The following is a 57,671-nucleotide window of genomic DNA, read 5'->3' as shown; positions in this document are numbered from 1 at the left end:
GTACCGCGGCGACACGTTACTCAATGCACGTCGTGCCATCACTTCGAAGAGTCCGGACCTGTCGGCAACAGCGACACCTAGCATCACGATCAGCACTGTGCCCAGCGGACCGAAGGTGACGAACGATTCTTCCGCGCCAGTTAGCAGATCCCGTATGGCACCTACCGACAACGCACTATTGACCCCCACCGTGTCGCCCGTCGCTGGGTCAACAACTTCGACCCCTGTACGGGAAAGTATCCAGCTGGCTACAGCCAGAACCGCGAACAGGATCCAAAACAGCCAAAACGGATGCGGCAGGGCGTTGCCCGCGCGTTCGAGTCGCGCCAGGAATCTGATTCCCAGCGGCTCTTTTCGGGTTATGGACTCAGTGATAGTCATGGTTCCTCCAGTAGCGGGTCCGTGCCAAGCTCCCATTGCGCTCGGTAACGATGGGGCGGATCGCCCACTAGTGATTTCTATTACAGATGTTGAGCTATATGAGGATGATTAACCAATTTCAGACAATCGTTAGCCGCCCTTTGGCCATGGCATTTTGCCCGGCCGCCGGTCACCGAGTCAGTGTGGACAAGAGATCCGGTCCAAGGCTGAGGACCGTCTTGGTGTCAATCCGGTGATACACAAGTTTCCCCTTGCGCTCCGAAACAACGAGGTCAGCCTCCCGCAGAACCCGCAAGGACCGGGAGATCTGCGCCGCGGGTTGTCCCATGCGCGAGGCAAGTTCCGACGTCGTCATTGGTTCAGCCGAAATATGGCGGAACAATTCCATCCGGGAATCGGCGCTCAACGCTCGGAGCCGCTCGCGGACCTGCGTGATCTTGAGAATAGGATCCCTGTCCCGTTGCATAGGGAAGTGGACAACTACCGGGTAGCCGGGGTGATCCTTGACCGTAAGATGATTCCCAATCCATTTCGACGGGATCATCAGAAGTTCCCTGTGCGCCAGGGGCACGCTGCGTTGCTGGAGTTTATCGAAACGCACCTCAGCAACGCCAGGGAAAGCTTTCGCTGTGGCGCCTACTTCTGCAATCACAGAGGTCGGCTCAGAGCGCTTAAACTTCATTGTCAGTTGAGCGGCGGAACCACTTGCCTCCTGGTATAAGTTCTCCCACTCCGCCGCGAAGAAAGAGTTCCAGCATTCGATGCAGAACCGAATAATCCGGCTCCTGAATTTTTGCGGATCATTAACCAATTGTTCCGCCAGTTCAAAGCGGCTCGCAGAGCGTGACCGACAGGAATCCAGAAATTCCTGCTGGGCCTGGCTATCACTGAGCACATCGATGGCTATAGTTTGCACTTGGCTGAACCCCCTCAGCGCCTCAGCTGCCATTCCAGCGAAGGCACTCACCGGCATTGCTGCCAAAGCGGCTAGCTCGCGATCGAACAGGGAACCGGGCTGCAAACTCAGCGGGAAAAAGAATCGAGCCCTGAATCGTGCCCACAACGGTGAAAGCGCTTGGAATTCGCTGATCAGGGGTTCATCCGCGCCGCTGGCGAGGGCCTGGACAGCATCGGAGAATTCAAGGTGGTGATCGGGCTCGGCCCATACATGCAGCAGGGCCATCAACTCAGCCAGCGGTGAACTCGCCACTTTGAGGTCACTGGGGTTGAAGCCCGAAAACTGCAAGGCAATAGCCATTTTTCCCTCCCCAGACCCTGTACACAACAAACATTTGGCTAACTTGCGCCAATTGTCTCATGGACTACCTCGACGACGGATATCTTCGATTGTAGATAATTAGCCGCCGGTCAAGCCCGCAATTTTGATCGGCATTGAACGCGAAAAGAGTGAGCCTTGTCGATCCGAACTGGTGATATGACACCAATTCCAGAAGTTGCCGTGGAAATCCAGGAGTACATGGTGGCTCTAAGCGATGGCGTCCATCTGGCCACGGATGTTTACCGGAACAGCCAACATGAAGGGCCGCTCCCCGTGATTCTGGAACGCACACCCTACGGTAAGCGAGCCAGAAGGGATTCCGACCAGTCTGTTCGCCATAACCCCGTTCCCATGCCGGAAGAGATTGCCGAATTCTTCATTAGCCGGGGCTACGTTGTAGTCCGACAGGATTGCCGTGGCAGAGGTCGTTCAGGCGGCGAATTCGTAAAGTACTTCAATGAGGGACGCGATGGTTTCGATACCATCGCTTGGATACGCAACCAGCCATGGTGCGATGGGCGTGTGCTCATGAATGGCGTTTCCTATTCTGCCCACGCGCAGACGGCAGTAGCGGCGTTGTCTCCCGAATCGCTTGCAGGCATGTTCATGGACTCTGGCGGCTTCTCTTCAGCCTACGAAGTGGGCATGAGGATGGGCGGTGCCTTCGAACTGAAACAGGCTACCTGGGCGTTCCGCCACGCGGCCAGAAGTCCAGAGGCCGCCAGCAGCCCCGAGATCGCCGCGGGCCTGGCCAAGGTGGATTTGGCTGAATGGTTTGAACAGACCCCTTGGAGCCCTGGCAAGTCCCCCCTGAGCCTGGCTCCCAGTTACGAAAGCTACCTGCTTGACCAGTGGTCCCGCGAGTCATTCGGGGAGTACTGGAGCCACCCGGCAATCTATGCTCGCGGGTATTATGATCGCTTTCCCGACGTGCCGTCCTTCCATATCTCCAGCTGGTACGATCCATATATTTCCTCAGCCATTGAGAACTTCCAGCAGCTATCTTCCCTGAAAAGCAGTCCAGCGTATCTGCTCCTGGGCCCTTGGACGCATGGCAAGCGGTGCCAGAATTATGCCGGAGACGTGGATTTCGGAACCGGGGGCTACTTCGACGGTAACCTCGCACCGTCTTACCTGCACTTCCGGGCCGACTGGATGGATGAGGTGCTCGGCCGGGCTAGGAATGCAACTCCGCGCCACAAGGTCACGTACTTCATGATGGGAGGCGGTCCTGGGACGGCAACTGACGAAGGCCACCTGTTGCACGGTGGACAGTGGAAGCACGCAGCGACCTGGCCGCCAGAGACTTCGGCGAGGACAACCATGTACTTGCACCCGGGCGGTGACATGCGAGCGGACCCGTTCTCGGGCCAGGCCCATTCAACGCTGATTTTCGATCCCCGTGATCCTGCACCGACCGTGGGCGGCCAAGTAACCAGCGGCGAACCGCTCATGCGAGGCGGAGCATACGACCAGGTGGCACCGGCAGGAGCGCGCGACTCTGTCCGCGTCAGCCTGGCCGATCGTGCCGATGTCTTAGTATTCCGATCGGCTGTGCTCGACACTGCCGTGAGTATCGCGGGCGCCGTCACTGCCGAAATATACCTGTCGTCATCTGCACCTGATACCGACTTGACCATCAAGCTGATCGATGAGTACCCGCCTAGCGCAGATTTTCCGAACGGATTCGCCATGAATCTTACCGAGGGAATCATGCGGGTGCGTTACCGGGATTCGTACAAAGATCCGGAGTTGATGCAGCAAGGACAGGTCTACCGGGTAACGGTCGCTGCGCCGTCGACAGCAAACCTGTTCGCCGCTGGCCACCGTATTCGGTTGGACGTCTCGTCAAGCAATTTCCCCCGGTTCGACATCAATCCGAATACTGGAGGTTCCGCAGCCCGCGATAATCAAAAGCTCATCGCTGAAAATACTGTTCATTTCTCGACTGAGCACCCGACTTCGCTGTCGCTTCATATCCTGCCAAACGCCTGAAAACATACAACTCAGCTGCGTCGCAAGTGGGGTCTGGATCGTGCTGGCGGGTGAAGTTCAATGCATCGCGCCCAGATGCACCAGGAAAGTTCCATGGCCTGCCACATCCTGTGCACGTTGTCCGTGCCTGCGCTTGGAGAGCAATGGGCCGCAAGCCGTCGAGCGGGCGGGGTACCTGGCCCCGCCTCTCGCACCACCGGGCATGCGGGCCAGCATCCGGCGCTTCGCCACGTCACTGAATACGATCCCGAGCACGACTAAAGAACACCATGCCCAAACCCTCCCAATACCCAGTTGGCAATTCACGAGGAACAACGGAAAATCGAATTACGCCAGTACTCGAGCGAACGTTTCCGACTGTTTATTTTCGTCCTTCGCAACACCAAACGGCGAAGGTCCGCCATCTGGGTCCGGGGACGCTTTCACACCATCCAAGGAATCTGACGCGACTGTCGCCTCACCCAGTCGTCAAGACCAGGGAACTTCCGGCTAATGCACATCCCCGCCGGTTGATAATGGAACAAATCTGGAGGAACTGGCTCCACAACCGCTTGCTGGATTACCCCCGGTACGCATGCCGCTCATGAGATTCATATTCCTCAGCGCACAGTTCTGCCTCTGGCTTCCTCCCCACCCCCTAGCTGAGACGCAGTTGCCTTCAGATAGGAGTTGAACGCCCTCTTCCCTTGGGCATTTTCCCTGTAGCAAATGCCCACACTGGGCGTACACGAATAGAGGCGCCGCCACCCCGCATGAATTCTCGGGGAGGCGGCGCCTCTTGCACGTCATTTGGCGTAGCCGCTTGAATCAGAACTGAGTAGGTTTAGCCTCGAATGCGAGAGGGATGCCACGATTCTCGAATTGGTCTATTATCTTTTCGTAAAGGGCGCGGTACTCTACGGCAGGATAATGGCGGAGGGACACCTGAATATAGGGCTTTCCTTCCCTGAATTTTCCTGGTTGACCCTCCACGGGTTCGTGCAAATAAATCTCTAATGTCCGGTTCAGGTCCGCTCGATCCCATAGGACTTGGACCTTCGCATTGTTGACGTGCTCGACGCCCATGACCGAAGCAATCGAAGCCCAAGCGATCTTGTGCCCACCGCGAACTGTTAGGCCACTGGCCTTGACCTTCAGATCGATGGCATCGGCCGCTTTTCTACCGGCACCCTTCACTGCGCTGGCAAGTGCGACGGCGCCGAAGATCAGCAGTATGGAGCCCACTACGGTGGGGATACCCTGAAGGACAATTTGAGCAAGATAGCTTGAGGTTTCCGGCAAGTCGTTGGCAATCAGGTAGATGCCCATCAATAAGAGGATCATTCCAATAGCCAACAGGCTGAAGCCCTTGTCAATCCGCGGATAGAAATACAGCGAGGACGCCACGAATTCATTGTGCTCGGGCAATCTGGATCTAGAGGTCTTCATATGCTGCCTAATTCGCTTTCATGGTCAACGTTGTCGAAGAACACCGCATCGAAAAGATCGATCATCGGGTCCATCATGAAATTCAAAGTCGAGAGGTCGGAATCGAACGCCTCGAGCAGGAAGAACAGTCCATGTCCCCGCGCTACGGTCCTGACATGCCCGATGGCCGGCAGCACTGCTGATCCGTTTCCTTCACGCTGCCCATCCAGCGCGATCACGGAAGACAATTGGATGATCTGGCCAAGTGACTCCGAGTGGTATTCGCTCATCTGGACCGGTGCCGCCGATTCGTAGTCCGGCTGGGCCAGTTCCTCCAAACTCAAGGCAGGGTCGTCATCCAGAACTATCAAATGGGCAGTGCCCAGTGCGTGTCCATCTTCAGGCGAATACCAAAGTGTATGCTCGGCTTCGGCTATTTGGTTGTTCGCCACGTCCAAAGCAAGCTGCTCATAGACCTTCCGCAGCTCAAGATCTTCCGGGATGGCCAATTCCGCAAGGTCCTGTGCCCATTGCTCTGCCGTATCCCAACTATCTTCAGGAAATGAGCGAGGTACCGGAATCCAAAATTCCAGATCCGGTTCAATCTCGTATGTTGTCACTGAATTGGCACCCACTTGAAAGTTCCCAGTATCGACAAGCCCAACGACTTTAATCCTTCGGCGAATGCCTCACCATTCTCCGACTCAACGTGCGCGTAGGAATAAAGCAACCACAATCCGGCTCTTGGATCCGGATCGATGCTTCCATCCGGCAACGGACGAGGAACAACCATGTTCAGGCCATTGTTCTTGAGCTCGGGAGCTTCGGCAGCTTGCTCCACGGAAGACCAGAGGTACCAGTCTGCTCCGTCGGCGTCTTCGATTTCGATCTGGTTGCCGCCTGCGGCCTTTCGCGCAGCTTCCAGCAAAGTGCCGGAGGATCCCACCTTGAGTGGGGTCATGATCACGGAAACCGGCATTGCCCCCACGGCAAGTTTCTCTACCGGCATTGCGAAGCCAAGTGATCCGCGGCGCCTCAAGTACTCGAACGTCTGGTGCATTTGCCGTCGAAGCATCAATACCAGGTCTGCGCGTCCAAGTGCCTTGGGCTCTGCCGTCACCAGTTTCGTCAAAGCCTGCTCGTGCTCAACACTGGTGTTGAATTCGCGCCAACCTGCCGGATACAGCAAGCTGTATCCGATGCCTCGGGGACGCGCCTTCGACGCTGGTGGTGTTGCGCTCATCGTTTCTCCCGCAAATTCAATGTGTGGCTCGGATGTTCACTTTACGGATTGCTCCGCGCCGAAGCTACTTCTCGCGAGTCAGGTCCCAGAGGCTAGGAGGCGCGGTTACTATGACGTTGCCCCGGTCTTCCCAGTTCCCGTGCTTCGCAATCTTTTCCGCCCAGGCTCTGGCCTGAGGACCCATGTCGTCAGGGTTCTTCAGTATGTAGGCAGCCATTTCGCGATGCTTTGTTGCGCTTCCCTCCGAGATGTACTTAACGTATGTCTTCCAGTCGCCTTTGAATTCCTTGTTGAAGCCATCCAAATACTTGTTGGTCTTGCCGGAAACGGTCTGCTGGTACTTTTGCTCGATCTTGCGGTTATTTCGCCGGATCTTGGCTTTGGTCGAACGGTTTCCACGGATCGTAGTTTTCGGTGGGCGCTTGGTGCCCGACTTGATGGAAGACCTGACAATGCCGCGCCCCGTGCTGGAACGCGTTTTGCTAAAGGCCTTGATGATGTTCCGAGGTCCCGCTTTGGATCCTGCCTTGATCCCCGAGGGAAATGCCTTGCTTAAGCCGGAGAAGGCTTTTCCAGCAAAACGGCCGAAGGGGATAATTCCGACTACCGCTATCAGCAAACTGGTCCAGTCGCCATCGCCTTGGACCATCTTGATGACCTCGATTGCCACCACGGCAACGGCAGCGATCACCGCAATTGCTGATGCGATCGGTCCCCACACCGGCGAAGTGATGAACAAGGCCGCAATACCCACGCCCAAGGCAATCCAGCCTAGAACCGAACCCAGGGTGGAGAGGAACTTGTCATCGTTGTCCGCGGCTTTGAAGGCATCCTCGATTTCGCCGACTGCCTCATCGTAGGCATCTTCCCAATAGGAAACGCGACCGTCGAATTTGCCCCACAGCTCACGCAGTTCTTCTTCGGCTTCTTCGCGCGCAGCGGTTGCTTCTGTCAGGTCGCTTTTGGCTTCCGCTTTTTCCTCGTCGGTCCCTTCGCTGAAGCCGAGGAATCCGTCGGCATCATCTACCGCGCCTTCGGCGGTGTCTTCTTGGCTTCTCTTGGTTTGCACGCTCTGGTGCGCATCCTCGATGTCCGTGATCAGCGCGTTCAAGGTCGTGTACGAATCCACTCCGCCCTCAGCGGTGCACATTTGGAGCGCGCCTTGGACCCGGTCCAAAGCATAGGAATATTTCTTCAGGGCCTGGCCTGTGCCGTCGTATCGAATGGCCGCCTTGCGCAACTCGGGAAATACGTCTCCAGCGTTCTCACGCAGCTTGGCGATAGCTTCAGACTTCAGATCCGACGTCCCGTTACTGATGTCTTCCAGCCTGGCCGCAGAGCGTTCCATCTCCTCGCCCGAGGTGATCAAGTCCTTGGCGCTCCGGAGCAGGTCATCAGGATTTCCGTCGATGAGCTGCAGGGTTGTACCCTTTGGCGATTCCAAGGTCATGTCGTCAACTCTCTCAGTTTACTTAGCTTCTTTGGGGGCATCGGAAGCACGTGAATTCAAGAAGGCCTTCTTCGTTTCCAGATCCCACTCTTCGAATCCATCCTTGATGTCCTTCAACCCGGTATGCACTCCTTCAAGATTCTTGAGGAGGTCATCACGGGTATCGTTCCAGTTGTCTTCGAAGTCCTTGACTCGGTCTTTCAGATCGCCTTTGCCCATCGGGTCTCCCACTGAGCCGGCCATGCCCTTGGCAAAGTCAGACGCATTCTCGAAATCCTTAATACTATTGCCTAGCTCCGTGACAATTTCTTCCAGGCGCGCCAAATAGATTTCATCGGCCATAGTGCAAACGACTCCTCAGGTATCCAGCGACGACGCTGCAGGACAATTCGGTATTCAAGGATCAGGCGGTGCAAGAAAAATGTGGCCGCCCGTAATTTCCCAAGGCGGCCACATTACCCCGTAAAAAATGGTCCTACTTGCCAGCCATGGAACGGTCGGTGTCCTGGATCTGCTCCATCATGTCGCGCAGGGCGATGGCCATGTCATTAATGCCGTCGAAAGCCTTCTTCAAGCCATCGTTCAGGTCCTTGTAGCCTTCGCCGAACTGGCCCGAAGCGTGCTCGGTGGTGAAGTCTTCGCCCAGCAGCTTGTCCACGCCGGACTGCAGCTGCTCAAGAACGCCATCCAGGTCTTCGCGCCCGGTATCAAGCTTCGATGCCATGGCTTCCATTTCGCCGTAATTGGCCTTGAAATCAGTCACAACAATGCTCCTCAACTCGTCGACTGGCCCGCTTGCCGGGCCACTCTAGTTCGTTCACAGTCTAGAATAATGTGGCAGATGGCCTCCGTTCAATGGGGAGAACTCCCCGTGGCAGGCCGGCATTGAACTGAAGTAGAAAGGTCCCATGGACGTCGTTTCAGCAGCAGCCCTCGCCAAATCCTCCACCCTCGGAATGCGGCCGGCCGAAGCACGCCTGCGCATTTGGTCCTACCTTGTCGACTACGCTATTTCGCTGGCTGCATTGCTGCCCGCCGGCATCGGCTACGTGATTTTCCGGGTGACTGGACAGTACTCCACCGTTCCGCTGGTCCTGTCCGCGGTCAGTGCCCTGCTATTGCTGGTCTACCTGATTGTCTTGCTCACGATGAACAGCCGCAAGGGCTCTTCGCCCGGCAAGTCCGCGATGCGACTGCGCGCCACCGGACTGGGCCGCTTCGCCGCACCGGGTTTCCCCCGCGTCATGGCCGCGTCTTTCGCCTTCCTGCTCAGCCATCTCATCCCGCTCATCGGCCCCGTCCTGCTACTGGTCTCCTGCCTGTTCGACAAGGAGCACGGCCGCGGTTGGCTGGACAAGATTGCCCAGACCTATGTGGTCGATATCCGCAATGGACTGGACCCCACCAACCCGCGGGCGCTGGCCCGTGCCGAATACCTGCTCTCGCGCCCGGACCGGGACATTTCCGAGCATCTGCCGCCGCTGGGCACGATCGAAGATGACGCCGAGCGCGAAGAGGCCGCCGTGCCTTCGCGTGCCCGGTCCACCGCGGGCATTGTCGGGGCGCAAAACAGCGACTGGCATTCGCCTTCGGAGCAAGGTCTGGGAATCGTCCGCCGCGCGGCCTTCGCCTTCGACGACGGGTCCTACATCCCGGTTCCCGAATCCGGGCTGATCGGGCGTGCGCCCCAGGCCACCGCGGGCACCGGCAATGAACTGCTGGTCGCGCTGAAGGACCCGGAACGTCTGATGTCCAAAACGCACCTGGCCTTCGGCTGCGACGGGGCGAATGCCTGGATCATGGACCTGGGATCCAGCAATGGCACCCAGGTCATCGTCGCCTCCCGCGCCCCGCACAATGCACCGCCCCATGTCCGCCTGCATCTGAATGACGGTGACGTCGTCCAAGTCGGCAGCCGCACCTTCCGCATTACCTTCCAGGAGACCGCCAAGTGAAAATCAAGGCCACGCTCAGGCGACCGGACACCAGCACCGTGGACGTCATCCTGACCTGCGATGCGACCGCCACCGTGGGAGATGCCGCCCGCGCCCTGGCCGGGGAGCAGGTTCCCGAGCACCCCACGCTGCTGGCCACGGCCACCGGCACCGCCCCGGTGCAGCTCGATCCGCACACCCCGCTGGCCGAAGCGGAACTGGGTTCGGGCTTCACCATCGAAGTCGTGCCGACTACCGACGCCTTCGTCTCAGGCGGCTCGGCGGCCGCGGTGCTGCGCGTGGCCAACGGCCCGGATGCCGGCATGGCCTTCGCGCTGCCCGCCGGCACCTCCTATGTGGGGCGCTCGGAGAAGGCCACCGTGGTGCTCAACGACCGCATGGTCTCCACCCGGCATGCGCGCATCGAGGTGGGCAGCAAGATCGAGCTGGTGGACCTGAACTCCGCCAACGGCATCCTGGTGGATGGCGGCTTGGCCCAGCGCGTCTCGGTGATCCCCGGCCAGCTGATCACCCTGGGCGCCACGGATGTCTACTTCGAGCTGCTGCACGGGACCGCCACGGGGCAGTCCCCGGTCTACGAGATGGGCGGCTCGATCCTCTTCAACCGCTCCCCGCGGGTGGAGATCCGCTACCCCGGCGAGGAACTGCCTCGCCCGGCGATCCCGCAGGAAGCCAGCCCCAAGCTCTTCCCCTGGCCGATGATCTTCGCACCGCTGATCATGGGCTTGACCATTTTCTCGCTGACCCAGCGCGCGCTGTCGCTAATCGTGGTGCTGGTCTCGCCGCTGATGATGCTGGGCAACCTGATCGGCCAGCGCACCCAGAACAACAACAAGCTGCGCCTGGAAATCGAGACCTTCGAACGGCAATTCGAGGCATTGGAAGATGGCCTGCTGGCCGGGGAGGAAGCCGAACGCGCCCACCGGCGCAGCGAAGCCCCAGCCACCGCAACGGTCTTCGAGCAGGCCGAGTCCCTGGGCCAGCTGCTCTGGACCCGACGCCCGGAGCACTGGAACTTCCTCTCCCTGCGGCTGGGCTCGGGAACCGCCCGCAGCCGCACCACCGTGGCCCCGTTGGCGGACCGGGCAGGACTGCAGGAATACGTCGAACGGGTCGAAGAGCTCACCGAGCAATACCGGATGATCGACGATGTGCCGATCATCGAGCTGCTGCCCTCTGCCGGCGCCATCGGCATTGCCGGGCCCCGGCTGCAGTCCGCCGATGTCCTGCGCTCGCTGGCCGTGCAGCTTTTCGGCCTGCACGCCCCCAACGACCTGTGCACCGCCGCGATCATCGACCCGGCCTGGACCGGGGACCTGGAATGGTTCAAGTGGCTGCCGCACACCACCGGGCCGCGCTCCCCGCTGGCCCAGCTGGCGCTGGCCGATACGCAGACCTCGGGCACCGTGCTGCTCAACGCCCTGGAAGAGCTCATCGCCCGGCGCAACGACCCGGCTTCCTACCGGCTGGGCCCGCTGTCCACCCGCAATTCCTCCATGGAGCTGGGCAAGGAAGCCGGCGAGCAGAACACCAGCGTGCCGTTAGCCAAGGACCTCTCGCTGGTGCTGTTCGTCAGCAATGACGCCCCGGTGGACCGCGCTCGGCTCTCGCAGATCATCGAGCGCGGACCGGCCGTGGGCATCTACACGATCTTCGTGGCCCCCACCGTCCAGTCCCTGCCCGCGGCCTGCCGCACCTTCGTGGATGTCACCCGGGGCCTGGAGGATGCCCGCGTGGGCTGGGTGCGCGCCGGCGAAGAAGCCCGCCAGGTGACCGTGGAAGGAGTCTCGCGCGAGCATGCAGAGCACTTCGCCCGTCGGCTGGCTCCGATCGTTGACTCCAGCTCGCTGGTCCCGGACTCTTCGGATATCCCGGACTCGGTGTCGCTGCTGCGCATCCTGGGCACTGATCTGGCCGAAGCACCGGACGCGGTGCTCGAGCGCTGGAAGCAGAACAACTCGGTGATCGACCGCGCCGCCACCGGGCCCCGGCCGCGGCTCAAGCGCGCCGGAACCCTGCGCGCCTACATCGGCCAGAGCACCCCGGATGCGATGAGCCTGGATCTGCGCACCCAGGGCCCGCACGCCCTGGTAGGCGGCACCACCGGCTCGGGCAAGTCCGAATTCCTGCAGGCCTGGGTGCTGGCGATGGCCGCCGAGTACAGCCCCGACCGGGTCACCTTCCTCTTCGTGGACTACAAGGGCGGCTCGGCCTTCGCCGACTGCGTGGAGCTGCCGCACTGCGTCGGGCTGGTCACCGACCTCTCCCCGCACCTGGTCCGCCGCGCGCTGACCAGCCTGCGTGCCGAGCTGCACCACCGCGAGAAGCTCTTCCACCGCAAGAAGGCCAAGGACCTGCTGGAGCTGGAAAAGCGCCAGGACCCGGAGACCCCTCCGGCCCTGGTCCTGGTGGTCGACGAGTTCGCCGCCCTGGCCGGGGAGGTCCCGGAATTCGTGGACGGCGTAGTGGACATCGCCCAGCGCGGCCGTTCATTGGGAATCCACCTGATCCTGGCCACCCAGCGCCCGGCCGGGGTGATCAAGGACAACCTGCGCGCCAATACCAACCTGCGCGTGGCCCTGCGCATGGCCGACGCCGCCGACTCCAATGACGTGGTGGAGGACCCCATCGCCGCCGGCTTCGATCCGTCGCTGCCCGGCCGCGGCATCGCCAAGACCGGCCCGGGCCGGCTGGTGCCCTTCCAGTCCGGCTACGCCGGAGGCTGGACCACCGATGAGCCCGAAGCGGCCGAAGTGCGGGTTGAGGACCTGCGCTTCGGCGGCGCGCGCGTCTGGGAGCAGCCTGATGCGGGGTCCGAGGAGATCGAGGAGAACAGCGGCCCGAACGACCAGAAGCGCCTGGTCTCCAGCTTCATCGCCGCATCCAACGGGGCCGGGATCCCGGCACCCCGCCGGCCCTGGCTCGATGACCTCTCGGCCACTGTGGACTTGCGCGAGCTCGCCCCGGATTCGGACTGCCGGATCCCGCTGGCCCTGGCCGACATCCCCGAGCACCAGGCCCAGGAAACTGCTTGGTTCGAACCCGATACCGACGGCCACCTGCTGGTCTACGGCACCTCCGGCGCGGGCAAATCGGCGGCCCTGCGCAGCATCGCGATCGCCGCGGGAGCCAACCCTTCGGCCGGCACCGCAGCGGTGTACGCACTGGAATTCGGCACCAGCTCGCTGCGGTCGCTCGATCCGCTGCCGCATGTCGGCGCGGTGATCGGCGGCGATGACGTGGAGCGCATCCAGCGCGTCTTCCGCATCCTGGCCGAGCACCTCGATGAGCGCTCGGCCCGGTACGCGGCCGCAAACGCCGCCTCTCTGAGCGAATACCGCCAGGTCACCGGGGACTTGTCCGAGCCGCGCATCTTCTTGCTGATCGACGGCTTCGGCCAGTTCCGCAGCGACTGGGAGCTGGGCCACGGCCGCGGCGAGTACTACCAGGTGTTCATGCGCATCGTGGGCGAAGGCCGCCCGCTGGGCGTGCACGTGGTCACCACCGCCGACCGCTTCGGCGCGGTGCCCACCGCGATCAGCGCGAACATCACCCAGCGCGTGGTGCTGCGCATGGCCGACGAGCAGGCCTACAACGTGCTGGGCGTGGCCAAGGATGTGCTGGGCGAACGCAGTGCCCCGGGTCGCGCCATCATCAAGGGCCACGAGGCGCAGATCGCCGTGCTGGGCGGCACCGCGAACGTGGCCGAGCAGACCGCGCTGACTACCAGCTGGGCCCAAGAGCTGGCAGCTTCCGGTGCCCCGCAGGCGGCCGGAGTCGAGTCGCTGCCGCAGGAATTCTCCGCGGCGGCGCTGCCCGACACGGTCAACGGGCAGCCGGCCATCGGCCTGTCGGATGCCACCCTCGCACCCTGCGGCTTCGAGCCCATCGGCACCTTCGTCATCGCCGGGCCGCCGCAAAGCGGGAAGACCAACACCATGCGCGCCATGGTCACCGCGCTGGAACGCGCCAACCCGGCCACCCAGTTCTTCCACATTGGCGGCCGGCGCGCCGAGCTGCGCGGCTGGCGGACTTGGAACGGCGCGGCCTCGGGCCCGGCTCAGACCCGGCAGTTCGCCAAGGACATGCTGGATCTGGTCGCCGACGATTCCATGCCGGGCAAGATCGTGTTCGTTGTGGAGAACTTCACCGAGTTCGCCGATTCGGATGCCGAGCGCCCGCTCAAGGAACTGCTCAAGGCCATCAACCGCTCCGACCACTTCCTGATCGCCGACGGAGACATCAACGCGTTCTCCTCCAGCTTCGGACTGCTCGGCGAACTGAAGTCCAACCGCCACGGCATCGCGCTCAAGCCCGACGCCTACGACGGGGACTCGCTGTTCAAGGTGCCCTTCCCGCGCGTCAAGCGCCACGAATTCCCGCCGGGCCGCGGATTCATGGTGCAAAACGGGCAACGCACCCTGGTCCACCTTCCACTCGTGGAACAGTAGGGCCGCAGGACTCTGCGCCGGTTCAGTTTCCCGCGAACGATCCCGCACTTTCGGCTTCACGCTGCGGGCTGAACACCCCAGCGCCATGGCGCCAGCGGTAATAGGCCAAGCAGGCAAGGGTGAACGGAACACCGAAGTACAGTGCTGGACGCTGCACTGGATCAAAAGCCACGCCCACCAGCGAAGCGCCAAGCAGCACCAAGGCGATGATCGGCAGAATCGGGAACAATGGTGCCCGATAGGGCAGGGAATCGGTGGATCCATGCAGGGCTACGTAGTGCCGGCGGAACGACAGATGCGATGCACAGATCACGATCCACACCGCTACTACCGCAAACCCGGCAATGGATACCAAAGCCATGAAGAGCGACTGCGCCGCGATGAAGCTGGAGAACAGCGATACCAGTCCGCCGAGGATCGACAGGCTCAGGGCCAGCATCGGAATGCCCCTGCTGTTGGTCTTGGACAGGGCTTTGGGCGCCTGGCCTGCGGCTCCCATGGAATGCAGCATGCGAGCGCATGAGTACAGTCCGGAGTTGCCTGCCGAGAGCAGGGCGGTGATGATCACGAAGTTCATGATGTCCGCACCGGCTGGCAGGCCGGCGACATCCAGGACCGTGACGAACGGACTCTCATTCGCGCCCGCCTCGGCAAACGGGATAATTGCGGCTACGACCACGATGGCACCGATGAAGAACACCGCCAAGCGAACCACGGCGGTGCGGATGGCCCGCGGAATGCTCAGCTGCGGGTTCTTCGCCTCGCCGGCCGCTACGCCGATCAGCTCGGTACCGCTGAATGCGTAGAACACCGAGAGGACGGTGACCAGTACTCCGGTAATCCCCGCAGGGAACAGTCCCCCTTCGGTGCTGAAGTTGGACAGGCCAATCACGCCGGCGTCACTGGCCGGGTTGATGCCGATGATCGTGGCGGCGCCAACGACAATCACCAGCAGCACCGCCGCCACCTTGATCAGCGCAAACCAGAATTCGGTTTCGCCGAAGACCCGCGATGAAGTCGCATTCAGCGCAAACAGCAAAGCAGCGAAAACCAGTGAGAAGACCCAGACGGAAATCGAGGGGAACCAACGTTGCATCAGCAGCCCGGCTGCGGTGAATTCGCTGGCCAGGGCTACCGCCCAGCACAGCCAGTAGAGCCACGCCGTAGCAAAACCCCACGCTGGTCCAAGATCACGGGTGGCGTGTGCATGGAATCCTCCTGCCACCGGATGCCGCGCCGATAGCTCTCCCAGCCCGCTCATCACCATGTAGGCCACCAAGGCTCCGACTGCATAGGCCAGCACCGCGCCCAGCGGCCCGGCTTGGGCAATGGTGTATCCGGAGGAAACGAACAGGCCCGAGCCGATCACCCCGCCCAAAGCGATCATCACCAGATGACGCGAGGTCATGGTTCTTAGCAGTCCGGAATCGGCTGGTGCAGTCTCGTTGGTGCTGACGATGCTCTCGGTCATGGGGCTCCTTGTGGAATGAATGCGCTTGCAGGATATCGAGCTTGGACGGCAGTCCCGGACGGGCATGTCATCTGTGGTCACACGGCGTCAAGGTCGGTCATCCAAGCACTCGCCGTGTACCCTCGATGACGTGCATACCCCAAACCACCCCAGCAATTTCCGTGACGCATTGCGCGCCGAAGGCAGCCCGCCAATCATCCTCGACGGCGGTCTCGGCACCCATCTGGCCGATCGCGGCAATGACGTGACCGGGCACCTGTGGTCAGCGCAGATCCTCATGGACCGCCCCGAAGAGGTCCGCGCGGCGCACCAGGACTTTTTCGCTGCCGGTGCCCAAGTTGCCACGACTTGCTCCTACCAGGTCAGCTATGACGGCCTGGCTCAGGTGGGCTCCGAGCAGCAGATGGAACAAATGCTGCGCACCAGCGTGCGCCTGGCGCGAGAAGCCTCCAGCGCTGGGCGCACGGACACAGCACGCTGGGTGGCCGCCTCGGTGGGGCCCTACGGTGCCGGACCGGGCGCCGGGACCGAATACGACGGCGCCTATCGCAAGACGGCCTCCGAGCTGGCTAACTGGCACCGCAAGCGCTTGGAAATCCTGGCTGATGCCGGTGCCGATCTGGTCATCTTTGAAACCGTGCCAAGCCTGGCAGAAGCAGAAGCATTGACCGTATTGGCTCGGGAGCTGCAACTGCCGGCGTTGCTCAGCCTTGCGGTGCGCGCCGATGATCAAGGCCGAGTGGTTCTGGGCGATGGCACCGATCTTCGAGTCGTGGCCGGAATCGTTCAGGAATCCGGTGTGTGGGACGCAGTCGGCGTGAACTGCTGCCCGGTACCCCAAGCGGTGGCCGCGTTGCAGATCCTGGGAGAAGAAACCGGCTTGCCGCTGTTGGCCTACCCGAATAGCGGTGAAATTTGGGACCACGAAGCTCGTGTGTGGGTCCCAGGAACTGAGGGCAATGATTTGCCCGGAGCGGTTCCTGAACTCGTGGCCGCGGGCGCTCGCCTGATTGGCGGTTGCTGCCAGGTCACCCCGGGACAGATCACCCGGGTCCGCGAAGCCATCCAGCTCGGCTAAGGCCCGTCCCGGCACTTCGGCTTCCGCTGAGCCAGCGGCTTGTCCGCAGGCCTGGACAGTGCGCGAAAAAGCCGGCAGCAACACGCAGTTGCTGCCGGCCTGGGACCAGTTACCTTAGAACTCGAAGTCGCCGAAGTCCCCACCGGCGCCGCCGAGGAAGTCCCCGAACATGCCTTCGGCCTGGCCGCCCAAGCCTTCACCGGCCGCAGAGAGCTGTTCCCCGGCACCGGATACGGTATCGCCCAGGCCCTCGGCCATGGAACCGAACTCTTCGCCGATACCGGCGAAACCATCAAGCAGCGGTCCGGCAATGGCGGTACCGATGAACGCACCTGCCACGCCGCCGAGCAGGCCGACACCCAAGCCGCCGGCCGCGCCGGCAGCCATGCCCATACCCCGTCCCTTGCCGCCGGAACCCAAGATCTTGTCCATGAACCCGGGACGCGACATCTCCGCGCGGGTTGCCGAACGGGCCAGGTCCCTTGGGTCCTGGCTCATCGGGCGTTCTGCTGGCGGCAACTGCTCGGAGAGTTCATGATGCAGCAGTTCGCGTTGCTGCGGGGTCAGCCGGGCGAAAGCCTCGGCGTGGGCGCGTTCCATATCCTGCGGCGGAGCGGTACGGAGCATGTAGCGGTACTTCTCGATCGCGGCCTGGTCCTCGCGCGACGGTGCCGAGGCCGGCTGGTTGCCGTAGCCGCGCTCGCCGTAGTTCTGGTGCTGCGGCTGCTGCTGGTAGCCGCCGGGATTCTGCTGGTAGCCGCGTTGCTGGTTATTGGAGCCACGCTGGTTGCTATTGGAGCCGCGCTGGTTGAGCTGTTCCCGGACGTACTCGCCGGCCATTTGCTTGCCCTTGCGCAGCAGCTTGTCGAACATGGACATGGAATTGGCCTCCTAGACGTTGCGGGCGCGGTGCACGAAGCACCGCTCTCCCCTGTTTAAACTCCCCAGCATTGCTACTTGTTCCCCACGTTAGACAATTCTCATAATCGCCCGCCGGCCCCGCACCTAGGCGCTGCGCACCGGCTGCTTTGCCCCGGACGTGATCCTCGCCAGCAAATCGGCGGCCACGGACACGGCAATCACCGCCGGCTGCTTTCCCCGCACCTGCTCGATTCCAATGGGGCACTGGATCACCGCGATCTGCTCGTCGCTGAAGCCGCTGGCACGCAGATTCTTCTGGAAGCGGGCCCACTTGGCACTCGACCCGATCAATCCGATCGATCCCAAGCCCGGGTGGCGCAACGCGGCATCGCACAGATGGAAATCCTCGGCATGATCGTGCGTCATGATCAGCACGTGCGTTCCCCCAGGCAGGCAGCTGAGCACCTGCTCCCCGAGCACCGCCACCGCCGAATGGATCCGCGCCACGCTCGGTTCAAGGGCCGGCAGGTCCGCCAGGAATTCCGGGCGCGAATCAATCAGATGCAGCTCCAGGTCATGGCGGGAGAGAATGCGGGCCAATTCCATGCCCACATTTCCCACCCCGAAAATCGCCACCGTGGCAGGAACCGGCAAGGGCTCGAGCAGCACCGTGATCTCGCCACCGCAGCATTGCCTGCCGTACTTGGCCGGGGCCTTGTCGCTGAGCTTCATGGTGATGCTCTGCGGCTGGTTCCCGCTCGCGCTGATCATCTGCCGGGCCCGTTCCATGGCAGCCATCTCCAGGTTGCCCCCGCCGATGGTTCCGAAGATCTCCTGGCTGGCAATCACCATTTTCGCGCCGGCCTCGCGCGGGGCATGCCCGCGCACCGCGGTGATGGTGGCCAGCACCGCGGGACGCCGCTCATTGCGCAGCGCGGTGACAGCTTCAATCCACGACAGCATGGCTACCGCTCCTCCCGTGCCGCTTCGATCGCCCAGAACACCGCTTCCGGAGTCGCCGGGGACGCCAGCGGCACCGAACGCCCGGAGCGGCCGAAGGAGGCAATGGCCTGACGCAGTGCCTCGCGCACCGAGAAGGCGAGCATCAGCGGCGGTTCTCCCACGGCCTTGGAACCGTAGACCGCGCCTTCCTCATGCGCCTTGTCCAGCAAGCTGACGTTGAAGACGTCGGGCATCTCGGAGAAGCTCGGGATCTTGTAGGTGCTCGCGGCTTGGGTGGCCACCCGTCCGCGGCTCGGGCCATCGGAGGTGTCCCAGCGCAAATCCTCCAGGGTCAGCCAGCCAGCCCCCTGCACGAACCCTCCCTCGATCTGCCCCAGATCCACCAGCGGCGAGAGAGAATCGCCCACATCATGGACGATATCCACGCGGCGCAGCACATAGGAGCCGTCAAAGCCGCTGACTTCCACCTCGCTGGCCGCCACCCCGTAGGAGAAGTACTTGAACGGGCTGCCCGTCATCTGCGAGAGGTCCCAATGCAGCCCTTCGGTCCGGTAGAAGCCGGCGGCCGAAAGCTGGACCCGCTGGAAGTACGCGGCGTTGACCACTTCTTCCCAACCCAGCGATTCGCTCTTGCCCAGCGCGGTGACCCTGCCGCGGCTGAAGCGCAGATCTTGCGCCGGAACCCCCAATTGTCCGGCGGCCACCTGCGCGAGCCGGCCGCGGATCTGCTCGCACGCATCCTTGACCGCGCCGCCGTTCAGGTCGCTGCCCGAACTGGCTGCGGTGGCCGAGGTATTGGGCACCTTGTCGGTGCGCGTGGGAGCAATGCGCACCTTGGATAGCGGCACGCCCAAGGCGGTGGCGGCCACCTGCAGCATCTTGGTATGCAGGCCCTGTCCCATTTCGGTGCCGCCGTGGTTGACCAGCACCGAACCGTCCTTGTAGACCAGCACCAACGCGCCGCCCTGGTTGAAGGCGGTGAGGTTGAAGGAGATGCCGAATTTCACCGGCGTCATCGCCAGCGCCCTTTTGGCGTGCTCGTGCCCGGCATTGAATTCTGCGATCTGCTCCTCGCGTGCGGCGATACCTGCCGAGCCGAGCAGCTGGGTCCAAGCAGCCTCCAAGCGCTCGGGATGCCGGACCGGCTGGTAGTACGGGGTGTCCTGTCCCTGGGTGTAGAAATTGCGGCGGCGCAGTTCCCGGGCGTCCAATCCCAGCTGCGGGGCCACCCGGCCCAGGATGTCTTCCATGACCAGCATGCCCTGCGGACCGCCGAAGCCGCGGAACGCGGTCTGCGAGGTCTTATGGCATTTGGCGATGCGCCCGTTGACCCTGATATTCGGGATCCAATAGGAATTGTCGATATGGCACATCGCGCGGGTCAGCACCGGTTCGGACAGATCCAGGCTCCACCCTCCGTCAGCGGTCAGCTCGGCCTGCAGGGCCAGGATCTTGCCCTGATCGTCGAAGCCGATTTTCCAGGTGGCATGGAATCCGTGGCGCTTACCGGTCATGGTCATGTCCAGGGTGCGGTCCAGCCGCACCCGCACCGGCCGTCCGGTGAGCACCGCGCCGAGGGCCGCCACCGCGGCATAGCCATGGGGCTGCATTTCCTTGCCGCCGAAGCCGCCTCCCATGCGCAATACCTGCACGGTGACCTCGTGGGCGCCGATGCCCAGCACATGCGAGACGATGTCCTGGGTTTCGGTGGGATGCTGGGTGGAGCAGTGGATCATGATCTGCCCGCTCTCATCCACCATCGCCAGCGAGTTCTGGGTTTCCAGATAGAAGTGCTCCTGGCCGGCGAACTCGAAATCGCCCTCGAAAACGTGGGCCGCCTGCGCGAAGGCGGCCTCCGGATCGCCCTTGGAGATCTCGGGCTGGATGCCGTGGAAGCTGTTGGCCGCGATCGCGTCCTTGATGGTGATCAGCGAATCCAGCGGTTCGTACTCCACGCGCACCGCCCTGGCCCCGGCTTTGGCAGCTTCCAGGTCTTCGCCCAGGACCCACGCCACCGGCTGGCCGAAGAACATGACTTCTTCCACCGGGAGCAGCGGCTCGTCGTGCTTGGCGCCCTGGTCATTGACCCCGGGAATGTCTTTCGCGGTGATGACCCGGACCACCCCGGGTACCTGCTGCGCCGCACTGGCATCCAGGCCCAGGATTTTTCCATGGGCGCAGGTGGACTGCACCGGGTAGGCGTGCAGGACCCCGGCCAGACGCGCAGCCAGGTCGTCGGTATACAGCGCGGTGCCGGTGACGTGCGCGGCCGCCGATTCGTGGCGGTGGCGCTGGCCGACTACCGGTGCGTCGGGGCGTTGGGATAGCTGGCTCATGAGTTCTGCTCCTGTCCTGCTTCCAAGCGGCGTTCAAGCTGCTGGGCATAGAACCGTTCAAGCGAGGAGGCCAGCATGGCCTTGCGGTAGTTGGCGCTGGCCCGGTGGTCATCCATCGGGGTTCCTTCGGTGCCCATGGTGCGTGCCGCGGCCCGGATAGTTTCCAGGTTCCACGGCTGGCCTTCCAGCTCGGCTTCGGTGGCCACGGCGCGCAGCGGGGTCGCGGCCACGCCGCCCAGCCCGATCCGCGCCGTGGTGATCATGCCGTCCGACACCGTGAGCGCATAGCCGATGGCTACCGAGGAGATGTCATCGAAGCGCCGCTTGGAAATCTTCTGGAAGCTGGTCAGCGGCGCCAGCGGCAACGGGATGCGGATCGCGGTGATCATCTCCCCCGGCTCGCGCACGGTCTGCCGGTAGCCGGTGAAGTAGTCCGAAAGCGCCACCACCCGGTTGCCGTGGATGCTGGAAAGCACCAGCTCGGCCTCCAGCGCCAGCAGCGCCGGCGGGGTGTCGCCAATGGGCGAGCCGGTCCCCAGGTTCCCGCCGATGGTTGCGCTATTGCGGATCAGCCTTGACGCGAACTGCCCGAAGAGCTGGGAGAGCAGCGGAACCTGCCCGGCGAGCTTGCGTTCCAGCTCGCTCAGGGTGCAGCCCGAGCCCAGTTCAAGGTACCGCTCGTTCCAGTGGATCTGGCGCAGTTCGGGCAGCCGGTCGATGGCCAGCACCGAGCGGGCGCGGGCGCCTTTGATGTTGACCTCCACGCCCCAGTCGGTGGCACCGGACACCAGTACGGTCTGCGGTTCGGCGGCCAGGATCTGCAGTGCCTGATCCAGGTCGCTGGCCCGGCGGAAACGGCCCAGGTCCCCGGTAGGGGTATCGGCGCGCTGGATATCCGTGGCTGCCGGGGCCGGTGCGGCGCGCTGTGCCCGGGCAGTCAGCGGGTCATCCGGCTCGGGCTCGCCCAGGGCGTAGGCGGCGTCGCGGATCGGGCGGTATCCGGTGCAGCGGCAGAGATTGCCCGACAGCGCGTGCAGGTCGAATTCATTGGGTCCGCACTCGTGCGCGCCGCTATCCTCCGCGCTGACTGCGGGATTGGCGGTCCGCTCGGGGCGGTAGTATTCGGCGGCCATGGAGCAGACGAATCCGGGGGTGCAATAGCCGCACTGGGATCCGCCGCGGTTGGCCATCTCTTCCTGCACCGGATGCAGCGCCGCGACGCTGCCCAGCCCTTCGGAGGTGATGATCTCCTGGCCGTCGAGCGCCGCGGCCGGCAGCAGGCAGGCGTTGACCGCCGTCCACCTGCTGCCTTCCCCATCGCTGCGGGCCACCAGGATCGAGCAGGCGCCGCACTCGCCCTCGGCACAGCCTTCCTTGCATCCGATCAATTGCTGCCCGCGCAGGAAATCCAGCGCGTTGGTATGCGGCGGCCCGTCGAATTCCCGGACCTTTCCGTTGACCGTAACCAGGCATTTTGTCTCTTGCGTTGCCTCGGCGCTCATGCCGTTGACACCTCCTGCGCCCGGGTATCGCCGGACGCACCATGAATGAATTGGATGATGGGTGGGATCTGGCGCCCTGCCGGAGGTTCCAGGCTCGTCCAGGGCGCCGCCGCGTGCTGCGGCGGGATCAGTTTCCGTGCGCTATCTGGCCCTTGGACCAGGCGAGGCATCCGCCCATGATTACCCTCCAGAATTCGGATCATTCACATCCATGCAAACCATCAAGGTGAGCCACCTCACCTCAGTGGATCCTTACTATAGCCCGTATCAACTCAGGCCAGTAGGGCCGTAATCGGGCCCCGTGCGAAGTACACCAGGAAGCCCAGCGCCACCACCCACAGCAGCGGGTGGATCTTGGCATACCGCCCGGCCGCGGTGTTCACCACCACCCAGGCGATGAACCCTGCGCCAATGCCATTGGCAATGGAGTAGGTCAACGGCATGGTGATCAGGGTGAGGAACGCCGGCATGGCGCTGGAGAACCGCTTGAAGTTGATCTCGCGGATCTGCGCGCACATCAAGGTGCCCACCAGAACCAGTGCCGCGGCAGCCACCTCGATGGGAACCACGGAGGTCAGCGGCGTGAAGAACATCGAACCCAGGAACAGCACGCCGGTGATGACCGAAGCCAGCCCGGTGCGCGCTCCTTCCCCGATGCCGGCCGCCGAATCCACGTAGACGGTATTGGAGGAGGACGAGCCCATGCCTCCGGCCACCGCGCCCAGGCCCTCGACCACGAACGCGGCCTTCAGCCGCGGGAAGGTGCCGTCCTTGCGCGCCAGACCGGCATTCTTGGCCAGTCCGGTCATGGTGCCCATGGCGTCGAAGAAGTTCGTGAACACCAAGGTGAACACCAGCATCGTCGCCGCCAGCGCGCCGATCCGCCCGAAGGATCCGAACAGGTCGAACTCCCCGGCCAGCGACAAATCCGGCAACGAGACGATATTTCCCTGCAGCACCGGCATGTTCAGGTGCCAGCCATGCGGGTTATCCGCGCCGGCTGGCCCGATCCTGAACACCAGCTCGGCGATCATCGCCAGCACCGTGGAGATCACGATGCCGATCAGGATCGCGCCCTGCACCCCGCGGGCCACCAGCGCGCCCATGATCAGCAGGCCCACCACGAAGACCATGGTCGGGATCGAGACGATCGACCCGCCATCGCCCAGCTGCACCGGAGGCCCGGCGGCGGTACGGGTGACGAAGCCGGAGTCCACGAACCCGATGAAGGTGATGAACAGCCCGATGCCCACCGTAATGGCGGCCTTCAGATCCTTGGGGATGGCCCGGAAGATCGCGGTGCGCACCCCGGTCATCCCGAACAGGACGATCAGCACGCCGTTGACCACCACCAGCCCCATGGCCTCGGGCCAGGTGACGTCCTGGATCACCGAGACGGCTAGGAAGGAGTTGATGCCCAGCCCGGCGGCCAGGCCGAAGGGCAGGTTGGCGATCAGCCCGAACAGGATGGTCATGGCCCCGGCAGTCAGCGAGGTCATGGCCCCGACCTGCGCGGCCGGAAGCCAGTTGCCGGCCACATCCACGGGTGCGGCCTCGGCGCTGAATCCGCCGAGGATCAGCGGGTTGAGGATCACGATGTAGGCCATCGTGAAGAAGGTGACGATCCCGCCGCGCAATTCCCGCGCCAGCGTGGACCCGCGTTCGGTGATGCTGAAGAACGCATCCAGGATGCCGCCCGGCCCACCCGGCCGGCGCGGCTTGCTGCCGCGCTGCGTGCCCTGGGGGCCAGCTGGCAAGCGACTTGTCGTGGTCATGGTCCTGGACCTTTAGTAGTCGGTCCGGGATTCTTGCGAATCCCATGCCTTGAACGGCAACAGGTGCTCGCCGCCTTCGGACTGGAAGCAGTTCACCGGCATCAGCGAGCGGTTGGATTTTGCTTCGAAGTAGTCGTAGAACACCGCGTCGTCGAATCCGGCGGCAGCCGCATCATGCCTGTTGGCCGCGAAGAAGACCTTGCCGATGCGTGCCCACAGCGAGGTGGCCAGGCACATTGGGCAGGGTTCGCAGCTGCTGTAGAGCACGCAGCCGCTCAAGTCGAAGGTCCCCAAGGCGGCGGCCGCGGTACGGATGGCCACCACTTCGGCGTGCGCCGATGGATCATTGTTGGCCGTGACGCGGTTGACCCCTTCGAAGACCTGGCCGTCGGGGGCGACCACGACGGCGCCGAAAGGCCCGCCGGCGTTGTGGACATTTGTGGTGGCAATATCGATGGCCATCGAAAGATAGTCTTGGCCAGTGGTAGTAACGCTCATCGCGTGGCTCCTCATGCTTTGGACAAGAGAACCGCAGCGCGCTGCTTGGCGCTAGCTACCGGTTGCGCTTGTCACCTGAAATCGATCAGTTGCATGCCCGGTAGATAGCGACCCATCAGGTGGGTGCCCGCCATAGACAGCTACGAGATTATCAGCGGATTGTGACGCACGCAACAATTCTTTTGAAATCTCTTTTTCGCATCATGAACAAAAACTTGCCGTCTTGCCGCTCATCCCCTCTCCCACTAGCAGCGATCCGACGGGACTGGCCCCTCCCTCCAGCGCCGCGACTCCCGAAGCTGGATCCTTGCCCCGGCGCTCGGGTTTCCAACACATTACAGCCGCCTATCGGCGCACCGATCCGGCGGGTGAATTTAAGTTCCCTTCGGCGCAACAACCTGAGCACCTAGGCGAAATACCTCTTTGAGAAGCTCAGATGCATCAAGTGCTAGAGAAGGGATCGGATAACGTGAGCGCACAGCTAGAAGCATCTGACACATCGCAGGCACTGCAAGTGCAACCGGGACGCTGGGTCAGCAACTGGACCCCGGAGGATCCAGAATTCTGGAAGCGCACCGGATCTGCGGTAGCCAGCCAAAACCTCAAGTGGTCCATCTTCGCCGAGTTCCTCGGATTCAGCGTTTGGCAGCTTTTCGCCATTGTCGTGGTCTATCTTCCAGTAGCGGGATTCAGCTACAGCACCACGCAGCTGTTCTGGCTGATCTCCATCCCGAGCCTCGTCGGTGCCACCTTGCGCATCCCCTACACGTTCATGGTGGCCCGTTTCGGCGGGCGCAACTGGACGGTCATTTCCGCGCTGCTCCTGCTGATTCCGGCCGGCGGCATTTCGCTGGCCCTGGCTGATCCGTCCACGCCATTCTGGGTCATGCTCAGCCTTGCGGCGCTGACCGGCTTCGGCGGCGGAAATTTCGCTTCCTCGATGGCTAATATCACCTATTTCTACCCCGCTTCCCGCAAGGGATGGGCGTTGGGCCTCAACGCCGCCGGCGGCAACCTCGGCGCGGCGGTCGCCCAGCTGCTTGTACCGGTCATTGTCACGGTCTTCGCCGCCGGGGCGTTGCAGCTTCCGCTGGCAGGGATGCTCTGGATCCCGTTGATTCTGCTCTCCGCATGGGGTGCCTGGAAATACATGCACAACCTGTCGTCGGCCCGCTCAGATATCCGCGGCGCCATTGCCTGCCTGAAGGTAAAGCACCTGTGGATCATCTCCGCACTGTATGTGGGAACCTTCGGCTCCTTCATCGGATTCTCGGCAGTATTCCCCAAGCTGATCGTTGACACTTTCCCCGAATACGCGGCCTTGCCGTTGGGCACCGCAACCATCACCTTGGCCTTCCTTGGCCCGCTGGTCGCGTCCCTGGCCCGTCCATACGGAGGCAAGATCGCTGACAAGCTCGGCGGCGCACGCATCACCGTGGCGACTTTCGGAGCCATGGCCTTGATTACCGCTGCGCTAGTGCTCAGCCTGCCACGGGCCAACTTCTGGATGTTTCTATTCCTGTTCTTGCTGCTCTTCACCGCAAGCGGCATCGGCAATGGCTCGACCTACCGCATGATCCCGGCAGTCTTTGCCCTGAGCGACGAGGGAAAACAGGCAAGCCAGGTGGATTCTTCGCGCAAGGCGGCCGCCGCTCTCGGTTTGATCTCGGCCATTGGCGCCTACGGCGGCTTCCTGATTCCCCAGGCCTTGGGACTGTCCTTATCCAGCACCGGCGCCTACACCACGGCGTTCATCATCTTCATCGCGGTCTACCTGCTGCTCATGGCCACCGCATGGTTCGCCTATGCACGCTCAGGCACCCGTTTCGCCCAGCACGGAGTCTAGGATGACCGACACTCATTGCCCCTATTGCGCCCTGCAGTGCGGCATCACCTTGGAATCCAACCAGCAGGATCACGGCACCGAACCGGTGAGCCTGAGGGGACGGGACTTCGAGACCAATGGCGGGGCGCTGTGCCGCAAAGGCTATAGCGCCGCCACGCTGCTCGATCACCCAGAACGCCTGCAATCACCCCTGCTCCGCCAGCCCGATGGAAGCTTTGCCCCGGTTAGCTGGGAGCATGCGCTGGATCTGGTTGCCGAAAAGGCGCTGGGCATCCGGGCCGAATCCGGAGCCGACGCACTCGCGGTCTTCGGTTCCGGTTCGCTGACCAATGAAAAGGCCTACCAGCTGGGCAAGTTCGCGCGGCTGGCCCTAGGTACCTCGCGGATCGACTACAACGGACGGTTCTGCATGTCCTCGGCAGCCGCCGGCACCAACCGCGCCTTCGGCTTGGACCGGGGATTGCCTTTCCCGCTGGCTGATCTGGATTCGGCCGGGATGATCCTGATGCTCGGTTCCAATGTCGCCGATACGATGCCGCCCTTTGTCCGGCATCTGGCCGGAGCCCGTGAGAACGGCGGGCTGATAGTGGTTGATCCGCGGCGTTCTGCAACAGCCAAGCTCTGCGCCGATAATGCTGGCTGGCACCTGCAGCCAACCCCGGCCACCGACCTACCGCTGCTGCTGGGCTTGGCCCACGTGCTGATGGCCGAGTCCCTGGCCGATACCAGCTACTTGGCCGCCCGCACCAACGGTTTCGATTCTTTGAAAGCCTCCTTAGCCAGCTGGTGGCCAGAACGCACCGCCCAGGTCACCGGTGTTCCTGCCGAGCAGATCCGGCACACCGCCCGGGCCTTGGCGCAGGCAGCCAGCGAAGCGAAGGCCGGCGGCAAGCCGGTCTACATCCTCACCGGCCGCGGCATCGAGCAGCATTCCAACGGCACCGATACGGTCACCGCCGCGATCAACCTCGCGCTGCTGCTCGGCTTGCCCGGAACCCTGGCCGGCGGCTACGGCACCATCACCGGCCAGGGCAACGGGCAGGGCGGTCGGGAACACGGGCAAAAGTGCGACCAGCTTCCCGGCTACCGCAAGATCACCGACCCGGAACACCGTGCGCATGTAGCCCGCGTCTGGGGTGTTGACCCCGAAACCATTCCCGGTCCCGGGCTTCCCGCCGTTGAACTCCTCGACGCGCTAGGTACCCCCACCGGTCCGCGCATGCTGATGGTCCACGGGGCCAACCCGGTGATCTCCGCACCCGATGCGTCGCGCGTGATCCACGCACTGTCCAGGCTGGATTTCCTGGTGGTCTGCGACTTTTTCCTCTCGGAGACCGCAGCCCAAGCGGACCTGGTCTTGCCGGTGCTGCAATGGGCTGAAGAAGAAGGCAGCATGACCAACTTGGAGGGGCGGATCCTGCGCCGCCGCGCTGCCTTGGCGGCACCGGAACATGCGCGCGGCGAACTGTGGATCCTCGCCCAGCTCGCCCAACGCCTGGATGCTCCCGGCCACTTCTCCCCCGATGCCCGAGAAGTCTTCGAAGAACTCAAATTGGCTTCAGCCGGTGGACTAGCGGACTACTCGGGAGTGCGTTGGGATGACCTCGATGCCGGGGCGGCCATCTACTGGCCGTGCCCTGCAGGCACCGAGGTGAAGGCCGAGCGCGGCATCCGCAATGGAACCCCTCGGCTATTCCTTAACGGTTTTGCCCATGCGGATCGGCGTGCAGTGCTGGTGCCAGTTGCTTTCCAATCGGAGCCCCGGATGAGTAAGTCGGCCGTGTCCCTGGTGACCGGCCGGCTGCTGGAGCACTACCAGTCTGGCGCCCAGACGCGCCGGGTCCCCGAGCTGGTCCAGGCCGCACCGGAACCGCTGCTGGAAATCCATCCAGCAACCGCGCTGGCCCACCGGATTGTCCAAGGACAAAAGGTCGTGATCAGCAATGAACGCGGTGAAGTCACCGCCCGCGCACGGCTGACCGTTGATGCCCGGCTGGACACGGTCTTCTTGCCCTTCCACTACCCGGATTCCGGTACCGCAAACCTGCTGACCGAGGCGAAGGTCGACCCGCGCAGCAAGATGCCGGAATTCAAGCACGCCCATGTTTCGCTGAGCGCTGTGAAAGAGGAACAATGAACGAGCAACGCCCGCAACGCATTATCATCATTGGCTTCGGCCCCGTCGCCGCGTCCCTTGTCGAAGGGCTGCTCCCGGCAGCGGCGGCCGGCCACTGCGCCATCACCATCATCAGCGCCGAAGACCACCTGGCCTACAACCGTGTGCTGCTCGCTGAACTGGCAGTGGGAGCCGCCGAGTTCGGGCATTTGGGCATGGTGGATCCGCAGCGCTTGGCCGATGCCGGAGTCGACGTGCGCTTGGGCGTGCAGGCTACCGGCATCGATCGCTCACGGCGCCGGATCCATCTGGGCGGCAACGACTATGTGTCCTACGACCGGCTTGTTTTCGCCACCGGCGCCCGAGCGGTAATCCCCACGCTCAACGGCCTGAATTTCGATCCGCACGCTGATGCTTCACTGCCAGCCGGAGTTTTCGCGCTGCGCACGGTGGATGACGCCCACCAGCTGCGGGAATCGATCGGTCTGGGCCAACGCATTTTAATTCTCGGCGGCGGAGTTCTGGGTATCGAGGCGGCCTTGGCCATTGCGCGCACCGGCGCCCAACCGGTGCTGGTGCATCATGGTCCGGCTCCCTTGGGACGCGTCGTGGATGCAGATGGAGGGGCGCTGCTGACGCGTAATCTGCGTGAAGCAGGTGTCGAGGTGATCCCTGGTGCGAAGGCCAGTGGCATTCAGAAGGATGCACAGGGTTTCACCGGCCTGATGACTTCCACCCACGGACTGATCCAGGCTGATGCCCTGCTCATTTCCACGGGTGTGAGAGCCAGAACAGAGCTGGCCTCGGGCTGCGGATTACCGGTGGGCCGCGGTATTAAGACTGATGAATTCCTTTGCGCCGATACCGAGCAGCGAATTTTCGCCCTCGGCGACTGTGCCGAAGTTGCCGGACAGCCACCGGTCGGACTGCTGGCCCCGGGCTGGGCACAAGCCGCATGGTTGTCCCAGCAGTTGTTGCGGCTGGCTGGTTCCTCTGGCTCCGAGCCGCTTGCTGCCCCGGACTTCTCTGCTTCTGATGTATTGATGCTCAAGGGACAAGGCATCGAGCTGACTGCAGCCGGCGATATCAGCGCCGGTTATTGGGACGATACCGATCTGCAGGCAACCGTCTATGCAGATCCTGCGCGCGGACGGTACCTGAAGATCGTCACCCGGCAGGATACGGTCACCGGATTCCTGGCCATGGGATTGCCGCAAACCAGTGCCGAACTCGTGCTGGCCTATGAACGGGCCACCGCGTTGCCTGAAGACCGTTCGGCCCTCTTGCGGCTGGATGATCCGGCAACGGATCAAATCGCTGCTATCCCCAGCGATGATGATCAGCTGTGCCGCTGTTCGGGCGCTACCTACGGCCAGGTAACCCATGCTGTAGGCGCTGGTTGCACCACCGTCGCCGAGGTCGGCGAGAACTGCCGTGCGGGCACCGGATGCGGCGGGTGCAAAGCGAAGATCGAAGAGTTGCTGGCCAAGGCGCCTGCCCTGGCGTAATGGCTCCAATGGGCGGTCGGCTCCCAGCTAGCTGGCCGCCCTTGCCTATGCCCGGCCGGAACGCAAAATCGCAGGGACGAAAGCCGTGAGCTTTCGTCCCTGCGTTTGGATGATGATGCGAGTTGCCTTATTCTTGCACGCCACCGCTGGAAAATGCGATAGCCGGAGCTAGTTGGTTGCAAGCGAATCCGTCTCGTCGTTCAGTTCGTACCAGCCTTGCCAGGCCGAATGCTCGACGTTCAGGCTGCGATCTGATTTGATACTCATTTGCTCTGCTCCATCCATAGCTGTCCCTCGATTTCCATGAGCCGCTGCACTGGCAGCGGCAGCGAATCGGCGTTCAGGCATTCGCCGGTATCCAGTCGGTACACTTCCTTGTGCAGCGGGCAGGCAACGGTGGCCACGCTGGTTCCTTCGACCATGGTGTCGCCCAGAATGCCGCGGGCCATGACCTTCGCGCCGCTGTTCGGGCAGTGATGCGAGGTTGCGTAGAAGGCATCTTCTTCGGTACGGAACAGGGCTAGCTGTGTGGCCTCGAGCCACAGCGCTTCTCCCCATCCACGCTCCAGCTCTGCACTGCGGCAAAGCGGAGCCAAGCTCAAAGTAGCTTCACGGGTGTCTTCTGCAATTTGCGTGCTCATGAACGTAAGCCCTTCGTGGTTGGCATCTGCTGACATACCGAGCTTAGAAGCCGCATGTTTCGCCCGATGCTTCCAGCCGTTGCCAGTCCGTAAAGCATGCCTAACAGCAAAAATGGGCACCGTGAATCCTGGATTCTCCCGGAAATCCGCTGGTTTATCCTGTCCAATTGCCTTTGCGCAACGATTGCCCATTGCGAATGATTCGAATATGTTTCAGCCGCTTCACCTGGCTTTCGTCTGATGGTGGAGAGAATTGCTCCGGCCGAAACACAAGGGTAATTGCGGCGCAAAGCATGCTTTCTACAGTGGACTCATCAGCCTGAAACTCACCGTTTCCCAGCGAAAGTCGAAATTGATCATGGGTACTCCACACAATGCACGCAACATCCTGGTTATCGGCGGCGGTCCCGCAGCCCACCGCTTCACCGAAGCCCTGGCCAGCCGCGCACCGCAGGATCTGAGCATCACGGTATTGACCGAAGAAACCCACCTTCCCTATGATCGCGTGGCGCTCTCCCAGGCGTTAACCAACCCCGGAGTCGATCTCACCCTCGGCGATCCGAAGCTCTGGGAAGCCGAGCATGTCGCCTTGGAAACCAACGCCAAGGCCATCGCTATCGACAGCACCAAGCGGACGGTCACCACGGAAGACGGACGCATCTTCAGCTACGACGAATTGGTGCTGGCCACCGGTTCCAACGCGGCCACGTTGCCAATCGCCGGCAACGAGCACACCTTTGTGTACCGCACGCTGGAAGATGTCTGGTCCATCGCGCAGAAGGTCAAGGAACTTTCAGCTTCCCTGGGCCGCACCCCGGTGGTAGCTACCATCGGTGGCGGGCTGCTCGGTTTGGAAGCTGCCGCGGGTGCCCAAGCACTGGGTGCGGAGGCAGTAGTCATTGATGGCGGCAAATGGCTGATGGGCACCCAGCTGGATGAAGGCGCTGGCCAGGCCATGGGCCGGCTCATCGAGCAAACCGGATTCACCGTCCACAACGGCGTTTTCCCGCAAGAAATCCTGACCAGCCAGGAGTCTGGCAGCACGGCTGTCACCGGCGTGCTGATGGCTGATGAACGCACCATCGATGCGGATATAGTGGTCGTTTCGATCGGTGTTCGTCCCCGCGATGAGCTGATCCGCAATTACAACGCGGCCCTTGACGAAGCAGGCAGCCCGGCACCCCGTTTCGGCATGGGCCCCCGCGGCGGCGTGGTCATCGACGCGCATTGCGCCACCGATATCGAGCACATCTGGGCTATCGGCGAGGTCGCGAACTACGAGGGTTTCTGCATCGGCCTGGTCGCTCCGGCCAACGCCATGGCGGAAATAGTGGCCGAACAGCTGGCCGGGGGCGAAGCCGAATTCGCTGGCTTCGACACCGCCACCAAGCTCAAGCTCTCCGGTGTGGACGTGGCCAGCTTCGGCGATGGCTTCGCCCGCGCCGAGGGGGCGCTGGAAGTGGTCTATGCCGATGCCCCGCGTGGCCTGTACCAGAAGCTCGTGGTTTCCTCCGATGCCAAGACACTGCTCGGCGGCATTTTCGTTGGCGATGCCACCCCGTACCAGTCGCTGCGTCCTTTACTCGGACGGGAGCTGCCCGGCGAACCAGGCGCGTACCTCAGCGCCTTGGGCGGCGAAGCGCCGGAGGGCGAACTGCCCGATGATGCGGTGCTGTGCTCCTGCAATTCGGTCACCGCCGGCACCATCCGCGATGCCGTTTCCGGTTGTGGTTGTTTCGAGGGCGAAGCTCCGGTGACCACCGTTTCCGGGTTGAAGGGGTGCACCCGTGCCGGCACCCAGTGCGGGTCCTGCGTGCCGATGCTCAAGAAGCTCATGGAAGCGCAGATGCTCAAGGACGGCGCGGAAGTTTCCACCGCCCTGTGCGAGCATATTTCCTTCTCCCGTCCGGAGCTCTACGAAGCCATCCGCGTGGCCGGGTTGCAGGCCTTCGGCGAGGTGATGGAACGCTTCGGCACCGGCCAGGGCTGCGATATCTGCAAGCCGGTGATCGCCAATATCCTCTCCTCGCAGACCAGCGCCCACCCGATGGATGCAGGTCTTGCCGGCGCCCAGGACACCAACGACCGCGTGCTGGCCAATATGCAGAAGGACGGCACCTACTCGGTGGTGCCGCGCATCCCGGGCGGGGAGATCACCCCCGAGAAGCTCGGCGTGATTGCAGCGGTGGCGCAGAAATACGGCCTGTACACCAAGCTCACCGGCGGCCTGCGCATCGACATGTTCGGCGCCCGCTTGGAGCAGCTGCCCGAGATCTGGCGCGAGCTGGTGGACGCCGGCTTCGAATCGGGCCAGGCCTACGGCAAGTCGCTGCGCAATGTGAAGACCTGCGTCGGTTCATCCTGGTGCCGATACGGCATGCTCGATTCCACCGCGCTGGGCATCGAAATGGAGCTGCGCTACCGGGGCCTGCGGGCACCGCACAAGCTGAAGATGGGCGTTTCGGGCTGTGCCCGCGAGTGCGCCGAGGCCCGCGCCAAGGACATCGGCGTGATCGCCACCACCGATGGCTGGAACCTGTATGTGGGCGGCAACGGCGGCGCCAACCCGGCCCATGCCCAACTGCTGGCCGGCGGGCTGGATGATCAAACGCTGTTCAAGTACATCGACCGCTACCTGATGTACTACATCCGCACCGCGGACAAGCTGCAGCGCACCGCGCATTGGCTGCAGGACCTGGATGGCGGATTGGAACGGGCCAAGCAGGTGGTGATCGAGGATTCGCTGGGCCTGGCCGACGAGTTGGAAGCGGCCATGGAAACCCACGTGGCCAACTACGAGGACGAGTGGGCCGCCACCTTGGCCGACCCGGTGAAGCTCAAGCGCTTCCGTTCCTTCGTGAACACCGCCGCACCGGATACCGAGCTGGAATATGTTTCCGAGCGCGGACAGCAGCGCCCCGCCGAGCCGGTGGCACTAGGTGCCAGCATCCCGGTCGGGGCGCCGCAAGGCTAGGAACGGCATCCCACCCGTGCTGCCTACCAGCGCGGGTGGATCTGTTCGCGCAGCTTGGCGTCGTAGAGGTCGCGGACCGAGGCGTTGAATCCCTCGGAGATCCGCAGCGAGCCGGCAGCCGCGTTCGCGCGGGCCTGCTGTGCGTTGCGGGCTCCGGGGATGATGGTGCTCACCCCGTCCTGGGCGGCCAGCCAAGCCAAAGCCACCTGGGCACTGGTGGCTTCGGGCGCCTCGGCGGCAGCCAGCTTGGCGAACTCGCCAGCGGCTTGAAGACCGGTGGCGTAGTCCACGCCGGAGAAGGTCTCCCCGACGTCGAAGGAGGAGCCGTCGCGGTTGAAGTTGCGGTGGTCGTCCTTGGCGAACTCGGTCTGCAGGGTGTAGCGGTTAGTCAGCAATCCGCTGGCCAGCGGCACCCGGGCGATGATCCCCACCCCTGCCTCGCGGGCTGCTGGAAGCACGGTTTCCAGCGGCTTGTGGCGGAAGGCGTTGATGATGATCTGCACGGTGGCAATGTTCGGGCGGGCAATTGCCGCCAGCGCCTCATCCACGGTTTCCACCGAAACGCCGTAGTTGGCCATCCGGCCTTCATCCACCATGGTGTCCAGCGCATCGTAGATCGCATCGGTGGAGTACACCGGGGTTGGCGGGCAGTGCAGCTGGACCAGGTCCAGGGTGTCCACGCCCAGGTTCTTGCGGGAGCGGTCATTCCACGCGCGGAAGGCATCCAGGTTGTAGTTCTCCGGCAGCTGCTCGACACGGCGGCCCATTTTGGTGGCCACGGTGACCCCGGCATCCGGGTTGGCCTTCAGCCAAGTGCCGATCAGCTGCTCGCTGCGGCCATCGCCGTAGACATCGGCGGTGTCGAAGAAGTTCACCCCGGCTTCGTAGGCGGCATCGAGTACGGCTAGCGCGTCGGTCTCGTCTACCGAGCCCCAGTCAGCGCCTAGTTGCCAGGTGCCCAGGCCAATGGCCGACACGTTGCGGTGGGTACGTCCAAGTTCTCGTTTTTGCATGCCTCCGAGTCTAGTGCCCGCAGTGCATATTTCCGGTCGATGGCAGATCATTCTGCTGTGTTGCGGTGTCTGAATTTGTTCTCAATTATCTAAACGATAGAATATAAATTACCGTCACACCATCGAGGAGATCATGTTCCCCACTATTCTTGCGGTCATTTGCGCCGTCGTAGGATTGCTCGTCATGCTTGCCAGCAAATCCATGAAGCCAGAAAACAAGAACCGCTCTTCCACGCGCTTCACCGGAATCAGCATCTTCATCGTCTCGCTGATCGTGCTGGCCATCATGTCAACCACCATCGTGCAGCCACGCACTGTAGGCGTGAAGGTCGCGCTGGGCAAGCCGACCTCCGTGGTGAGCAACGGCTTCCACCTGAAGTGGCCATGGGAAAAGGTCGAGAAGCTGGATGGCTCGGTGCAGAACGACGTCTACTCCGCCAGCAGCGCCATCCCGGTTCGCCTGGGCAACAACGGCCGAGCCGACGTTGACGCCTCGATCCAGTGGCAGCTGAAGACCGACGATGCGATGGACGTGTTCCTGGATTACCGCACCTTCGAGGGCATCCAGTCCAACCTCGTCGACCGCAACTTCCGCGCCGCATTGAACGAGGTCATGGCCACCTATGATCCGCTGGAATACGGCGAACCGGCCAGCGGCGGCCAGGACTTGGAGGGCCTGGCGAAGTCCGTCCAGGAAAAGATGCAGGCCAAGGTCAAGACCCAGATCGAGATCCGCTCGGTTACCTTGCCGATCATCAATTTCGACGAGCCGACGCAGAACCGCATCAATGAACTGCAGGCGGAAACCGCCAAGACCCGCGTGGCCCAGCAGCGCAAGCAGACCAGCACCGCTGAAGCCGAAGCCAACAAGATCCTGGAACGCTCGCTGACTCCGGAAACCCTGACGTCCAAGTGCCTGGATATCGTCGCCGAATCCGGCCAGAGCCCTATCGGCTGCTTCCCGAATTCTGGGGTCCAGCCCATCACCATGACCGGTGATAAGCAGAAGGACTCCAACCAGTAGCAGCCTTCACGCCAAACGCCCCAGTTCACGCTTGTGAACTGGGGCGTTTTGCTCTTCGGATTCGGAGTTGCCGCTAGCCCTGCGGCATCGGACGGTCACCGGCGTGGCCTGGCTGCTCCGAGATGACCTGGATTTCCAGGCCCTTCGAGTCGTACAGCTTGCCATCGATCAGGCGGTCGCCGTCTTCAAGGCCGGCCAGCTGGTACTTGTAAACGGTGCGCAGCGACGTTTCCTTCTTGCCCCAGTTCAGCTCGTTGAAGATGATGTTCAGCAGCACCGCCATGATGGTGGCCGAGGAGATGCTCGACTGGAAGATGGTGCCAACCCAGGCAGGGAATTCGGCGTAGAAGTCGGGCTTCACCATGGGAATGCAGCCGAAGGCCAGCGAGGTCGCGATGATCAGCATGTTCATGTTGTCATCCTTGGCCTTGGCCAAGGTGCGGATGCCTGCGGCCGCTACCGAGCCGAACAGCACCACGCCGGCGCCGCCCAGCACCGGGGAGGGGATGGAGGCGACCACGCGGCCAAGCACTGGCAGCAGGCCGAGGACCACCAGGATGCCGCCGCCGGCGGCCACCACGAAGCGGCTCTTCACACCGGTAATGGCCACCAGCCCGACGTTCTGCGCGAAGGCGGACTGGGTGAAGGTGTTGAAGATCGGGGCGACGGTGGAGGAGAGCATGTCGGCGCGCAGGCCGTTGGCGATGCGCCGCGAATCCACCTTGGATCCGGTCACTTCGGCCACGGCGAGCATGTCTGCGGTGGTTTCGGTATAGGTCACCAGGATGACGATCATCATCGAGATGATGGCACCGATCTCGAAGACCGGGGCGCCGAAGGCGAACGGCGTGGGAACCGCGAAAATGTCGCCGGTGAGCACCTGCGAGAAATCAGCCATGCCCATGAACACGGCCACCAGGGTGCCCAGGGCAATGGACAGCAGGATCGACAGGCGCGAGAGCGCAGGGATGCCGGACTTGGACAGCGCCAGCAGGATCAGCAGGGTAATGGCGGCCAGCGCGATGTTCTTGATCGAGCCATAGGAATCCCCTGCGCCCGCCCCGCCCATGGCCCAGTCGGCGGTGACCGGGAAGAGCGAGACGCCGATAATCGTGATCACCACGCCGGTGACCACCGGCGGGAAGAAGCGCAGCAGCTTGGCGAAGAACGGGGCGATGACAATGCCTATGGCCCCCGAGGCGAGCACCGCGCCGAAGACTGCCGGCATGCCTCCCCCGCCGTTGAGGATGGCGATCATGGTGGCCACGCCGGAGAAGGAAGTGCCCTGGACCAGCGGCAGCTGGGCGCCGAAGAATGGCACGCCCAGGGTTTGCAGGATGGTGGCCAGGCCGCCGATGAACAGGCAGCTGGCGACGAGCACGCCCATTTCGGCCGTGTCCATTCCCGCAGCCCCGCCCATCACCAGCGGCGGGGCAATGATGCCGCCGTACATGGTCAGCACATGCTGGAAACCGTAGGCCACGGTTTTCGGCGCGGGCAGGCGTTCGTCTTCGGGTCTGATGCTCTCAGCGGATTGGCTGCGGGCAGCACTCATGGGGAGTTTCCTCTTCGGTGGACTGCGGATTGGCGCACCCCATGCGTTCGGGATGCGCCCCGCCGTCAATTCTCCCGCACAAGCCCGCCAGGTTGACAGCTGGTGAACCCCAAATGGCTGCGAGGTGCATTACGTCAAGCGCTTAGCACTGCTCCAGTTCAGCTATCCAGCGTGCGTCCGGGCTGCTGGGTGTGCTCGACGAAACGCACCATCATCGCCTTGAAACCCGGGGTATTGGACTCGCGGGCCACCAGATCGCGGTGCACCAGCGCGTTGGCCTCCGGGTAGTAGGCCGCCACGCAGCCCTTGGCCGTCGGGTAGGACACCAGGCGGAAACGGTTGGCGCGGCGCTCGGAGCCGGCGAAGGTGGAGATCACGTCCACCAGGTCGCGGTCGCTGTACCCGGTCTCGGCCAGGTCCTCCGGGTTAATCAGGATGACCCGGCGGCCATCCTTGATCCCGCGGTAGCGGTCATCGAGCCCGTAGAAGGTGGTGTTGTACTGGTCGTGGCTGCGCATGGTCTGCAGGATCAGGTGGCCTTCGGGGGCTTCCAAGGCCTCGAACTCGGAGACGGTGAAGCGGCCCTTGCCGATGTCCGTGGCAAAGGAGCGGGTATCGCGCGGCGGATTGGGCAGCACGAAGCCGTTCTTTTCCCGCACCCGGGTGTTGAAGTCCTCGAAGCCGGGCAGCACCTTCTCGATGTGGTCGCGGATCACGTCGTAGTCCTCGGCCATGGCACGCCAGTTGACCGGGTGCCCATCGCCCAGGATGGCCTGGGCCATGCGGGCAACGATGACCGGTTCGGCCAGCAGGTGCTCGGAGACCGGGGTGAGCCGGCCGCGGGTGGACTTGATCACCGACATGGAGTCCTCCACAGAAAGGAACTGCGCACCGGTGGGGTGCTTGTCGTCCTTGTCGGTGCGGCCCAGGGTCGGCAGGATCAGCGAGGTCTTGCCGTGCACCACATGCGAGCGGTTGGGCTTGGTGGAGATGTGCACGGTCAGCTTGGCACGCTGCATGCCCGCCTCCAGCGCTTCGGTGTCCGAGTTGGCCAGGGCGAAGTTGCCGCCCATGGAGACGAATACGTCCACTTCGTCCTTCTCGAAGGCATGCAGGGCCTCGGTGGAATCGTAGCCGTGGGCGCGCGGGGATTCGATGCCGAATTCGGCGTCCAGCGCTTCGAGCAGCTGCTCGCCGGGCTTCTCCCAGATGCCCATGGTGCGATCGCCCTGCACATTGGAGTGCCCGCGCACCGGGCAGGCGCCAGCACCTGGCTTGCCGAAGTTGCCCTGCAAAAGCAGCAGGTTGATGATTTCCTTCAGCGTCGGCACCGAGTGCGGCTGCTGGGTCAGGCCCAGCGCCCAGCAGATGATGGTGGCCTTGGACTTGGCCAGCAGCATCGCGATCTCGGTGATCTGGGTGCGGGTCAGTCCGGTGGCCTCCTCGGTAGCTTCCCAGTCCAAGGTGGCGCGCGCGGCCTGGTAGGCCTCGAACCCGTCGGTGACCGCGGCGATGAACTCGTGGTCCACCACGGTGCCCGGATGCTTCTTCTCTTCTTCGAGCAGCAGGTGGCCGAAGGCCTGGAACAGGGCCAGGTCGCCACCGACCTTGATCTGCAGGAAGTCGCTGGAAATCGGGTCGGCCTTGCCCAGCATGCCGCCCACGGTCTGCGGGTCCTTGAACCCGAAGAAGCCTGCCTCCGGCAGCGGGTTCACGGCAACGATGCGGGCGCCGCGCTTGCGCGCATCGGCCAGCGCGGAGAGCATGCGTGGATGGTTGGTGCCGGGGTTCTGGCCCACCACGAAGATCAGGTCCGCATGATCGAAGTCTTCCAATGACACGGTGCCCTTGCCGATGCCGATGGTCGGGTTCAGTGCGCTGCCCGAGGATTCGTGGCACATGTTCGAGCAGTCGGGCAGGTTGTTGGTGCCCAGCGAGCGGGCGAGCAGCTGGTACATGAACGCGGTCTCGTTCGCGGTGCGCCCGGAGGTGTAGAACACGCACTTGTCCGGGGTGGTCGCGTTCACGTGCTCGGCGATGGTCGAGAAGGCCTGCGCCCAACTGATCGGGGAGTAGTGGGTCTCCCCCTCGCGAATGATCATCGGAGCGGTGATCCGGCCCTGCGAGCCCAGCCAGTATTCGGTCTTGTCGCGCAGGTCCTCGATGGAGTGCTGCGCAAACCACTCCGGGGTGACGGTGCGGGCGCTGGCTTCCTCGGCGATGGCCTTGGCGCCGTTCTCGCAGAACTCGGCGGGCTTGCGCTTGCCGGTGATGGATTCAGGCCACGCGCAGCCCGGGCAGTCGAAGCCGTCGTGCTGGTTGACGCGCAGCATCGAACGCAGGGTACGCGACGGGCCGGCTTCGGCGAAGCCGCGCTCCATGGATACCATCACGGCCTTCAAGCCGGCGGCGGCGTGCTTGGGTTCGCTGACCTTCAGTTCATCTTCGTTGATGTCCTTTTTGGGTGCCGAACGATGCATGAGACCCTCCTATTGGTAGCGCGGCCGGTACTGATATCCAGCTCACATATTACAAGGCTACGCCCTGATCACCCGATCCGCATGTGTATAAATGTTCACGCTGTGCCTGCGGGAAAAAGCGGCCAGCGTCAGACCCGATTCCTCGGCCAGGTCAGCGGCCAGCGACGAGGGCGCGCTGACCGCTGCGAGCACCGGAATTCCGGCCATCGCGGCCTTCTGCACCAGTTCGAAGGAGGCGCGTCCGGAGACCTGCAGGACGGTGTCGCCCAGTGGCAGCAACCCGTCGCGCAGGGCCGCTCCGATGACCTTGTCCACCGCATTATGACGCCCGACGTCTTCGCGCAGGATCAGCAATTCCCCGGCGGTGGAGAACAATCCGGCCGCGTGCACTCCCCCGGTGGCGGAGAACAGCTGCTGCGATTCGCGCAAGGTGTCAGGCAGGCCCAGCAGCGTTTCCAGCCCAACCCGCCCCGATTCAGGGGAGGGTGCGAAGGCGGCTTTCTTGCGCACTTCGTCAATGGAGTTGGTGCCGCAGATCCCGCAGGCTGAACTGGTGACCACATTGCGGGCAGCCAGGAGATCAGGATGCTTCGCCCCCGCGCCCAGCTGCACCTCGATGACGTTATAGGTCTGGTTGCCTGCTTCATCGGTGCCGGCGCAGTAGCGCAGGGAGGCCAGATGCTCGGGCGCGGAAATGATTCCCTCGCCCACCAGGAATCCGGTGACCATGTCGAAGTCGTCGCCCGGGGTGCGCATGGAGGTGGTGTAGGAGGTATGGCCGAAGCGGATCTCCAGCGGCTCCTCGCCAGCCAGCTTCTCCTCGCGGACGCGGGAGCCCTCCAGCGTTGCCCTGACCACGCGGCGGCGCACGATCTTGCGACCCATTTAAACGCTCCTTGTGCTACATCTTGCGGCTTCCGCCGCTTGCCGCATACTGCTAGAGGACACTCTACGTTTACAGACCCCGGCTCGGCCAACCCCCATGCTGGATTGAGGCAAATCCAAGGCTCCACCGGGGCCGCAATTCGCTGGGCCCAACTATTTCGCGGTGCTGCCTAGCCTGCTTCGTTGCCGTCTCCACTCGGCGCTGCAGCTTCCAGCAAAGGTGCCTGCAGGCGCGTGTCGCAGCGCAGCTCCCTCATAAGCGACATCCCCAGCAGCGTCACAATCACCGTGAACGGCACCGCCGAGAGGATGGCTGCCTGTTGCAGGGCCTCGAGCCCGCCCACCAGCAGCAACACGATCGCGCAGACGCCGGTGAGAAGTCCCCAGACCACTAGGACCGGCCTCTTGGGGTACATATTTCCGCCGGAGGTCAGCGTGCCCAGAACATAGGTATTGGAATCCGCGCCGGTAATGAAGAACAGCACCACGAGAATTACTGTGAATGCCGAGGTCACTTCCGGTATCGGCAGTTCGGCCAGCATCGCGAAGAAGGTGCTGTTGGTGTCTTCCAACGTTGCCTGGCCGATCCCAGAGCTGCCGGTCATCTCCTGGTGGATCGAGGTGCCACCGAAAATGCTGAACCAGATGCTGAAGACCAGAGACGGGACACCCATCACCGCAATAACGAATTCGCGAATGGTCCGGCCCTTGGAAATCCGCGCCAGGAAGATGCCGACGAAGGCGCCCCAGCTCAACCACCAGGCCATCATGAAGTACGTCCACCATTGCATCCACTGCAAGTCTTCGGCTCCAGAGGGAGTCAGCAGCGCCACGGCCGGGAACTCGCCCAGGAACTGCCCCATGGAACGGAAATAGATGTTGGAAATAAATCCGGTGGGACCGGAAACCAGGACGAAAACCCCGATGGCGGCGGCACCGATCATGGTGCCCTGGCTGAGCCATTTGATGCCCTTGCCAACGCCGGAAAGCGCCGAGAGAGTGAATACGATGGTAACGCCTGCAATGATCACGATCTTGACGAACAGATCCGTGGGAATCCCGAACAGGCTGTTCAGCCCCTCGGCGATTTGCGAAGCGCCCAAGCCCAGGGAAGTGGTCGTGCCGAAGAGGGTGGCCAGCACGGTGAACACGTCAATGGTCTTCCCGAGCCATCCGTCCATGGATTTTCCAAGAACTGGCCTGAGCATCACCGAGACGAGTCCCGAGTTGCCCCGGCGGTGCGTCGAGTAGGCAATGGCCAGGCCGAACACGCCGAACAAGGCCCAGGCGTTCGGACCCCAGTCGAAGTACGAGAACTGCAAGGCCAGCACTGCCGCATCCATGCTTTCCGGCTCCGCCCGTCCGTGCGGAGGGACCATGAAGTGGCTCATGGGTTCGGCCGCGCCATAGCTGATCAACCCGATGCCCATCACGGCACCGAGAATCATCGCGATCCAGGCCCATGTGGAGAACTCGGGCCGGTCCGCGTCCTTGCCCAGCCTGATGCCTCCGTAGCGCGAAAAGGCCAGGAACAGCATCAGCACGATGCAGCCGAGAGTCACCAACAGGTAGCTCCAGCCAATGTACTGCGCTGACCAGGTGGATGCCCCGGACATCAGTTCATTGAGCCGGCCCGGTGCAATAGCCGCCCAGAGCACGAACACCACGACCAGCGCCAGCGAAACGAAAAGGACACTGCCCGGACGCTGGAGTTGCTTGTAGACCTGTTTCGATTCGTTCTTGTCCGCGGCCCGGCGCAATTTGCCGCCGGTGAGCGTGGGCCCTCCGCGTGGCCCCTTGCCCTGCTTTTCGTTGGTTTCGGTTTTCATGGCTCTCACACTTCGTTGTATTGGAGGAATCTGCCGACGCCGGGCTATAGCGCGGTCAGTTCGGCGCCGTCGTAGAACCGGCCGGCCTTGTAGACCATCGGCTCAAGCTGGGCGACTTCGGAATGCTTTACCTTGGCGATGAACACGGTATGGGTCTTGGCTTGGAAGCGCTCCTTGATTTCTGCTTCGATGGAAGCGGCCGAGCCATCGATCAGCGGGCTGCCGTTCGGCCCCTGATGCCATTCGAGCTCGGCGAACTTGTCATCACCCTTGGAAGCGAAGGTGCCCACGGTGTCGCGCTGCCCGTTGCTCATGATGTTGATGCCCAGATGGGTGGACTTGAACAGCGATGCATAGGTGCTGGTGGTCTTCTGCACGCACACCAGCACCAGAGGCGGCTCGAGCGAAACTGACACATATGAATTTGCGGCTAGCCCGCGAGGCTTGCCATGTTCATCCATGGTGGTCACGACAGTCACGCCGGTAATGAATTGGCGGTTGAACCCCTTGAGCGCATCGAGATTCGGCACGCCGCTCAAATCGTCCACTACCACGCCATCATCCGTGGACTCGAAGGCGGACTTGAGCGATGGGACCCCCACGTCTTCGAGCAGCTCGCTCTGGTCCCAAGTCACCTGCTCCGAGATGATTTTCCCGTCCTGGACTTCCATCAGGTTGGAACCGCGGGTTTCCACGGTGTTGCCCGTGGCCGGCACACCCTGCAGATCGTTGGTGAACGTTCCGGTGGTGTGCCAGAAAATCGCGATGGACTGCTCCTGCTCATCCACGAGCAGATGGTCGATTTTTGTCACCAGATCAGGGAAGGCCTCCCGCACGGACAAAATCTCTTGCTTCAGCTCTCGGATGGTGGTGACGTTTTTGGATTTCTTGCTGATTCGCCGGAAGTCCGCGTGGAAGATCTCGTCCAGTGCATCGACCTGGCCCCGATCCCATGCCGCTTCCCAGGCGTTGACGAGTGATTCTTTGACAGGCTGGAGTGAATTTACAATTTGTTGCATGCAAGAAATGCTAGCAAAGGTTGTGACGGAGTCAACATGTTTCAGGAAATTCTCTTAAATTTAGCGGATTCAAGGCGATTCCTTGAATTTCTGTTGCATACAAGAGAATCTATGGATAGAGTTCTTGTATGCAAGAGAGTTCAAGCGTGGAATCAAAAACCAGGAGCACCCCGGAGACGCCGTTGCTGGGCCGGCTCCGTCAAATGATCGTCACTGGAGTTGTTCAACCCGGAGACCTATTGGCAGAGACAGCCCTGGCGCAAGACTTCGAGGTCAGCCGTACTCCAATTCGAGAAGCATTGAAGCAGCTGGAGCGCGAGGGCCTAGTTGAGGTGCGTTCGCGGGTTGGAACATTCGTCAGGAAGCCCACCCAGCGCGAAATTCACGAGATGTTTTCCCTGAAGGAGGCCTTCGAGGGACTAGCCGCTGGCCTGCTGGCCAGACGTGGAGCCGTACCTGAATTGGAGCAGCTCAAGGAAAACGTTGCACGCAGCCAACGGGCCGTCGAGCGCGGCGACGCGGAACTCTATTCGCAACTGGTCCATGAATTCCACAGCACGTTGGTTGCCGGGGCTGACAACAGGAAGCTCACCGAGCACTATGACCTGTTGATGAACCAGCTGGCCTACCATCGCATCGTTTCGCAGACCCTGAGCTTGCCCGGGCGCTTGCAGAATTCGAAGGACGAGCACCAGGCAATCATCGACGCCATCAGCTCCAAAGATCCGTTGGCCGCAGAACTTGTGATGCGCAGGCATGTTGCCGCATCAAGCCAGTCGGCGGCCCTGGCCGCAATGAAAGAAGAAGACGAAGAACAACCGGGTTAGCCCCAAAAAAGCCATGCAAAGGAATACCAGATGAATTCTCCACTGGCCCAGCCGCCTCAGCTCATTGATTTGAGCACCCGATCAACGCTCGAAGACTACCAGGATTTGGCCCAGGCCATTGGTTTGCGCAAAATCTCGTGCACGGTGGAAGAAGTTCCCCACCACGAATTAGGCAGCATCACCCGCGCGACCGCCACCGCAGTCATCCCCAATCCTTGGCTCGGCACTGGAACGTCGCAAGATTTATCCGAGCGGACCGAGGCCATCGCCCCATTGCTCGCCAAGCTGCTGTCGGATCGCCTGCTCAATGCCCTGGGCGGAGCCGAACAAGTTGAAGCTTTCGGCAAGGCCGCATTGGTTGGCAGCGATGGGGAATTGGAGCATGCCGGAGCGCTGATCCACACCCCGTTCTTCGGCAACCTGCTGCGCGAAGCCCTCGGCGGCACCTCGATCATCTGCTTTGTCGACGGCCGCGGCGTTCCTGGTGAATCCCTGCGAGTACCGATGTGGCATAAGACCGCAGCTGCCACCCGAACCCACTACCAGACCCTGGAGCTGTCCTTGCCCGATGCCCCGCATGCTGGCGAGATCGCGGTCATTGCCGCGGCATCAAGCGGCCCCCGGCCACATGCACGCATCGGCGATCGAACCACCGACCGAACGGTCACTTCCGAAATACTGAAGGGAATACAACTATGAACTACCGCAAACTGGTAACCATCGTCGAGGAAATTGCCACAGAGGGCGGACGCCCGGTGGATCCGGTAGCCCGCGTGGTCATTGTCGCCGCCGTATTCGACAACCCGTGGGCAGGGCAAGGATTCGTCGAGGACTTGAACCCGGGAATCGACTCGGTCGCCTCGGACCTCGGAGCGCTGCTGGCACCGCGGGTCATCGAAGCGCTGGGCGCCCCGCTCCAGGCCTATGGCAAGGCTGCAATCGTCGGCCTTGACGGTGAAGTCGAGCACGGCTCGGCCCTGATCCACACTCTGAAATTCGGCAACCACTTCCGCGACGCAGCCAAGGCCACCACCTTGCTGCCGGCCGTGGAAAAGCGCGGACAGGCCGGAGTGCAGTTCGACATCCCGCTCAAGCATTTCACCGATGCCACGATCCGCTCGCACCACCAGAGCGTCGAGGCCAGGATCGCCGATGCTCCGCATCCTGGCGAAATCCTGATCGCCCTGGCCGGCGCAACCCGTGGCCGGCCGCAGGAACGCCTGGCCCCGCTGTCCACCGAACAGTAGCAGAGCGCATCAGCCGGAACGGAGCGAAGCACGCATGACAAGCACGAAGCAGCCATTGGTTGTCCTCCTGCATGGAGTCGGATTGGACCGGACCATGTGGAAGCCGCTGCGCGAGCAGCTGGCGCACCAATCAGTGGCCCTGGACCTGCCTGGGCACGGGTTACGCCCGCCCCTGCGCAGCGAGCAGAATCTGGCGAGCTTGGCCGCCGATGTGCTCGAACGCCTTGAAACTCGCGAGCCTGTGCATCTTGTGGGATTCTCGCTCGGTGCCTTGGTTGCCCAGTACCTTGCGCGCTTCGCTCCCGGGCGCGTGCTGACCTTGTCTGCGGTGAACTCCGTATGCCGGCGCACCGCCGAAGAGTCGACCGCGGTGGAAGAGCGCCTGGCTACCGCCGGCACGAACTTCTCCCAGGGAGTGGACCGCGCCATCGAACGCTGGTTCCCGGCCGCGGCCACCACGGTGGACGCGCAGCTCATCGAGGCTACGCGCCAAACTATGGCGGGCAACGATCTCGAATCCTATCTGCACGCCTACGCGGTTTTCGCCCGCGGTGACCAGGAGATTGCCGGCGAACTCGATGCGATCAAGCAGCCGACACTGGCCATCACCGGCGAGCTGGATCCCGGATCGACCCCGGAAATGTCCCGCCGGCTGGTTGCCGCTGTGCCGCAGGGGCGGCTGCGCATCATCCCCGGAGCACGGCATATGCTTCCGGTCGAGAATCCGCTGGCCTTGGCCGCGGAATTGAACAGTTTTTTCAGCGATAACGAAGGGAAACAGGCATGAGCGAGCGTTACATGCATTTCATCAACGGAGAGCACATCGCTCCCAGCGAAGACCGTTTCTTCACCAGCTCCAACCCGGCAACCCTCGAAGATCTTTACGAGGCCGCGCGCGGCAATGCTGAAGATGTGGACCGTGCTGTCAAAGCCGCCCATAAGGCATTCTCCGCGCCCTCGTGGAGCGCCCTGAGCGCCACCGCCCGTGGACATCTGCTGCGCCGCCTAGGCGATCTAATCGGTGAGAATGCCGAGAAGTTGGCCCGCTACGAATCCTTGGACAACGGCAAGCTGCTGCGCGAAATGCGGGGCCAGCTGGCCACCCTGCCGGAGTACCTCTACTACTATGCCGGGCTGGCCGACAAAGTGCAGGGTTCCCAGATCCCAAGCATGAATCCGGCGATTCTAAACTACACCCAGCGCGAAGCGCTCGGCGTGGTCGGGGCTATCACCCCGTGGAACTCGCCTCTGACTTTGACCACTTCGAAGATCGCCCCTGCGCTGGCTGCCGGGAACACTGTGGTGATCAAGCCCAGCGAATACACCTCGCGCACGGTGCTGCTGCTGGCTGAGCTGGCTGAGCAGGCCGGATTCCCTCCGGGCGTCATCAACGTGGTCACCGGGTTCGGGGCCGAGGCCGGCGCGGCGCTAGTCAGCCACCCACTGCTGGCCAAGATCTCCTTCACTGGTTCTACGGCCACCGGCTCGAAGATCGCCGCCGAGGCGGCCGGCCGCTTCATCGGCTGCACCTTGGAGCTGGGTGGCAAGAGCCCGAACATCGTCTTCGACGACGCCAACGTCGCCAACGCGGCTATGGGCGTGGTGGCCGGCATCTACGCCGCGGCCGGCCAGACCTGCATTGCCGGCAGCCGGGTCTTCGCCCACAAGTCTGTCTACGACGAGCTGCTGGAACGGGTTACCGAACGTGCCAAGTCCATTGTCATCGGAGACCCGCTCTTGGATGCCACCGAGCTAGGCCCGCTGGCGTTCGCCGACCAATTGGAAAAGGTCGCTTCCTATGTGAAGATCGGCGCAGACGAGGGCGCCAAAGTACTGGCCGGCGGCACCCGCCCCGAAGGCCTGGACCTGCCGGGCTACTATTTCTCCCCCACTGTGCTCACCGACGTCAATAACGACATGCGCGTGGTCCGCGAGGAGATCTTCGGCCCGGTGGCTGCGATCATGCCCTTCGAGCACGAAGACGAGCTGCTGTCCATGGCCAATGACACCGAGTACGGGCTGGCCGCCGGCGTGTGGACGCAGAACCTTGCCCGCGCCCATCGCATGGCCCGGAGGCTGGAGGCCGGCACGATCTGGGTGAACACCTACCGCGCGATGTCCCCGATGTCCCCTCGCCAAGGCTTCAAGAACTCGGGCGTCGGCATCGAGCACGGCCTCGAATCCATGAACGAATACACCCGCCTCAAGAGCGTATGGATCAACACGGACGAGTCCCCCGTCGCAGATCCGTTTGTGATGCGCGGCTAAGGAAAGGGAGCCCCATGCCACTGATCGATGTATCCATTGCCAAGGGCCGCAGTTCCCAGCAGCTGCGCGCCCTGATCGACGCCTTGCACCGGGCCGCCGAAGAAACCGTTGATGCGGCCCCCGAAAACATCACGGTCATCGTGCGCGAAGTCGATCATGAGCATTGGTCCCGGACCAATCAAACCATCGCCGAACGCAACAGCACCCAGGCAACTGCCTAAGGGCAGCAGAGCAACGAAAGAAGGACAGATATGCGCTTTTCACTGTTCATCCACATGGAACGCTATGACGACTCGATCAGCCACGCACAGCATTTCGAGAACCTCGTCGAACTGACTCAAATGGCCGAAGCCGGTGGCTTCTCCACAGTCTGGATCGGCGAACACCACTCGATGGAATACACCGTCTCCCCGAACCCGATCCCGCAGCTTGCTTACCTCGCGGCTCGAACCTCCACGATCCGGCTCGGAGCCGGCACCATCATCGCACCATTCTGGAACCCGATCCGAGCAGCCGGCGAACTCGCGCTGCTCGATGTCATCAGCAATGGCCGTGCCGAATTAGGCGTGGCACGCGGTGCCTACCAATTCGAATTCGATCGCATGACCGATGGCATGAAGGCCACCGACGGCGGTGCCTCCATGCAGGAGCTCATCCCCGCAGTCAAGAAGCTGTGGGAGGGAGATTACGCCCACGACGGTGAAGTCTGGCAGTTCCCGACGTCCACCTCGGTGCCCAAGCCAACACAAAAGCAGATCCCTGTCTGGGTTGCCGCCCGCAGCCCCGAGTCGCACGAGTATGCTGTGGCCAACGGGTGCCATGTCATGGTGACTCCGCTGATGAAGGGCGACGAAGAAGTCGAATCATTAGTCCAGAAGTACGAAGCCGCCATCGCTGCCCACCCGGAGGTGAAACAGCGCCCTGACATCATGGTGCTTCGCCACACTTATCTGCACTCCGCCAACGAGCCAGAGGCCTGGCGCCCTGCTGCCGAAGGCATCAACAAGTTCTACCGCACCTTCGATGCGGTCTTCGGCAACAAGGTGGAGCCGGTCAACGGATTCATCGATCCCAGCCCGGAGGAGAAGTTCTCTGAACGCGAGGAGTTCACGCCTGAGTCCCTGCACCGCACCGCAATGATCGGCACGCCGGACGTGGTTGTTGAGCGCCTGCGCCGCTACGAAGATCTGGGCGTCAGCGAATACAGCTTCTGGAGCGACAACGCCCTGAGCCACGAGGAAAAGAAACGCTCGCTGAAGTTGTTCATTGACGAAGTTGTGCCGAATTTCGTGAAGTAGGCTGCGAAGGACCAGCCCGAACCGAGGCCGCCGTGCATCCGATTTTTCGGTGCCGGCGGCCTTTGCCGTCAGGCTTCAGATTCCTGTTTGCGCGACGGAGCGATGATCGCGAACTCTGCGCCGGTGACGTCGCTGAGCACGGCCATGCGGCCAAAGTAGGAATCATGGGGCTCATGGATGATCGTGCCGCCGAGCTTCTCGGCGAGCGCCACGGTCTGTTCGGCATCCGCCACCGCGAAGTAGGCGCGCCAACCGGCCTTGGAATCCGGATAGCTGGAGATATCGAAGATTCCGGCCACCGCCTCGGAACCTTGGCCGTAGGTGTGGTAGCGGAATTCGTCCGTGTCCGAGACCGGGGACAGGCACCAGCCCAGTGCTACACGGTAGAAGCGGGCCACCGCCTCGAAGTGCCTGGTGTGCAGCTCGTTCCAGATGCGGGTGCCCGGTGCACGGCTGGCGGTTGTGTCTGCTGATTGGAATGCCTGGAAGAGTCCAACGCCGGTTCCCGCTGGGTCCCCGATGATGGCCATGGTTCCCTGGCCGGGAATGTCGATGGGCTTGAGATAGACCTTGCCGCCGTGCATTTTGGTGGCATAGGCGGCGGCGTGCACATCGGTCACATTCAGGTAGGTGGTCCAGGCATCTTGCACCTCGGAATCCGGGTCATTGGCAATGAAGCCGGTGGCCATTTCGCCGTTGAGGTAGACCTCGGCATATCCCTCGTCGCGGGTTTCCTCGTCATGGCGGACTTCCCAACCGAAAAGCTGCCCGTAGAACTGCGTGGAGCCCTCCATGTCGCTGGTGAGCAAATCGACCCAGCACGGCTCGGCTCGAGGATCCTTTGGTGCCGGCATCGCTTCCCCATTCCACAATTCATCCAGCTCGTTTGGGCTGAGTCTATGTCCTTTTTACCCAGATCAGCAACGGAAATTTTCCATTGTTCAAGATATTTCGAAACTCAATACCTCGTACTGAACCGCAGTTCCAATATGGTTTAATGTGACACAACACACAACACACAATGCACTGCTGGGCGACCCGAGGAGTTCACCATGAGCGTTTCCACATCCAATCTCACTGTTTCAGTGGCGGCCATCCTCGCAGAAGGGGCTGCCCGCTACGGCGAGCTGAACGCCATCACCGTCGATGGCCGCAGCACCACCTATGAGCAGCTGTGGGAGCAGGCCCGGCAATACGCCGGAGCCCTGCAAGCCCAAGGCATCGAGGCGGGCGACCGGGTGGCCTTGCTCATTCCCAACGTCACGGACTTCGCCCGCGCCTACTACGCGGTTCTGGCCCTGGGCGCCGTAGCGGTACCGGTCCACGCGCTGCTCAAGGCGCGCGAGATCTCCTACATCCTGGAGGATTCCGAAGCCAAGCTGATGATCTGCGCCGCACCGCTGCTCGCAGAAGGAGCAGCGGGGGCCGCCGCTTCCGGGGTGCCGGTGCTCAGCGTGCTGGCTCCGGAGGAATCGGGCGCCATCCGGTTGGAAGACCTGGCCCGGCACGCCGCGCCGATTGGCACCTACCTGCCGCGCCGCCCCGAAGACCTGGCCACGATAGTGTACACCTCGGGCACCACCGGCAAGCCCAAGGGTGCGCTGGGCACGCATCTGGCGTTGATCGAGCAGACCCACACCACGTTGCTGAACACCATGGAATTGCGCCGCGGCGACAAGCTCTTCGGCGGGTTGCCGCTGTTCCACACCTTCGGCCAGACCTGCGTGCTCAATACCGGGCTGCGGGTGGGGGCCGAGGTCATGCTGTTGCCCAAATTCACCGCCGAAGGGGCCCTGGAACTGTTGTTGGAGGCTGGCATCGACGTCTTCTTCGGGGTGCCCACGATGTATGTGGCTCTGCTCGAAGCGGGCAAGCAGCGCGAAGGGATGCCGGAAAAACTGCGCTACGCCATTTCCGGAGGGGCCTCGCTTCCGGTATCCATCCTCACCGCCTTCGAGCAGCGCTTCGGCGCGCGGATCCACGAGGGCTACGGGCTGACCGAGACCTCGCCGGTGGCTTGCTTCAACCATGTGGGCGTCGACCCGCGGCCCGGGACCGTGGGCACCCCGGTCTGGGGCGTGGATGTGGAAATCGCCGATCCTGCCTATGCGGATGAGATCCGGCTGCTGCCGCGCGGGGAGCTGGGCGAGCTGGTGGTGCGCGGGCACAACTTGTTCTCCGGCTACCTGAACCGGCCTGAGGCCACGGCCGAAGCGGTGGTTGATGGCTGGTTCCGCACCGGGGATCTGGGGACCAAGGACGAGGATGGCTACCTGCGCATCCTGGACCGGACCAAGGACATGATCCTGCGCAACGGCTACAACGTGTACCCGCGCGAAATCGAAGAGGTGCTGGTTTCCCATCCGGAGATTTCCAATGCCGCCGTGTACGGGGTGCCGCACGAAACCCACGGACAGGAGATCGTCGCATCGGTGACCTTGGAGGCCGGTTCCACGCTGGGCGCGCAGGAGCTGGTGGCGTGGGCCAGCGGGCAGATGGCCGCGTACAAGTATCCGCGGCTGATCGAGATCGTGCAGGAATTCCCGCTGGGTCCCAGCGGGAAGATCCTCAAGCGCGAACTGGTTGCGCAGTTCACTGCCGAGCAGGACTAGCGAACACTACTGGGGCAGTCCACCGTAGTCCGGTGTGCGGCGCGAGCAGAACGCGGATCTGCCTTCGGCCAGGTCCGCGTTCGCCCCGTTCTCTTCCCACATCGCTTCCCACCAGCCCTCGGTGGCTTCTCCCTGGCGCACCAAGTTGATGGCCTCATTGGTGCGCGCAATGGAATATGGCGAGTTCGCGGACAGCTTGCCCAGCAGTGCGGCCAGCTCTTCTTCGAGCTGCCCATGGGCAATCACGCGGGTGAACATGCCCCAGCGTTCCGCCTCGGCAATGGAAATCTCCGCGCCGGAAAACAGCAGGTACTTGGCCCGGTGCTCCCCCACGGTACGCACCAGCCGTTCGATGCCCGGCCGCGGGAAAACCAGCCCGATTCTTGCTGGGGTGATCGCCAGGCGCACGTTATCCGAGGCCAACTGGATATCGCAGGCCGAGGCCAGCTGCCAGGCCCCGCCAAAGCAATGGCCTTCCACCACCGCGATGGTGGTTTTCGGGCAGCCCACGATGATCTTGTCGAGCAGGTCGAAATGGTTGATCAGCTCCCCGTCGGCGTCCCGGTCGAAGAGCACCTGGTCCATCTCGTCGATGGCAATTCCAGCGCAGAAGTTCCCTTCCGCGCCGCGAACCACAATGGAACTGACCTCGTCGTCGGTCGAAAGGCCGGCAAAGGCGCCCACCAGCTGCAGGCACATGCCCTTGGTGAGCGCGTTGAGTTGGCCCGGGTTATCCAGCAGCACCACGGCAGTGGACCCGGCTATTTCTACGCTGACCCGTGCTTCATTGTCCTTGCCCATCAGGTTCCTCCCAGTCGCGTGCAAGCCGCAGAAGTTTTAGAGGCAATAGCAATGCCCCCACTTCGCAATCTATCGCGAAATGGGGGCAAGCTGTTGTCCAGGCTGGAAATTATTACTTCCCGGCCATCCTGAGGAAGGTTACCGAATAGGCCGGGACCTCATAGGTCAGGCCATGCTCGCCAGACTGCAGTTCAAAGTCCCTCGGTACTACATTTGCCGGGTCTTCTTTGGTGTTCTGCGCTTCCGGCTCAGCCACCAATTCGGTGCCTTCGACCTTCGAACCCACCTCAAGATCATCAACCTCGATCCGTGCCGCCGATGCGTGGCCGGTGGGATTGACCAGCTTGACGATCAGCTCGTTGCTCTCCGTATCGCGGGTGACCACCTGGTACAGGGCCTTGGCCGCCGGTTCGGTGTACTCGAATTGGAATTGCCCATCCAGGTACAGCTTGATGGTGTCCCCGTCGAGAACGATCTTGACTTGATAGTCTCTTCCGGTTTCGAGACTCACATTGGGACCGGCTGCGACTTCGCCTTGCCGAGCGCCATCAGCGCGTTCCAGGACCGAACGGGTATTGCCCCAGCCTCCAAGGTTCCACCAATAGAATTCATCAGCGGCTCCAGCGGCAAACCCGATCAGGAAGCCTTCCTGGCCAGCTTCCTTGCGCGCGGTCAGTTCAACTGTGTAGTTGTTCCAGTCTTTGCCGTAGGCCCCTTTAATAAGGCTCCTGCCATCCTCGGTGCTCTCGTCTGATTGCACGTATTTGCCGTCTTCAACTGCCCATGAGCCTCCTTGGGCTTCCCACGAAGACGCATCCGCGAAGTCATCGGAGAATAGGGTTTCGCCGGTGCCATTGGAAGTGACTCGAAGGTCGTCATAGGCCGTCTCGGTGAGCCAGCTGCTCAGGAACACCCCACCTGAAAGATCTGCCGAGGCAGCTCCCTGGCCGCTCAGGGTGGAAGGCACTACCTGCTGTCCGACGTTGTTCATCCATAGTTTCTGGTTGTAGTAGTTCACCGATCCCCAGGATTCGTCATTGTCGAACCACATCATGTCCGGCGCCCACTGGACATAGTCTTCATTGGCGAACATGGGAGCATAGGATGCCATTTTGACGACGTCGGCATTGCGTTCCAGACCGGTCATGTAGGCAGCTTCTGATAGCGCGTTGGCGAAGCTGTTGCCCCTCGATGCGTACTCGCCGAGAAACACTTCAGGACCCGTGCGATCGTAGGAATCGTAGCGTTCGTCGTTCCCCAGGAACCAGGACGGATCGTTATAGTAGTGCTCGTCGACCATGTCCACGTTTTGTTCCTTGTTGAATTTCCACAATTCCTCGAAGCGGGTTCCGGAGTCGTCGGGACCGCTATTGGAAATGATGGTGATCTCCGGATGCTGCTCTGCGAGCGCAACGCGGAACTTTGGGAAATTCGCTTCGAAAGTCTTGGTAACTTCCTCATTGCCCAGGCCGATGTACTTGATCCCGAACGGCTCTGGGTGGCCCAATTCAGCTCGTTTGGCGCCCCAGGTTGTCTCGGTGCTGCCATTGGCGAACTCGATCAGGTCCACGGTGTCCTGCACCCAACGCTGGATACGCTGCGCATCGGTCATCTCCGGGATCTTGGACCCGCAGCCATTGGCTCCGACCGAAACCACCGGCAGCGCGGTGGCGCCCAGATCTTCGGCCCATTTCAGGTACTCCAAATACCCGATTCCGTAGGACTGGTTGTAGCCCCAGAAGTTCCAGTTTGCCGGACGCGATTCAACGGGACCGATCGTTTCCTTCCACTGGAAAGTCCGCTGCCGGTCCTGCCCATCGGACTGTACGTAGGTGTCGAAGGTTCCAACATTGGTGACGCAGCCGCCAGGGAAACGCAGGAAGCTCGGGTTCAATTCAGCAACTTTTTCGGCCAGATCCTTGCGCAATACAGATTTGCCATTCACCGGTCCCACCCATGTGTCTTGGGGAAACAAGGAAACCATATCCAGCTTGATCGAGCCGGCCGCGGTGGCGGCCAGGGATAGCCGAGCCGCATCGGAAGTTGCATTGGCCTTGAGCGACGCTTCGTACTTCTTCCATTCGTTGCCGCCATCCACGTGCACGGTGGCGTTGCCGATGACCTTGGATCCGTCAGCGCTGGTGAGCTTCACTTCCAGATCCTGGCCCTTTTCTGCCCGGGCGAAGACGCTGAAGTCGTAGCTGCTCCCCCGCTTCACGGCGACTCCGTTGTTGTACGAGGCGTTTTCCACTCCATCGCCCTTGGCTGCAGCGTCCAGTTCCAGGTAGGAGCGGTTCGCCTCATTGAGCCACTGGCCACGCTCGGATTTCACGTTGAGGCTTGCTCCGCCTAATGCCTTCCAACCGGTTAGCGGGGTGAAGTCCTTATTGTCCGAATCATTGAATTCAAAAGAACGGTTCCGGATCAGCTCGGCATAGAGGCCTCCATCGGCTGCATAGTTAATGTCCTCGTAGAATGCCCCGTACATGGTTTCGCTAATCTCATGCAAGGTGCCGTCTCCATCGATGTTCAGGACCTGGTTTCCCAGTTCTCCCGAGCCCAGCTTGAAGTTCACCGCATCGGTTTTGCTGCCCAGCCGCAACGATCCATTCTTATGGCGCACGACCCATGCCGAATTCTCGTCAACGCTCTGCGCCAGTCGGATCTTCAGCTTGCCACCGCCGGCACCGACCATTCGCCAAGCCGTCTGCTCCCCTGGAATCAGCTGAAGCTTCTGGCCCTTGATGCCGAGGTTTCCGGCCTCCGATGACAGGATGAGCGAGTGCTGCCCAGCAGCATCACCGCCAGATGCAGCAGCGGCGGAGAATCGCAGCGCAGATGCCGGCCGGGTTTCCTCCAGGGATAGCCGCTGCTTTTTGTCAGCGACGAGATACCCATGGTCCCCCTGCCCGGTCAGCGTGAATTTCCCTTCAGGAACCAGATCTGTTGGCCCGGATTCGTTGAGCCAGAAACTATCGAACACCGCAGTATGGCTAGTGCCGTTCTGGGCCGCCAAGGCATAAAGACCGACCTGGGTCGCGTTCCACTGCACAGTGAAACTCGCAGCTTCTGCCCATTGCCCTTCCGAGTCCCCGTAATAAACAGTCAGCTCTTTGCCTTTGCGGTCCAATCGCAACCATTCGGTTTTCGATTCGGGGCGCGGTGTATAGCTCGCGCTATAGGTTCCCTCGGATTCCACTGCGCTTTCGATGACTACCGGCCCACCCGGTGCGCTCGATACGTGGGCAAGCCCTGCCCTCACATAATTATCGAAATCACTCCACGCTAGTAGTCCCGCTCCTTGGAAGTCTTGGGAAACCGGTGCAGTCAGGTGGGTAGCAACTGAGAAGTCTCCGGCGGGCACATCGACTAAGAACAAGTTCTTGGCATCATTGGAGTCTTGCCAGGTGTCGCCTCGCTGGGACTCCAGGCGCAGCGCGGAATCTTCCAATTTCCAAGCATCCGCTTGTTCGTTGAGTATCCTGAAACGGCCATCCAGCTCGGACCCTTCAAATCCCTCCTCGAAGGTCCCTTCGGGCAGCTGGGGATCGGGACCAGGAACAACCGGTTCAGGGACTTCGGACCCTTCGCTTGGAGGATACGCCGCGATGAGCGCTTGCTGCTCTTCAGCTGTAATCGGCAAAACTGTTCCGTGACGCGGACTGCTTGGCAGTTTGGCTTCGGGAACGCTGGTCCAGTCGCCGCCAGCAAGGTTCTCGCTCTCGAAGAGCATATAGCCTTGGCCACCGTGATAGGACGGCTGGTCGATCATCAGGTACCAATTATCGTCGGTGAGCGAGGGGAACATGGTTGGCCCTTCGCCAGAGTTGAAAGTTCCTCCCCATGGGTTGGGTTGTCCAATACCGATCTTCTCGGCAATCATGTCCCAGCCATCACCTTCAGTGACACCTTGGGTGCGCAGGAGCTCCGGCGAGGATTCCATGCGCACGCTCATATCGCCTTCATCTTTGGTCAGGCGATAGAAGGAGCCGTCAACTTCAGCGACCGTGGAGTCGATCATGCCCAGCCCAGGACCTTGCCGTTCATCAATCCATACTTCAGGCTCGGAAAAATCGGCAAAATTCGTCGTCGTCGAATACATCATCCGCTGATACGAGTCCTGGATGTTGCGTTCGGCTTCAGGCACATCCTCCGGATACAGCGCCGATGCCCAGTACACAACATACTGCCCGGTGGCTTCATCCCAGTGGGCTTCGGGTGCCCACAAGTTACCGGAGTTCTCCGGTGCCAATTCGACCTCGCGCTGCTCAGACCAGTTGACCAAGTCCGCCGATTCCCAAATCATCAGCGAGTGGCTGCCCGTTTCTTGGGCGTCGCCGAAGCTTCCGCCCCCGTGCATCTTCAGATCGGTAGCCAGGAGATAGTACTTGGAGCCGTCATGGGACCGGATGAGGAAGGGATCCCGAAGCCCCTTGGTACCAAGCTCGGACTCCAGGACCGGTTCGCCGCCATTGAGCGTATACCAGCTGCCGGGATCAGATTCCCGGGAGACGGCGAGATGGATTTTCTCTCCGTCATCGGTGCTCTCGCCGGTGAAATAGGGGAAAACATAGGCCGCATAGTCTTCGCTGGCGGCCTCGCCAAATTCTGTGGTGGCCGCTGGTTGCTGCCAGCTCATTGCGGGCCCGGCAGCCAATGCCGAGCTTGGTATGGACATGGAAACGAGCAGCGCCAAAGGCACGGCCCATCGTTTTTGGGCATGCATCACTTGCTTGAACCTCCGTGAGGTAAGTCGACGTGCTACCGTCGTGATGACGTAGACAGGATCCTGCAAAAGACAATGTCTGCGTTGAACAAAAACCACCTTTGGGTGGCTGGATACGGCCCAGGGCCCGGTACGCTAATACCGGGACCTGGGCCCTTCCCTTCCGGGCTTAATTTCGCCGCAAGGTAAGAATTCGTTGCAAGACCACGAAGATCAGCAGCAAACCGCCGATCACGATCTTGGTCCACCAGGAACTCAAGGTTCCCTCGAAAGTGATGATGGTTTGGATCAGTCCCAGCACCATCACGCCAACCACCGAGCCGAGAATGAAGCCCATGCCGCCGACAAGCAGTGTTC

The 57,671-nt window shown here is 62.3% G+C and carries 43 protein-coding genes (2 of these 43 running past the window's edge); 17 read left to right on the top strand and 26 right to left on the bottom strand.

Annotated elements, in window-relative coordinates; genetic code table 11:
- Positions 1 to 381, bottom strand: partial view of an AbgT family transporter gene (locus ACP3TE_RS10395; protein WP_426733469.1) — the beginning only. The gene continues 1,170 nt to the left of window position 1, outside the view; 381 of the gene's 1,551 nt are visible here — the first part of the coding sequence; it begins with the start codon at positions 379 to 381; its stop codon lies beyond the left edge, outside the window.
- Between the two features lie 169 nt (positions 382 to 550).
- Positions 551 to 1,639: an ArsR/SmtB family transcription factor gene (locus ACP3TE_RS10390; RefSeq protein WP_332499233.1), complete on the bottom strand. Its 1,089-nt coding sequence runs from the start codon at positions 1,637 to 1,639 to the stop codon at positions 551 to 553.
- 156 nt (positions 1,640 to 1,795) lie between these two features.
- On the opposite strand from ACP3TE_RS10390, the gene ACP3TE_RS10385 reads away from it, so the two are divergent.
- Entirely contained in the window at positions 1,796 to 3,655 is a 1,860-nt protein-coding gene (locus ACP3TE_RS10385) for a CocE/NonD family hydrolase (protein ID WP_426733467.1), read from the top strand.
- A gap of 807 nt (positions 3,656 to 4,462) precedes the next feature.
- Here ACP3TE_RS10385 and ACP3TE_RS10380 read toward each other — a convergent pair.
- From ACP3TE_RS10380 to ACP3TE_RS10355, 6 genes are all read right to left on the bottom strand, one after another.
- Positions 4,463 to 5,041, bottom strand: a complete 579-nt coding sequence (locus ACP3TE_RS10380) for a hypothetical protein (RefSeq protein WP_388023338.1) — start codon at positions 5,039 to 5,041, stop codon at positions 4,463 to 4,465.
- Between the two features lie 38 nt (positions 5,042 to 5,079).
- The gene (locus ACP3TE_RS10375; protein WP_426733465.1) at positions 5,080 to 5,697 is read right to left on the bottom strand and encodes a hypothetical protein; all 618 of its coding nucleotides are present in this window, start codon (positions 5,695 to 5,697) and stop codon (positions 5,080 to 5,082) included.
- Complete coding sequence (locus tag ACP3TE_RS10370) at positions 5,679 to 6,305, bottom strand: hypothetical protein (RefSeq protein WP_426733463.1); 627 nt, start codon at positions 6,303 to 6,305, stop codon at positions 5,679 to 5,681. The genes ACP3TE_RS10375 and ACP3TE_RS10370 overlap by 19 nt, the downstream gene beginning before the upstream one ends.
- Positions 6,306 to 6,369: 64 nt before the next feature.
- Positions 6,370 to 7,755, bottom strand: a complete 1,386-nt coding sequence (locus tag ACP3TE_RS10365; protein ID WP_426733461.1) for a hypothetical protein — start codon at positions 7,753 to 7,755, stop codon at positions 6,370 to 6,372.
- 18 nt (positions 7,756 to 7,773) lie between these two features.
- Positions 7,774 to 8,097 (bottom strand): hypothetical protein, encoded by a 324-nt coding sequence (locus tag ACP3TE_RS10360; RefSeq protein WP_105656206.1) that lies wholly within the window; start codon positions 8,095 to 8,097, stop codon positions 7,774 to 7,776.
- Between the two features lie 133 nt (positions 8,098 to 8,230).
- Positions 8,231 to 8,518 carry a WXG100 family type VII secretion target gene (locus tag ACP3TE_RS10355; RefSeq protein ID WP_066141890.1) on the bottom strand — a complete coding sequence of 96 codons (288 nt, stop codon included), beginning with the start codon at positions 8,516 to 8,518 and terminating at the stop codon, positions 8,231 to 8,233.
- Positions 8,519 to 8,663: 145 nt separating this feature from the next.
- On the opposite strand from ACP3TE_RS10355, the gene ACP3TE_RS10350 reads away from it, so the two are divergent.
- Complete coding sequence (locus ACP3TE_RS10350) at positions 8,664 to 9,710, top strand: RDD family protein (protein WP_426733459.1); 1,047 nt, start codon at positions 8,664 to 8,666, stop codon at positions 9,708 to 9,710.
- Positions 9,707 to 14,161, top strand: a complete 4,455-nt coding sequence (locus ACP3TE_RS10345; protein ID WP_426733458.1) for an FtsK/SpoIIIE domain-containing protein — start codon at positions 9,707 to 9,709, stop codon at positions 14,159 to 14,161. Before ACP3TE_RS10350 ends, ACP3TE_RS10345 begins: the two co-directional genes overlap by 4 nt.
- Positions 14,162 to 14,183: 22 nt before the next feature.
- On the opposite strand, the gene ACP3TE_RS10340 is transcribed toward ACP3TE_RS10345, so the two are convergent.
- The gene (locus ACP3TE_RS10340; RefSeq protein ID WP_105656203.1) at positions 14,184 to 15,632 is read right to left on the bottom strand and encodes an amino acid permease; all 1,449 of its coding nucleotides are present in this window, start codon (positions 15,630 to 15,632) and stop codon (positions 14,184 to 14,186) included.
- Between the two features lie 130 nt (positions 15,633 to 15,762).
- Between ACP3TE_RS10340 and mmuM the strand changes: the two genes are divergently transcribed.
- Complete coding sequence (gene mmuM, locus ACP3TE_RS10335; RefSeq protein ID WP_426733455.1) at positions 15,763 to 16,710, top strand: homocysteine S-methyltransferase; 948 nt, start codon at positions 15,763 to 15,765, stop codon at positions 16,708 to 16,710.
- 114 nt (positions 16,711 to 16,824) lie between these two features.
- Here the strand turns inward: mmuM and ACP3TE_RS10330 are convergent, their stop codons facing one another.
- The 6 genes from ACP3TE_RS10330 to ACP3TE_RS10305 form a co-directional block, all read right to left on the bottom strand.
- Entirely contained in the window at positions 16,825 to 17,589 is a 765-nt protein-coding gene (locus ACP3TE_RS10330; RefSeq protein ID WP_105656202.1) for a hypothetical protein, read from the bottom strand.
- A 126-nt stretch (positions 17,590 to 17,715) separates the two neighbouring features.
- Positions 17,716 to 18,534 carry a xanthine dehydrogenase accessory protein XdhC gene (xdhC, locus tag ACP3TE_RS10325; RefSeq protein ID WP_133834105.1) on the bottom strand — a complete coding sequence of 273 codons (819 nt, stop codon included), beginning with the start codon at positions 18,532 to 18,534 and terminating at the stop codon, positions 17,716 to 17,718.
- 2 nt (positions 18,535 to 18,536) lie between these two features.
- Positions 18,537 to 20,870 (bottom strand): xanthine dehydrogenase molybdopterin binding subunit, encoded by a 2,334-nt coding sequence (gene xdhB, locus ACP3TE_RS10320; protein ID WP_332488566.1) that lies wholly within the window; start codon positions 20,868 to 20,870, stop codon positions 18,537 to 18,539.
- A complete protein-coding gene (locus tag ACP3TE_RS10315) occupies positions 20,867 to 22,372 on the bottom strand; it encodes a xanthine dehydrogenase small subunit (RefSeq protein ID WP_105656199.1) in 1,506 nt (501 codons plus the stop codon). Before ACP3TE_RS10315 ends, xdhB begins: the two co-directional genes overlap by 4 nt.
- A gap of 272 nt (positions 22,373 to 22,644) precedes the next feature.
- Positions 22,645 to 24,147, bottom strand: coding sequence for an NCS2 family permease (locus ACP3TE_RS10310; RefSeq protein WP_332498715.1), 1,503 nt, complete (start codon positions 24,145 to 24,147; stop codon positions 22,645 to 22,647).
- 12 nt (positions 24,148 to 24,159) lie between these two features.
- Positions 24,160 to 24,645 (bottom strand): nucleoside deaminase, encoded by a 486-nt coding sequence (locus ACP3TE_RS10305; protein ID WP_105656196.1) that lies wholly within the window; start codon positions 24,643 to 24,645, stop codon positions 24,160 to 24,162.
- Positions 24,646 to 25,081: 436 nt separating this feature from the next.
- Here ACP3TE_RS10305 and ACP3TE_RS10300 point away from each other — a divergent pair, with 436 nt between their 5' ends.
- From ACP3TE_RS10300 to ACP3TE_RS10290, 3 genes are read left to right on the top strand one after another with little or no spacing between them, the layout of a single operon-like run.
- Positions 25,082 to 26,491 (top strand): MFS transporter, encoded by a 1,410-nt coding sequence (locus ACP3TE_RS10300; protein ID WP_105656195.1) that lies wholly within the window; start codon positions 25,082 to 25,084, stop codon positions 26,489 to 26,491.
- Position 26,492: 1 nt separating this feature from the next.
- Entirely contained in the window at positions 26,493 to 28,628 is a 2,136-nt protein-coding gene (locus tag ACP3TE_RS10295) for a molybdopterin oxidoreductase family protein (RefSeq protein ID WP_426733451.1), read from the top strand.
- Positions 28,625 to 30,115: an FAD-dependent oxidoreductase gene (locus ACP3TE_RS10290; RefSeq protein ID WP_105656193.1), complete on the top strand. Its 1,491-nt coding sequence runs from the start codon at positions 28,625 to 28,627 to the stop codon at positions 30,113 to 30,115. The genes ACP3TE_RS10295 and ACP3TE_RS10290 overlap by 4 nt, the downstream gene beginning before the upstream one ends.
- A 263-nt stretch (positions 30,116 to 30,378) precedes the next feature.
- Here the strand turns inward: ACP3TE_RS10290 and nirD are convergent, their stop codons facing one another.
- Positions 30,379 to 30,756, bottom strand: coding sequence for a nitrite reductase small subunit NirD (gene nirD / locus ACP3TE_RS10285; protein ID WP_105662151.1), 378 nt, complete (start codon positions 30,754 to 30,756; stop codon positions 30,379 to 30,381).
- A 358-nt stretch (positions 30,757 to 31,114) separates the two neighbouring features.
- On the opposite strand from nirD, the gene nirB reads away from it, so the two are divergent.
- Entirely contained in the window at positions 31,115 to 33,730 is a 2,616-nt protein-coding gene (nirB, locus tag ACP3TE_RS10280) for a nitrite reductase large subunit NirB (RefSeq protein WP_105656192.1), read from the top strand.
- 23 nt (positions 33,731 to 33,753) lie between these two features.
- Here the strand turns inward: nirB and ACP3TE_RS10275 are convergent, their stop codons facing one another.
- Positions 33,754 to 34,743 carry an aldo/keto reductase gene (locus ACP3TE_RS10275; protein WP_105656191.1) on the bottom strand — a complete coding sequence of 330 codons (990 nt, stop codon included), beginning with the start codon at positions 34,741 to 34,743 and terminating at the stop codon, positions 33,754 to 33,756.
- Positions 34,744 to 34,876: 133 nt separating this feature from the next.
- On the opposite strand from ACP3TE_RS10275, the gene ACP3TE_RS10270 reads away from it, so the two are divergent.
- Positions 34,877 to 35,767, top strand: a complete 891-nt coding sequence (locus ACP3TE_RS10270; protein ID WP_105656190.1) for an SPFH domain-containing protein — start codon at positions 34,877 to 34,879, stop codon at positions 35,765 to 35,767.
- Between the two features lie 73 nt (positions 35,768 to 35,840).
- Here ACP3TE_RS10270 and ACP3TE_RS10265 read toward each other — a convergent pair whose 3' ends face one another.
- From ACP3TE_RS10265 to ACP3TE_RS10245, 5 genes are all read right to left on the bottom strand, one after another.
- Complete coding sequence (locus tag ACP3TE_RS10265) at positions 35,841 to 37,322, bottom strand: nucleobase:cation symporter-2 family protein (RefSeq protein WP_105656189.1); 1,482 nt, start codon at positions 37,320 to 37,322, stop codon at positions 35,841 to 35,843.
- A 158-nt stretch (positions 37,323 to 37,480) separates the two neighbouring features.
- Entirely contained in the window at positions 37,481 to 39,802 is a 2,322-nt protein-coding gene (locus tag ACP3TE_RS10260) for an FdhF/YdeP family oxidoreductase (protein ID WP_105656188.1), read from the bottom strand.
- A 57-nt stretch (positions 39,803 to 39,859) separates the two neighbouring features.
- Positions 39,860 to 40,687, bottom strand: a complete 828-nt coding sequence (gene fdhD, locus ACP3TE_RS10255) for a formate dehydrogenase accessory sulfurtransferase FdhD (protein WP_105656187.1) — start codon at positions 40,685 to 40,687, stop codon at positions 39,860 to 39,862.
- 170 nt (positions 40,688 to 40,857) lie between these two features.
- A complete protein-coding gene (locus tag ACP3TE_RS10250; protein WP_105656186.1) occupies positions 40,858 to 42,516 on the bottom strand; it encodes a BCCT family transporter in 1,659 nt (552 codons plus the stop codon).
- 44 nt (positions 42,517 to 42,560) lie between these two features.
- Entirely contained in the window at positions 42,561 to 43,535 is a 975-nt protein-coding gene (locus ACP3TE_RS10245) for a flavin reductase (protein ID WP_105656185.1), read from the bottom strand.
- A gap of 146 nt (positions 43,536 to 43,681) precedes the next feature.
- Here ACP3TE_RS10245 and ACP3TE_RS10240 point away from each other — a divergent pair, with 146 nt between their 5' ends.
- Genes ACP3TE_RS10240 through ACP3TE_RS10210 form a run of 7 tightly spaced genes read left to right on the top strand, consistent with a single transcriptional unit; the run spans position 43,682 to position 49,175 of the window.
- Complete coding sequence (locus ACP3TE_RS10240; protein WP_286134632.1) at positions 43,682 to 44,362, top strand: GntR family transcriptional regulator; 681 nt, start codon at positions 43,682 to 43,684, stop codon at positions 44,360 to 44,362.
- 30 nt (positions 44,363 to 44,392) lie between these two features.
- Positions 44,393 to 45,061: an amino acid synthesis family protein gene (locus tag ACP3TE_RS10235; RefSeq protein ID WP_105656183.1), complete on the top strand. Its 669-nt coding sequence runs from the start codon at positions 44,393 to 44,395 to the stop codon at positions 45,059 to 45,061.
- Positions 45,058 to 45,609, top strand: coding sequence for an amino acid synthesis family protein (locus tag ACP3TE_RS10230; RefSeq protein WP_133834116.1), 552 nt, complete (start codon positions 45,058 to 45,060; stop codon positions 45,607 to 45,609). Before ACP3TE_RS10235 ends, ACP3TE_RS10230 begins: the two co-directional genes overlap by 4 nt.
- Positions 45,610 to 45,643: 34 nt before the next feature.
- Complete coding sequence (locus ACP3TE_RS10225; RefSeq protein WP_133834117.1) at positions 45,644 to 46,396, top strand: alpha/beta fold hydrolase; 753 nt, start codon at positions 45,644 to 45,646, stop codon at positions 46,394 to 46,396.
- A complete protein-coding gene (locus ACP3TE_RS10220) occupies positions 46,393 to 47,877 on the top strand; it encodes an aldehyde dehydrogenase (protein ID WP_133834118.1) in 1,485 nt (494 codons plus the stop codon). Before ACP3TE_RS10225 ends, ACP3TE_RS10220 begins: the two co-directional genes overlap by 4 nt.
- 14 nt (positions 47,878 to 47,891) lie before the next feature.
- Positions 47,892 to 48,098, top strand: coding sequence for a tautomerase family protein (locus ACP3TE_RS10215; protein WP_286172207.1), 207 nt, complete (start codon positions 47,892 to 47,894; stop codon positions 48,096 to 48,098).
- A 30-nt stretch (positions 48,099 to 48,128) separates the two neighbouring features.
- A complete protein-coding gene (locus ACP3TE_RS10210; protein ID WP_133834120.1) occupies positions 48,129 to 49,175 on the top strand; it encodes an LLM class flavin-dependent oxidoreductase in 1,047 nt (348 codons plus the stop codon).
- 68 nt (positions 49,176 to 49,243) lie between these two features.
- Here the strand turns inward: ACP3TE_RS10210 and ACP3TE_RS10205 are convergent, their stop codons facing one another.
- Positions 49,244 to 50,029: a VOC family protein gene (locus ACP3TE_RS10205; RefSeq protein WP_105656177.1), complete on the bottom strand. Its 786-nt coding sequence runs from the start codon at positions 50,027 to 50,029 to the stop codon at positions 49,244 to 49,246.
- Positions 50,030 to 50,227: 198 nt separating this feature from the next.
- On the opposite strand from ACP3TE_RS10205, the gene ACP3TE_RS10200 reads away from it, so the two are divergent.
- Complete coding sequence (locus tag ACP3TE_RS10200; protein WP_426733443.1) at positions 50,228 to 51,787, top strand: long-chain-fatty-acid--CoA ligase; 1,560 nt, start codon at positions 50,228 to 50,230, stop codon at positions 51,785 to 51,787.
- 6 nt (positions 51,788 to 51,793) lie between these two features.
- Here the strand turns inward: ACP3TE_RS10200 and ACP3TE_RS10195 are convergent, their stop codons facing one another.
- The 3 genes from ACP3TE_RS10195 to yjfF form a co-directional block, all read right to left on the bottom strand.
- A complete protein-coding gene (locus ACP3TE_RS10195; RefSeq protein ID WP_426733441.1) occupies positions 51,794 to 52,588 on the bottom strand; it encodes an enoyl-CoA hydratase/isomerase family protein in 795 nt (264 codons plus the stop codon).
- A gap of 112 nt (positions 52,589 to 52,700) precedes the next feature.
- Positions 52,701 to 57,266 carry an alpha-L-arabinofuranosidase C-terminal domain-containing protein gene (locus ACP3TE_RS10190; RefSeq protein ID WP_332499391.1) on the bottom strand — a complete coding sequence of 1,522 codons (4,566 nt, stop codon included), beginning with the start codon at positions 57,264 to 57,266 and terminating at the stop codon, positions 52,701 to 52,703.
- 217 nt (positions 57,267 to 57,483) lie between these two features.
- A protein-coding gene (gene yjfF / locus ACP3TE_RS10185) for a galactofuranose ABC transporter, permease protein YjfF (protein WP_332489088.1) crosses the window boundary here: on the bottom strand, positions 57,484 to 57,671 show its final stretch. Its footprint extends 802 nt past the window's final position; the window shows 188 of its 990 coding nt (coding positions 803-990); its start codon lies off the right edge, out of view — the gene reads right to left on this strand; it ends in the stop codon at positions 57,484 to 57,486.

This window comes from Glutamicibacter sp. 2E12 (assembly GCF_050030965.1).
GTDB lineage: Bacteria > Actinomycetota > Actinomycetes > Actinomycetales > Micrococcaceae > Glutamicibacter.
This window is presented reverse-complemented; position numbering and strand designations above follow the sequence as displayed.

Coding starts and splice junctions, on each gene's coding strand:
- ACP3TE_RS10390 (WP_332499233.1), bottom strand. CDS start 1,639: ATGGCTATTGCCTTGCAGTTTTCGGGCTTCAACCCCAGTGACCTCAAA.
- ACP3TE_RS10370 (WP_426733463.1), bottom strand. CDS start 6,305: ATGAGCGCAACACCACCAGCGTCGAAGGCGCGTCCCCGAGGCATCGGA.
- ACP3TE_RS10365 (WP_426733461.1), bottom strand. CDS start 7,755: ATGACCTTGGAATCGCCAAAGGGTACAACCCTGCAGCTCATCGACGGA.
- ACP3TE_RS10360 (WP_105656206.1), bottom strand. CDS start 8,097: ATGGCCGATGAAATCTATTTGGCGCGCCTGGAAGAAATTGTCACGGAG.
- ACP3TE_RS10350 (WP_426733459.1), top strand. CDS start 8,664: ATGGACGTCGTTTCAGCAGCAGCCCTCGCCAAATCCTCCACCCTCGGA.
- ACP3TE_RS10340 (WP_105656203.1), bottom strand. CDS start 15,632: ATGACCGAGAGCATCGTCAGCACCAACGAGACTGCACCAGCCGATTCC.
- ACP3TE_RS10330 (WP_105656202.1), bottom strand. CDS start 17,589: ATGTCCATGTTCGACAAGCTGCTGCGCAAGGGCAAGCAAATGGCCGGC.
- xdhC (WP_133834105.1), bottom strand. CDS start 18,534: ATGCTGTCGTGGATTGAAGCTGTCACCGCGCTGCGCAATGAGCGGCGT.
- xdhB (WP_332488566.1), bottom strand. CDS start 20,870: ATGAGCCAGCTATCCCAACGCCCCGACGCACCGGTAGTCGGCCAGCGC.
- ACP3TE_RS10315 (WP_105656199.1), bottom strand. CDS start 22,372: ATGAGCGCCGAGGCAACGCAAGAGACAAAATGCCTGGTTACGGTCAAC.
- ACP3TE_RS10310 (WP_332498715.1), bottom strand. CDS start 24,147: ATGACCACGACAAGTCGCTTGCCAGCTGGCCCCCAGGGCACGCAGCGC.
- ACP3TE_RS10305 (WP_105656196.1), bottom strand. CDS start 24,645: ATGAGCGTTACTACCACTGGCCAAGACTATCTTTCGATGGCCATCGAT.
- ACP3TE_RS10300 (WP_105656195.1), top strand. CDS start 25,082: ATGCATCAAGTGCTAGAGAAGGGATCGGATAACGTGAGCGCACAGCTA.
- ACP3TE_RS10295 (WP_426733451.1), top strand. CDS start 26,493: ATGACCGACACTCATTGCCCCTATTGCGCCCTGCAGTGCGGCATCACC.
- ACP3TE_RS10290 (WP_105656193.1), top strand. CDS start 28,625: ATGAACGAGCAACGCCCGCAACGCATTATCATCATTGGCTTCGGCCCC.
- nirD (WP_105662151.1), bottom strand. CDS start 30,756: ATGAGCACGCAAATTGCAGAAGACACCCGTGAAGCTACTTTGAGCTTG.
- nirB (WP_105656192.1), top strand. CDS start 31,115: ATGGGTACTCCACACAATGCACGCAACATCCTGGTTATCGGCGGCGGT.
- ACP3TE_RS10275 (WP_105656191.1), bottom strand. CDS start 34,743: ATGCAAAAACGAGAACTTGGACGTACCCACCGCAACGTGTCGGCCATT.
- ACP3TE_RS10270 (WP_105656190.1), top strand. CDS start 34,877: ATGTTCCCCACTATTCTTGCGGTCATTTGCGCCGTCGTAGGATTGCTC.
- ACP3TE_RS10265 (WP_105656189.1), bottom strand. CDS start 37,322: ATGAGTGCTGCCCGCAGCCAATCCGCTGAGAGCATCAGACCCGAAGAC.
- ACP3TE_RS10260 (WP_105656188.1), bottom strand. CDS start 39,802: ATGCATCGTTCGGCACCCAAAAAGGACATCAACGAAGATGAACTGAAG.
- fdhD (WP_105656187.1), bottom strand. CDS start 40,687: ATGGGTCGCAAGATCGTGCGCCGCCGCGTGGTCAGGGCAACGCTGGAG.
- ACP3TE_RS10250 (WP_105656186.1), bottom strand. CDS start 42,516: ATGAAAACCGAAACCAACGAAAAGCAGGGCAAGGGGCCACGCGGAGGG.
- ACP3TE_RS10245 (WP_105656185.1), bottom strand. CDS start 43,535: ATGCAACAAATTGTAAATTCACTCCAGCCTGTCAAAGAATCACTCGTC.
- ACP3TE_RS10235 (WP_105656183.1), top strand. CDS start 44,393: ATGAATTCTCCACTGGCCCAGCCGCCTCAGCTCATTGATTTGAGCACC.
- ACP3TE_RS10230 (WP_133834116.1), top strand. CDS start 45,058: ATGAACTACCGCAAACTGGTAACCATCGTCGAGGAAATTGCCACAGAG.
- ACP3TE_RS10225 (WP_133834117.1), top strand. CDS start 45,644: ATGACAAGCACGAAGCAGCCATTGGTTGTCCTCCTGCATGGAGTCGGA.
- ACP3TE_RS10220 (WP_133834118.1), top strand. CDS start 46,393: ATGAGCGAGCGTTACATGCATTTCATCAACGGAGAGCACATCGCTCCC.
- ACP3TE_RS10215 (WP_286172207.1), top strand. CDS start 47,892: ATGCCACTGATCGATGTATCCATTGCCAAGGGCCGCAGTTCCCAGCAG.
- ACP3TE_RS10210 (WP_133834120.1), top strand. CDS start 48,129: ATGCGCTTTTCACTGTTCATCCACATGGAACGCTATGACGACTCGATC.
- ACP3TE_RS10205 (WP_105656177.1), bottom strand. CDS start 50,029: ATGCCGGCACCAAAGGATCCTCGAGCCGAGCCGTGCTGGGTCGATTTG.
- ACP3TE_RS10200 (WP_426733443.1), top strand. CDS start 50,228: ATGAGCGTTTCCACATCCAATCTCACTGTTTCAGTGGCGGCCATCCTC.
- ACP3TE_RS10195 (WP_426733441.1), bottom strand. CDS start 52,588: ATGGGCAAGGACAATGAAGCACGGGTCAGCGTAGAAATAGCCGGGTCC.
- ACP3TE_RS10190 (WP_332499391.1), bottom strand. CDS start 57,266: ATGTCCATACCAAGCTCGGCATTGGCTGCCGGGCCCGCAATGAGCTGG.